The organism is Actinosynnema sp. NPDC091369 (genome assembly GCF_044757065.1).
GTDB lineage: Bacteria > Actinomycetota > Actinomycetes > Mycobacteriales > Pseudonocardiaceae > Actinosynnema.
Genome location: NZ_JBIVUG010000009.1, coordinates 113,328 through 170,998, shown reverse-complemented (window position 1 = coordinate 170,998; position 57,671 = coordinate 113,328). Strand labels below are relative to the sequence as shown.

At 72.2% G+C, this 57,671-nt stretch carries 41 protein-coding genes and 2 tRNA genes (2 of these 43 cut by a window edge); 19 read left to right on the top strand and 24 right to left on the bottom strand.

Annotation, left to right across the window (positions count from 1 at the left end):
• Nucleotides 1-354: the beginning of a collagen-binding domain-containing protein gene (locus ACIQMJ_RS29555; protein ID WP_499764264.1), read on the bottom strand. It extends 732 nt beyond the left edge of the window; 354 of the gene's 1,086 nt are visible here — the first part of the coding sequence; it begins with the start codon at nucleotides 352-354; its stop codon lies off the left edge, out of view.
• An 80-nt stretch (nucleotides 355-434) separates the two neighbouring features.
• Nucleotides 435-971 (bottom strand): SMI1/KNR4 family protein, encoded by a 537-nt coding sequence (locus ACIQMJ_RS29550; protein ID WP_499764263.1) that lies wholly within the window; start codon nucleotides 969-971, stop codon nucleotides 435-437.
• 158 nt (nucleotides 972-1,129) lie between these two features.
• On the opposite strand from ACIQMJ_RS29550, the gene ACIQMJ_RS29545 reads away from it, so the two are divergent.
• From ACIQMJ_RS29545 to ACIQMJ_RS29525, 5 genes are all read left to right on the top strand, one after another.
• Nucleotides 1,130-1,453, top strand: coding sequence for a hypothetical protein (locus tag ACIQMJ_RS29545; protein WP_499764262.1), 324 nt, complete (start codon nucleotides 1,130-1,132; stop codon nucleotides 1,451-1,453).
• Between the two features lies 1 nt (nucleotide 1,454).
• Nucleotides 1,455-2,615 (top strand): C40 family peptidase, encoded by a 1,161-nt coding sequence (locus ACIQMJ_RS29540; RefSeq protein WP_499764261.1) that lies wholly within the window; start codon nucleotides 1,455-1,457, stop codon nucleotides 2,613-2,615.
• A gap of 4 nt (nucleotides 2,616-2,619) precedes the next feature.
• Nucleotides 2,620-2,994: a YbaB/EbfC family nucleoid-associated protein gene (locus ACIQMJ_RS29535; protein ID WP_499764260.1), complete on the top strand. Its 375-nt coding sequence runs from the start codon at nucleotides 2,620-2,622 to the stop codon at nucleotides 2,992-2,994.
• The gene (locus ACIQMJ_RS29530; RefSeq protein ID WP_499764259.1) at nucleotides 2,991-3,488 is read left to right on the top strand and encodes a YbaB/EbfC family nucleoid-associated protein; all 498 of its coding nucleotides are present in this window, start codon (nucleotides 2,991-2,993) and stop codon (nucleotides 3,486-3,488) included. Before ACIQMJ_RS29535 ends, ACIQMJ_RS29530 begins: the two co-directional genes overlap by 4 nt.
• 65 nt (nucleotides 3,489-3,553) lie before the next feature.
• Nucleotides 3,554-4,765: a SatS C-terminal domain-containing protein gene (locus ACIQMJ_RS29525; protein WP_499764258.1), complete on the top strand. Its 1,212-nt coding sequence runs from the start codon at nucleotides 3,554-3,556 to the stop codon at nucleotides 4,763-4,765.
• 73 nt (nucleotides 4,766-4,838) lie between these two features.
• Here the strand turns inward: ACIQMJ_RS29525 and ACIQMJ_RS29520 are convergent, their stop codons facing one another.
• Complete coding sequence (locus tag ACIQMJ_RS29520) at nucleotides 4,839-5,906, bottom strand: adenosine deaminase (RefSeq protein WP_499764257.1); 1,068 nt, start codon at nucleotides 5,904-5,906, stop codon at nucleotides 4,839-4,841.
• A gap of 408 nt (nucleotides 5,907-6,314) precedes the next feature.
• Between ACIQMJ_RS29520 and ACIQMJ_RS29515 the strand changes: the two genes are divergently transcribed.
• The gene (locus ACIQMJ_RS29515; RefSeq protein ID WP_499764256.1) at nucleotides 6,315-7,523 is read left to right on the top strand and encodes a hypothetical protein; all 1,209 of its coding nucleotides are present in this window, start codon (nucleotides 6,315-6,317) and stop codon (nucleotides 7,521-7,523) included.
• 104 nt (nucleotides 7,524-7,627) lie between these two features.
• On the opposite strand, the gene ACIQMJ_RS29510 is transcribed toward ACIQMJ_RS29515, so the two are convergent.
• The 6 genes from ACIQMJ_RS29510 to ACIQMJ_RS29485 form a co-directional block, all read right to left on the bottom strand.
• The gene (locus ACIQMJ_RS29510) at nucleotides 7,628-8,902 is read right to left on the bottom strand and encodes a thymidine phosphorylase (RefSeq protein ID WP_499764255.1); all 1,275 of its coding nucleotides are present in this window, start codon (nucleotides 8,900-8,902) and stop codon (nucleotides 7,628-7,630) included.
• Complete coding sequence (locus ACIQMJ_RS29505) at nucleotides 8,899-9,288, bottom strand: cytidine deaminase (protein WP_499764254.1); 390 nt, start codon at nucleotides 9,286-9,288, stop codon at nucleotides 8,899-8,901. The genes ACIQMJ_RS29510 and ACIQMJ_RS29505 overlap by 4 nt, the downstream gene beginning before the upstream one ends.
• On the bottom strand, nucleotides 9,281-10,546 hold the full coding sequence (locus ACIQMJ_RS29500) for an ABC transporter permease (RefSeq protein ID WP_499764253.1): 1,266 nt from the start codon (nucleotides 10,544-10,546) through the stop codon (nucleotides 9,281-9,283). The genes ACIQMJ_RS29505 and ACIQMJ_RS29500 overlap by 8 nt, the downstream gene beginning before the upstream one ends.
• Before the next feature lie 73 nt (nucleotides 10,547-10,619).
• Entirely contained in the window at nucleotides 10,620-11,690 is a 1,071-nt protein-coding gene (locus tag ACIQMJ_RS29495; protein ID WP_499764252.1) for an ABC transporter permease, read from the bottom strand.
• Nucleotides 11,690-13,231, bottom strand: a complete 1,542-nt coding sequence (locus ACIQMJ_RS29490) for an ABC transporter ATP-binding protein (protein ID WP_499764251.1) — start codon at nucleotides 13,229-13,231, stop codon at nucleotides 11,690-11,692. Before ACIQMJ_RS29490 ends, ACIQMJ_RS29495 begins: the two co-directional genes overlap by 1 nt.
• A 97-nt stretch (nucleotides 13,232-13,328) precedes the next feature.
• Nucleotides 13,329-14,459 carry a BMP family lipoprotein gene (locus ACIQMJ_RS29485; RefSeq protein WP_499764374.1) on the bottom strand — a complete coding sequence of 377 codons (1,131 nt, stop codon included), beginning with the start codon at nucleotides 14,457-14,459 and terminating at the stop codon, nucleotides 13,329-13,331.
• A 361-nt stretch (nucleotides 14,460-14,820) separates the two neighbouring features.
• Here ACIQMJ_RS29485 and ACIQMJ_RS29480 point away from each other — a divergent pair, with 361 nt between their 5' ends.
• Both ACIQMJ_RS29480 and ACIQMJ_RS29475 read left to right on the top strand, forming a co-directional pair.
• Nucleotides 14,821-15,357 (top strand): YbaB/EbfC family nucleoid-associated protein, encoded by a 537-nt coding sequence (locus ACIQMJ_RS29480; RefSeq protein WP_499764250.1) that lies wholly within the window; start codon nucleotides 14,821-14,823, stop codon nucleotides 15,355-15,357.
• A 17-nt stretch (nucleotides 15,358-15,374) separates the two neighbouring features.
• Nucleotides 15,375-17,033 (top strand): WXG100 family type VII secretion target, encoded by a 1,659-nt coding sequence (locus tag ACIQMJ_RS29475; protein WP_499764249.1) that lies wholly within the window; start codon nucleotides 15,375-15,377, stop codon nucleotides 17,031-17,033.
• A gap of 2 nt (nucleotides 17,034-17,035) precedes the next feature.
• Here ACIQMJ_RS29475 and ACIQMJ_RS29470 read toward each other — a convergent pair whose 3' ends face one another.
• Complete coding sequence (locus tag ACIQMJ_RS29470; protein ID WP_499764248.1) at nucleotides 17,036-20,245, bottom strand: hypothetical protein; 3,210 nt, start codon at nucleotides 20,243-20,245, stop codon at nucleotides 17,036-17,038.
• A 199-nt stretch (nucleotides 20,246-20,444) separates the two neighbouring features.
• Between ACIQMJ_RS29470 and ACIQMJ_RS29465 the strand changes: the two genes are divergently transcribed.
• From ACIQMJ_RS29465 to ACIQMJ_RS29445, 5 genes are all read left to right on the top strand, one after another.
• Nucleotides 20,445-36,911, top strand: coding sequence for a hypothetical protein (locus tag ACIQMJ_RS29465; RefSeq protein WP_499764247.1), 16,467 nt, complete (start codon nucleotides 20,445-20,447; stop codon nucleotides 36,909-36,911).
• A gap of 232 nt (nucleotides 36,912-37,143) precedes the next feature.
• Nucleotides 37,144-37,569: a succinate dehydrogenase, cytochrome b556 subunit gene (gene sdhC, locus ACIQMJ_RS29460; protein WP_499764246.1), complete on the top strand. Its 426-nt coding sequence runs from the start codon at nucleotides 37,144-37,146 to the stop codon at nucleotides 37,567-37,569.
• Nucleotides 37,570-37,571: 2 nt separating this feature from the next.
• Nucleotides 37,572-37,982 (top strand): succinate dehydrogenase hydrophobic membrane anchor subunit, encoded by a 411-nt coding sequence (locus tag ACIQMJ_RS29455; protein WP_499764245.1) that lies wholly within the window; start codon nucleotides 37,572-37,574, stop codon nucleotides 37,980-37,982.
• A 24-nt stretch (nucleotides 37,983-38,006) separates the two neighbouring features.
• Complete coding sequence (sdhA, locus tag ACIQMJ_RS29450; protein ID WP_499764244.1) at nucleotides 38,007-39,758, top strand: succinate dehydrogenase flavoprotein subunit; 1,752 nt, start codon at nucleotides 38,007-38,009, stop codon at nucleotides 39,756-39,758.
• Nucleotides 39,758-40,540, top strand: a complete 783-nt coding sequence (locus ACIQMJ_RS29445) for a succinate dehydrogenase iron-sulfur subunit (protein WP_499764243.1) — start codon at nucleotides 39,758-39,760, stop codon at nucleotides 40,538-40,540. Before sdhA ends, ACIQMJ_RS29445 begins: the two co-directional genes overlap by 1 nt.
• Nucleotides 40,541-40,778: 238 nt before the next feature.
• Here the strand turns inward: ACIQMJ_RS29445 and ACIQMJ_RS29440 are convergent, their stop codons facing one another.
• A complete protein-coding gene (locus tag ACIQMJ_RS29440) occupies nucleotides 40,779-42,059 on the bottom strand; it encodes a D-alanyl-D-alanine carboxypeptidase family protein (protein ID WP_499764242.1) in 1,281 nt (426 codons plus the stop codon).
• A 60-nt stretch (nucleotides 42,060-42,119) separates the two neighbouring features.
• Between ACIQMJ_RS29440 and ACIQMJ_RS29435 the strand changes: the two genes are divergently transcribed.
• Nucleotides 42,120-42,356 (top strand): SCO4848 family membrane protein, encoded by a 237-nt coding sequence (locus ACIQMJ_RS29435; protein ID WP_387486516.1) that lies wholly within the window; start codon nucleotides 42,120-42,122, stop codon nucleotides 42,354-42,356.
• A 26-nt stretch (nucleotides 42,357-42,382) separates the two neighbouring features.
• On the top strand, nucleotides 42,383-42,727 hold the full coding sequence (locus ACIQMJ_RS29430) for a hypothetical protein (RefSeq protein ID WP_499764241.1): 345 nt from the start codon (nucleotides 42,383-42,385) through the stop codon (nucleotides 42,725-42,727).
• 5 nt (nucleotides 42,728-42,732) lie between these two features.
• On the opposite strand, the gene ACIQMJ_RS29425 is transcribed toward ACIQMJ_RS29430, so the two are convergent.
• From ACIQMJ_RS29425 to ACIQMJ_RS29405, 5 genes are all read right to left on the bottom strand, one after another.
• Complete coding sequence (locus tag ACIQMJ_RS29425; RefSeq protein ID WP_499764373.1) at nucleotides 42,733-43,704, bottom strand: YhjD/YihY/BrkB family envelope integrity protein; 972 nt, start codon at nucleotides 43,702-43,704, stop codon at nucleotides 42,733-42,735.
• Nucleotides 43,705-43,768: 64 nt separating this feature from the next.
• Nucleotides 43,769-44,812 carry a tryptophan--tRNA ligase gene (gene trpS / locus ACIQMJ_RS29420; protein WP_499764240.1) on the bottom strand — a complete coding sequence of 348 codons (1,044 nt, stop codon included), beginning with the start codon at nucleotides 44,810-44,812 and terminating at the stop codon, nucleotides 43,769-43,771.
• Nucleotides 44,813-44,834: 22 nt separating this feature from the next.
• Complete coding sequence (locus tag ACIQMJ_RS29415; RefSeq protein WP_499764239.1) at nucleotides 44,835-45,122, bottom strand: hypothetical protein; 288 nt, start codon at nucleotides 45,120-45,122, stop codon at nucleotides 44,835-44,837.
• Nucleotides 45,123-45,284: 162 nt separating this feature from the next.
• Nucleotides 45,285-47,804, bottom strand: a complete 2,520-nt coding sequence (locus ACIQMJ_RS29410) for a bifunctional FO biosynthesis protein CofGH (protein ID WP_499764238.1) — start codon at nucleotides 47,802-47,804, stop codon at nucleotides 45,285-45,287.
• Nucleotides 47,805-47,908: 104 nt separating this feature from the next.
• Nucleotides 47,909-49,594, bottom strand: a complete 1,686-nt coding sequence (locus tag ACIQMJ_RS29405) for a TIGR03767 family metallophosphoesterase (protein ID WP_499764237.1) — start codon at nucleotides 49,592-49,594, stop codon at nucleotides 47,909-47,911.
• Nucleotides 49,595-49,820: 226 nt separating this feature from the next.
• Here ACIQMJ_RS29405 and ACIQMJ_RS29400 point away from each other — a divergent pair, with 226 nt between their 5' ends.
• A complete protein-coding gene (locus ACIQMJ_RS29400) occupies nucleotides 49,821-50,402 on the top strand; it encodes a hypothetical protein (RefSeq protein ID WP_499764236.1) in 582 nt (193 codons plus the stop codon).
• Here ACIQMJ_RS29400 and ACIQMJ_RS29395 read toward each other — a convergent pair.
• From ACIQMJ_RS29395 to ACIQMJ_RS29380, 4 genes are all read right to left on the bottom strand, one after another.
• Nucleotides 50,371-51,177, bottom strand: a complete 807-nt coding sequence (locus ACIQMJ_RS29395; RefSeq protein WP_499764235.1) for an exodeoxyribonuclease III — start codon at nucleotides 51,175-51,177, stop codon at nucleotides 50,371-50,373. The two genes, ACIQMJ_RS29400 and ACIQMJ_RS29395, sit on opposite strands and share 32 nt — an antisense overlap.
• 9 nt (nucleotides 51,178-51,186) lie before the next feature.
• The gene (locus tag ACIQMJ_RS29390; protein WP_499764234.1) at nucleotides 51,187-51,405 is read right to left on the bottom strand and encodes a hypothetical protein; all 219 of its coding nucleotides are present in this window, start codon (nucleotides 51,403-51,405) and stop codon (nucleotides 51,187-51,189) included.
• Between the two features lie 12 nt (nucleotides 51,406-51,417).
• Nucleotides 51,418-51,732, bottom strand: a complete 315-nt coding sequence (locus ACIQMJ_RS29385; RefSeq protein WP_499764233.1) for an SH3 domain-containing protein — start codon at nucleotides 51,730-51,732, stop codon at nucleotides 51,418-51,420.
• 174 nt (nucleotides 51,733-51,906) lie between these two features.
• Nucleotides 51,907-53,127 carry an NADP-dependent isocitrate dehydrogenase gene (locus ACIQMJ_RS29380; RefSeq protein WP_387486494.1) on the bottom strand — a complete coding sequence of 407 codons (1,221 nt, stop codon included), beginning with the start codon at nucleotides 53,125-53,127 and terminating at the stop codon, nucleotides 51,907-51,909.
• A gap of 283 nt (nucleotides 53,128-53,410) precedes the next feature.
• Here ACIQMJ_RS29380 and ACIQMJ_RS29375 point away from each other — a divergent pair, with 283 nt between their 5' ends.
• Complete coding sequence (locus tag ACIQMJ_RS29375) at nucleotides 53,411-54,217, top strand: metal-dependent hydrolase (RefSeq protein ID WP_499764372.1); 807 nt, start codon at nucleotides 53,411-53,413, stop codon at nucleotides 54,215-54,217.
• Between the two features lie 141 nt (nucleotides 54,218-54,358).
• On the top strand, nucleotides 54,359-54,838 hold the full coding sequence (locus ACIQMJ_RS29370) for a hypothetical protein (RefSeq protein ID WP_499764232.1): 480 nt from the start codon (nucleotides 54,359-54,361) through the stop codon (nucleotides 54,836-54,838).
• A gap of 20 nt (nucleotides 54,839-54,858) precedes the next feature.
• Here the strand turns inward: ACIQMJ_RS29370 and ACIQMJ_RS29365 are convergent, their stop codons facing one another.
• From ACIQMJ_RS29365 to ACIQMJ_RS29355, 3 genes are all read right to left on the bottom strand, one after another.
• Nucleotides 54,859-55,116, bottom strand: coding sequence for a metallothionein (locus ACIQMJ_RS29365; RefSeq protein ID WP_499764231.1), 258 nt, complete (start codon nucleotides 55,114-55,116; stop codon nucleotides 54,859-54,861).
• 69 nt (nucleotides 55,117-55,185) lie between these two features.
• Nucleotides 55,186-55,259: transfer RNA gene (locus ACIQMJ_RS29360), tRNA-Pro, on the bottom strand.
• Nucleotides 55,260-55,333: transfer RNA gene (locus tag ACIQMJ_RS29355), tRNA-Arg, on the bottom strand.
• A gap of 58 nt (nucleotides 55,334-55,391) precedes the next feature.
• Between ACIQMJ_RS29355 and ACIQMJ_RS29350 the strand changes: the two genes are divergently transcribed.
• Complete coding sequence (locus ACIQMJ_RS29350) at nucleotides 55,392-56,504, top strand: J domain-containing protein (protein WP_499764230.1); 1,113 nt, start codon at nucleotides 55,392-55,394, stop codon at nucleotides 56,502-56,504.
• Here the strand turns inward: ACIQMJ_RS29350 and ACIQMJ_RS29345 are convergent.
• Nucleotides 56,498-57,671 carry the 3' portion of a glycosyl hydrolase gene (locus ACIQMJ_RS29345; protein WP_499764229.1) on the bottom strand. Its footprint extends 182 nt past the window's final position, so only the last 1,174 of its 1,356 coding nucleotides appear in the window; the start codon falls outside the window, past its right edge; its stop codon occupies nucleotides 56,498-56,500. The two genes, ACIQMJ_RS29350 and ACIQMJ_RS29345, sit on opposite strands and share 7 nt — an antisense overlap.

Here is a 57,671-nt window from a genome sequence, read left to right as displayed (position 1 = left end):
GCCCTGCCCGTTCTGGTCGGTCAGCGCCACGGTCGACGGGCAGCCGGCCATCTCCGCGTTGAGCGACCGGTAGGTGGTGAACAACGACGCGAAGTCGAAGCCGCTCGGCCCGGCGACGGACTCGGCGGTCTGCGCGGTCTGGATCGAGACGCCGGGCGTGCTGCCCGGGGCGGCGCCGACGGGCACGACCCACGTCACGCCACCGGACGGGAGGACGTCGGACCCGCTCAGGTCGCCGATCTTGGCGTAGGAGTTGTTGAGCACGCTGAGCGTGCCCGTGCTGCCCGCGAAGTCGATCGCACCGCCGACGACGAGGCGGACTTCAGCGCGCCGACGCCCGCACTTTTCACCCACGCGAGTGATCACCCCGCGAGTCCCACGTTCAGAACGCGCGTGTCCTGCGTTCAGGACACCCGAGTTCAACGCTCAGGACGCTAGTTCGTGCACCAGCCCAACCGGCCGTCGGTCGTCACCAACGGCTCGCAGTGGCCGAGCCGGCTGCGGTGCTCCAGGGCCGTGGCGACCTGGTCCAGCATCTCGTCCAGGCTGGTCCACTCCGGCTTGAGCATCTCGCCCGCCTCGCGGTCCCACTCGACCACGCACCCCGACAGCACGCCGGGCCGCAGGTCCACCGCCAGCGCGTCACCGCACCCGTCGAACGCGATCGGCAGCCACAACGGGTGGAAGCCCCTCGTGGGCGTGCCCGCCTCGGTGGCCAGGTCCGCGGGCCAGAACCGCTCCTTCAACCGCCACGACCGCAGCGCGTCGGACGGCCCGAGCGGCGTGTAGAACGGCGGCAGCACCTCGGCGAACGCCAAGTCGGCCGTCCCGCCGCACACGGCCCACCACGCGCGCAGCTCGGCGGGCGGCTCCAGTCCGGTGGCAACCGCCAGCGCCTCGACCGCGGCGCTGTCCTCGGGGGGCACGAACGCCGATCCGGTCGAGGGGGCGTGGTCCTCGAGCCACGCCACAATCCGTTCCCAATGGCGTAAAACACCCACACACCCATGATCAGGTGGCGCAAGGGCCCGTGGTACCGCTCATCGGGGCAGGATCTGGCCGAACGCCGCACACCCCGCCGGCGGATGGGGCAGGATCGCGGTCGCACGGCACCAAAAGGGGGACGAGGGTGGAACGGGGTTTCGGCGTCGACACCGCGGCGCTGTCGGCGTACGGCAGCACCGCGACGGGTCTGGCGGGCGAGGTCGGCAACGTCGGCACGGCCACGCTGGCGGGCACCACGTCGTTGGCCGCGGGCAGTTTCGGCGCGCTCGGCGACGAGGTCGGCCTCGGCGCGGCGTTCCAGGGCGCGGCACAGGCCCAAGTGGACGGTGTGGCCGCGGCGTCGGCGGCGCTGGCGGCGTTCGCCTCGGAGGTCGCCAAGACCGGCCGGGCGTACACCGAGCAGGAGGCGCGCACCGGCGCCGACCTCAACCGCGCGGCACAGGTCTGACGTGGACGTCGGCGGCTTCCTGGCGGCTCTGGTCCAGCCGATGAAGGACCACCTGGCCAAGCTCGAGGGCGACACCGGCGGCGCGACGGCCGCGGCGGAGTCGTTCGGGCGGGCGTCCTCGGCGCTGACCGAGCTGGACGGCAGGCACACGAGCGCGGCGAACGCGGCGTTGAGCGGTTGGTACGGCGAGAAGGCGAACGCGTTCCAGTCGCGCGTCGCGGCGTTCTCCGGCGGCGTGGGCACGTTGGCGCGCAACGCCACCACCACGCAGCAGGCGGCCACCACCGCGGTCGACGCGGTGACCGCGGGCAAGACCGCGATCCAGGGCTTGATCGACGAGTTCACCGGCTGGGCGTGGCCCCGGTTGGCGGCGGCGGTGGCGGCCGGGGTGTTCGGCGGCATCGGCGCGGTGCTCGCGGTGGCGGCGGAGGTGACCGCGAAGGCCCGCGAGTACGAGGGCAGAACCGGGCAGGAGCTGGAGAAGGTGCGCGGTGAGCTGACGGCCGTCGTCGCGCGATTGCAGGGGCTCCAGCAGCCGGACTTCGCCGGGATCGGCGACCCGTTGGGCGTGGAGAGCGGTGGGACCACGTCGACGTCGTCGGCGGGTGACAGCGGTGGGTCGTCCTCGTCGTCGGGTTCGTCGTCCGGGTCCGGTTCGGGTTCCGGCTCGGGCTCCTCGGGCGGTGGCGGTGGAGGCAGCGGTGGTGGCGGTGGCGGCGGTCCGATCGGACCGCGGCTGCCGGTGGCCATCCCGCCCCAGCCCGGCACCGGCGTCGGCGTGAACCTGCCCGACGGCAGCTCCGCCGAAGCGCCCAACGAGACCGCCGCGCGTGCCGTGCGCAACGCGTTGTCCGCCCTGGGCACCCCGTACGTGTGGGGCGGCGCGAACCCGCCCCAGGGCACGGACTGCAGCGGCCTGACCCAGTGGGCGTACGCGGGCGCGGGCTTCGACATCCCCCGGCCCGCCTCGTCGCAGGCCATGGGCGCGTCCGTGCCGGCCGACCAGCTGCTGCCCGGCGACCTCGTCGTCTGGGACGGCCACGTGGCCATGGTCATCGGCAACGGGCAGATGGTCGAGGCGGGCGACCCGGTGCAGGTCAACCCCATCCGCACGAGCAACAGCGGCATGGGTTTCATGGGCTTCTACCGACCGACGGGCTGAGGACGTGGACGAGACGCAGCGGGCGGCCGAGCGGGTCGCCGACACCGAGCGGCGGGTGGCCGAGCACGTCGCGCGCACCGGCCCGGTGCTCGGCCGCGCGTCGTCACCGGACGGCGCGGTCACGGTCGTGGCGGCGCCCGGCGGACCGCCGCAGGAGGTGCGGGTCGCGCCGTCGGCGCTGACCATGGGTCCGCGGGCGTTGGCGGACGAGATCCTGCGCGTGTCGGCGCGGGCGTCCCGGGACGCCGCCGCGCGCGCACACCGGAGCCTGGAGCGGGTGGCCGACCCGGCGACGCTGCGGGCGTTGACCGAGATCGGTTTCGACCGCGGTCCGGACGACGACGACTTCGACGGCTCCTACCTGAGGGGTTCGCGATGACGCAGGCGCAGGAAGCGCGGGAACAGCGGCTCGCGGCGGCCGAAGGACTGACCGAAGTGCTGGCCCGCACCACCGGCAGCGCCGAGCACCCGAGCCGCCTGGCCCGCGCCACGGCGACCGCGACGGGACAGCTCACGGCGCTCGACCTGCACCCGAACGCGCTGGCGCAGGGGCCGGAGGTCGTCGGCAGGCTGGTCGTGGAGACGGCGCGGTTGGCGACCGACGCGGCCGTGCAGCGCAGCTACAACGAGCTGGCCAAGTCGTTGGGCGACGGCATGGCGATGGCCGTGGAGGCGTTCGCCGGCCCGCCGCCCCTGAAGGCAGCCCCGAAACCGCAGGTCACACCCCCTGTCGCGGAGCAGCCGTCGGCACCGGGGCCGGCGCGTCCGCCGTGGGCGGGGCAGGTGCGGGGCCGGCCCGCGGCCCGGCCCCAACCGGAGGAAACGGACGACGACGACTACTTCGCCGACCCTTTCCGTGGTCAACGGCAGTAGCGCGTGATCGACCCCGTACTCTTGCCCCCGCATCGCAAAGGGGCATGGCGTGACCGGGAGGTCGGATGGCACAGGACATCGTCCCGATCGAGCTGGGGCTCACCCAGGGTGATGTGGTCACCCTGTGGGCCCCGCGCTGGCGGGAAGAGGGCGAGGAGTGGGAAGCCTTCCTCGGCCACGAGGAGGACCTGTACGCGTTCCCCGATGCCGCGCACTTGGCGGCGTTCGTGCGCAAGACCGAAGAGCACGACCTGACCGACCACCCGGCGTGGCACGTGGTGCCCGCGCTGTCGGTCGGTGAGCTGTCGCCCGACGACAACCACCAGTTCGACCTGGTCGGCGTGCCCGAGCTGGTCGCCGAGGAGCCCGACACGTGGGTCATCGGCGAGCTGGCCGACGTGATCTCGATCGTGCGGTCGCTGGCGGACGTGTGCGACCTGGAGAAGGTGCACGAGATCCTGGACTCGGCGGAGGGCTTCGCGCTGCTGCCGCAGGGCACGCTGCCGTTCACCGGCCGCGAGGGCCAGGCCCTGTGGACGGAGATCTCGCAGGTCGTCGCGGAGAAGTGGGACGAGGTGCTGGACGCGATCGACGAGGTCGTGACCACGCCGGAGGTCGACGAGACCGCGCTCAAGGCCGCGCAGGACGAGCTGGCCGAGTTCGAGGAGGCCAACGCCGCCGCGGCGGCGGCCTCGGCGGACGAGGAGGAAGAGGACGGCGACGAGCCGGTCGGCTTCTGGGGCGAGGTCGGCATCGACCCGATCAAGATCATCAGCGGTGCGGGCGAGTACTACACGCTGCGCTGCTACCTGGACGACCAGCCGGTGTTCCTCGGCCGCAAGGGCAAGATCGACGTGTTCACGTCGCCGCGCGCGCTGGCCCGGTTCATCGTGGAGGCCGACGACAACGACCTGGCCGAGGTGTCGACCTGGGGCGAGCTCGTCACCAAGGCGACCGGCGGCGACCTGGAGGTCGAGGTCGACCCGGACAACGTCTACGTGCTCACCGGCCTGGACGAGGACATCCTCGACGGCCCGGACGCGATCGACCCCACGCAGCTCGACCTGGTGGTCGAACTGCTGGAGGACGCGGGCGAGTGGGCGGGCGACGACACCGTGAAGGTCGCGCTGAACCAGTCCGAGCGGCTGGGGTGGCTGGTGTCGTACGTGCTCAAGCCGGACCCGACGCGGCTCGCGCCCAGCGCGCCGTTCGACGACGAGCAGGTGGCGTGGCGGACGCTCGTGGCGGCGTTCGAGGACCGGCTCAAGGTGCACTAGGACGTCAGGCGCACCAAGCAGCGGCAGAGGCCGCGGGCAACCATCGGAGCCCGCGGCCTCTGCTTTTGCGCGACTACTGCGGGTCGAGGGCGGCGTAGGCAGGCTCGATGACGTCCTGGATGAGCGCGCGGCGCTCGTCGTGCGTGATGAACGCGGCCTTCGCGGCGTTGACGGTGAACTTGCGCAGGTCGTCCCAGCCGAAGCCGAAGTTCTCCACCACGGTGGCGAACTCGCCGGTCATCGACACCATGCTCATCAGCCGGTTGTCGGTGTTCACGGTGACCCGGAAGCCCAGGTCTGCCATCCGCTTGATCGGGTGCTCGGCCAGCGACGCCACCGCGCCGGTGTGCACGTTCGACGTCGGGCACATCTCCAGCGCGATCCGCCGGTCGCGCACGTACGCGGCCAGGTGGCCGACCTCGTCGCCCTTGATGTCCTCGGCCAACCGCACGCCGTGGCCCAGCCGCTCCGCGCCCGCGAGCTGCACGGCCTCCCACGCCGACTCGGCGCCCGCCGCCTCGGCCGCGTGGATGGTGAAGTGCGCGTTCTGCTGCCGCAGGTACTCGAACGCGGACAGCTCCTTGCTCGGCGGGAAGCCGGCCTCGGGGCCCGCGATGTCGAAGCCGACCACGCCCGCGTCCCGGTAGCGGACCACCAGGTCGGCGATGCGCTGCCAGCCGTCGTTCTGACGCATCGCGCACAGCAGCGTGCCGACCTTGATGCGGCCGCCGGACGCGGCCTCGCCCTGGCGGAAGCCCTCCTGCACCGCCTCGATCGCCTGCTCCATGCTCAGGCCCTTGTCGGTGAACAGCTCGGGGGCGTAGCGGATCTCGGCGTACACGACGCCGTCGGCGGCGAGGTCCTGCACGGCTTCCGACGCGACGCGCACCAGCGCCGCCTCGTCCTGCATGACGCCGCACGTGTGCGCGAAGCCCTCCAGGTAGCGGACCAGCGAGCCGGAGTTGGCGTTGTCGCGGAACCACTCGCCCAGCGCGACCGGGTCGGTCGTGGGCAGGCCCTGGTGGCCGCAAGCCTCGGCGAGCTCGATCACGGTCTGGGGCCGGAGGCCACCGTCGAGGTGGTCGTGCAGGAGCACTTTCGGCGCGCGGCGGAGGTTCTCCGGGGTAAGCGGGGTCGACATGGGCGTCACCGTATACCGGTGACACGCCGTGTCGTTCCGACCTGCGAAGATCATGATCCGCTATGATCACCCCGACGTCACCGGGTGTGGTCAGAACCACTCGGTCGGGTGCCGCTTTCGCCGTCCGGAAGCCGTTGTGCAGTCGTGATGCAGAACTTTCCGCTACTGCTAGCTGGGCTTTAGTCACTCACACGGCGGATGCTCACCGGGAGCAGTCACAGCCGCGCCGGCAGTGACGTTGCGGTAAGGTCGGTGATCGTCACTCCAACGGAGTACACGCAAGGTCGATCCAGGCGGTCCCGGTCGGGGGGCGCTACTGCCCGCCGCCCCAACCTGGTTAGGCTCCCGGAGGTCTCCCCTCCCCTGGACGAAGGCACCCGAGCCGTGAACGAGAACAACAACTCCACGATGTCCTTCGATCGGATGCGCAACATGCTCACGCGCGCCGCGGAGATCCGTGAGAGCGAACAGCAGCAGATCTTCGACGCACTGGACGAGATCCACGCGCGGATGTCCCCGCTCGAATCGCTGGGTTCCGTTCGCAAGCGCCTGTCCGAGCTGCCCGACCGGACCGAGGTCAGCGTGCTGGCCGAGCGGCTGGACGAGGCGCTGGCCAAGCTGGAGGCGCAGGACAACGCGGTGCAGAGCATCGGCCGGGCCGTCGAGGGCCTGGTCGACAAGCTGGCCAAGCCGTTCGCGCAGCTCGACGGTCGGCTCGACGGGGTGGCGGGCCGGTTCGAGGGTGTCGCCGGGCGGATGGACGGCTTGGAGGACAAGCTCGCCCACATCCACAAGCGGCTGGACGACCTCGACGGCCACCTGGACAAGCAGGACGGCAAGGTCGACCAGGTGCCGGGCGCGGTGACCGGGCCGCTGCGCGAGCGGATCGAGGCGCTGGAGGCGGCGCTGCGCGGCCGGTTGGACGAGGTCGACGAGGGCGTGCACGAGCACCTCGACGGCACGCGCGAGGCGTTGCAGCGGTCCGTCACGGAGTCCGCGGGCGGCCTGAACGCCAAGCTGGACGAGACGCGCGACAACATCAACAGCACGCGTGACGGGCTGCACGCGGGGCTCACCGAGACGCGCGAGTCGCTGACGGCGTCGCTGGTGGACACGCGGAGCACGTTGACGGGCAAGCTGGACGAGGCGCGCGAGGCGCTGCACGCGGCGCTGGACGAGACCCGCGACCAGGTCGACTCGACCGACCGGTTGGAGGCGCTGGCGCAGCGCCTGGAGCAGGTCACGTCCCGGCTGGACACCATGGCGACCCGGCTCGACTCGGTCGAGGACGACTTCGCGGCGCGGCTCGGCGAGCTGTCCGGCGTGGTGGAGCAGGGCATCGCCAAGGTCGAGGGCACGCTGTCGACGCGGCCGGACGCGGAGTCGCTGGCCGGGCTGGTGCGCAAGAGCAACCAGGAGTCGGAGCTGCGCATCGGCGGGCAGCTGGACGAGGCGATGGCGACGTTCGCCGAGCTGATCCTCGGCGGCGGCTCCCCCACCCCGCCCCCGCCGCCCACCGCGCTGCCCCGGCCGCAGCGGCGGACGCGGAAGAACGGTTCCAAGCCCGGCGACAACCGGAACGTGGACGACGACGACTTGACGGCCGAGGGCGCTTGATCGAATGAGCGCTTGAGCGCAGCTCACGAAAAAGGCCCGGTCCGCGATTGCGGACCGGGCCTTTTTCGTCGTCGCGGGAAAAGCAGGGGAAGAAGAATCCGGTTTCAGCCGCGAATGGTGTCGAGGACCAGCGGCGTGGTCGGTGGCGGGGTGTCCCCGATCGCGTAACCGGTGGCGAGGGTTTCCAGGGCGGCGGGAATGGTGTCCGGGGTGTCGGTGTGCAGTTCGAGCAGTGGTTGGCCCCTGGTGACGCGGTCGCCCGGTTTGGCCAGGCAGAGGATGCCCGCCCCCGGCTGGACCGGGTCTTCCTTGCGCGCCCGGCCCGCGCCCAGGCGCCAGGCGGCGACGCCGACCGCGTAGGCGTCGAGGGTGGTCAGGTAGCCGTCGTCGGGGGCCGTGACGGTGTGCCGGTGCTCGGCGGTCGGCAAGGGGGCGTCCGGGTCGCCGCCCTGGGCCCGGATCATGCGGGCCCAGGTCTCGTAAGCCTCGCCGGAGGCCAGCACGTCGCGGGGCGAGGCGGTGATCCCGGCGCGGGACAGCATCTCCTCGGCGAGGGCGACGGTCAGGTCGACGATGTCGGAGGGGCCGTTGCCCTGGAGGACTTCGACCGACTCGGCGACCTCCACGGCGTTGCCGACAGCGCGACCCAGCGGGACGGACATGTCGGTGAGGAGCGCGGAGATGCGCAGGCCGTGGTCGACGCCGATGGACACCAGGGTCTGCGCCAGCGAGCGGGCCTGGTCCAGGGACTTCATGAACGCGCCCGAGCCGACCTTGACGTCCAGCACGAGGGCTTCCGCGCCTTCGGCGATCTTCTTCGACATGATCGACGAGGCGATCAGCGGGATGGACTCGACGGTGCTGGTGACGTCGCGCAGCGCGTAGAGCTTCTTGTCGGCGGGGGCGAGGCCGGAGGTGGCGGCGCAGATGACGGCCCCCACCGAGCGCAGCTGGGCGACGACCTCGTCCACCGAGAGCTGGGCGCGCCAGCCCGGGATCGACTCCAGCTTGTCCAACGTGCCGCCGGTGTGGCCCAGGCCCCGGCCGGAGAGCTGCGGCACGGCGGCGCCGCAGGCGGCGACCAGAGGCGCCAGCGGGAGGGTGATCTTGTCGCCGACGCCGCCCGTCGAGTGCTTGTCCACGGTGGGACGGCCGACGTCCAGGGTCAGCTGCTCGCCGGAGTCGACCATGGCGCGGGTCCAGCGGGCCGTTTCGGCGGGGTCCATGCCGTTGAGGTAGATCGCCATGGCCAGGGCGGACATCTGCTCGTCGGCGACGCCGCCGTGCGTGTAGGCGTCCACCACCCAGTCGATCTGGGCGTCGGTCAGGCGGTGGCCGTCGCGCTTGGCCCGGATCACGTCCACTGCGGTGTGGGTCATGGCAGGTCCTCCGGGCCGAACGCGTCGGGCAGCACCCTGCTCATCGGGAGGATGCCGGACGGGGTGTCGATCAGGCAGGACGCGCCGCCCAGCTCGTGGATGACCTGGCGGCACCGGCCGCACGGCATCAGCAGCTCACCCGCGCCGCTGCGGCAGGCGAGGGCGACGAGCCTGCCCCCGCCGGTCAGGGTGAACTGGCCGGCGAGGGTGCACTCGGCGCACAGGCCGACGCCGTAGGCGGCGTTCTCCACGTTGCAGCCGACGACGATCCGGCCGTCGTCGCACACGGCCGCGGCACCCACCTGGAGCCCGGAGTACGGGCAGTAGGCGGAGTGGGCGGCTTCGACGGCGCGGGCCCGGAGCAGGTCCCAGTCGATGTCAACCACGGCGGTACACCACGCCGTCCGCGGCGGGCATGCGCAGGCGTTGCGATGCGACGGCCAGCACGACCAGCGTCACCAGGTGCGGCGCGTAGGTGGTCAGCTCGCTGGGGACCTCGTCCACCGAGTAGTAGACGGCGTAGAGCAGGCCGGCGGCCAGGATGCCGAACGCGGCGGCGAACCAGCGGCGGCGGACGAGCTGCCAGATCACGATCACGACGAGCAGCAGCACGGCGCCGTAGACCAGGGCGAGGAACGTCTTGCCGCCCGAGCGGAGCTGGAGGCCGTCGGCGTAGCCGAACAGGGCCGCGCCGCCGAGCAGGCCGCCGGGCCGCCAGTTGCCGAAGATCATGGCGGCCAGGCCGATGAAGCCGCGGCCGTTGGTCTGGCCCTCCAGGTAGCCCGGCTGGCCCGGGTTGAGCACGAGGGCCGCGCCGCCGATGCCGGCCAGCGCGCCGGAGGAGATCACCGCGACGTACTTGTACCAGTAGACGTTGACGCCCAGGGACTCCGCGGCGACCGGGTTCTCGCCGCACGACCGCAGCCGCAGGCCGAACCGGGTCCGCCACAGCACCAGGTAGCTGCCGATCACCAGCAGGATGGCGAGCATGGTCAGCGGCGAGACACCGGTGACCAGGCCGCGCAGGATGCCGGCGACGTCGGACAGGCCCACGCGCTGCTGCGCTTCCAGCTCGCCCAGGAAGTCGGAGAGGCCGGAGGCGCTGTAGGTGTCGAACTTCGGCACGGCCGGCGACTCGCGCGGGTTGTGCGACAGCGGGAAGAAGATCAGCGTCGACAGGTACTTGGTCAGGCCCGCGCCGAGCAGGTTGATCGCCACGCCGGACACGATGTGGTTCACGCCGAACGTCACGGTCGCGATGGCGTGGAGCAGGCCGCCGAGCGCGCCGAACACGGCCGCCGAGACCAGCGCCGCCCACGGGCCCCACTGGTAGCCGGCCCACGCCGCGCCCCACGTGCCCATGATCATCATGCCTTCGAGGCCGATGTTCACGACGCCCGCGCGTTCCGCCCAGAGACCGCCGAGGGCGGCCAGCAGGATCGGCAGGGCCAGCCGCACGGCGGTCTGGATGGTGCCGGTGGACGTCAGCTGGGGCACGTCGGTCAGGTACGACGTCGTCGACAGCAGCACGACCGCGCCGGCCACGCCCAGCGCGCCGACGGCCCAACCCGGGATCCGGCGCGCCTTGCGGGGCGGCGGAACGGTGGTGGGAGCCTCGGACGGGTTCATCAATGAAGTGCTCACGCCGCCTCCTCGCCAAGGCTCGTCGGCGACAGAGCACTGTGCGCAGTGTTGGATGATTCGCTCGCGAGCTCGCTCATGCCGCATCCACCGTTCCGAGCTGCCGGCCGACCTGCCGCTGTTGGGCGGCCAGTTCGAACCGGCGGACCACCTCGTAGGCCACGACGACCGAGAGCACGATCGCGCCCTGCATGATCGTCACGATCTCCCGGGGCACGCCCACGTTGTCCAGGGCGAGACCCGACTTGTCCAAGAACGCCCACAGCAGCGCGCCGAACGCGATGCCGCCCGGGTGGTTGCGCCCGAGCAGGGCGATCGCGATGCCGGAGAAGCCGATGCCGGCCGGGAAGTTCAGGTTGTAGGTGTGGTCGCGGCCCAGGATCTCCGGCATGGAGACCAGGCCCGCGATGGCGCCGGAGAGCAGCATGGCGATCAGCACCATCTTCTTGGCGTTCACGCCACCCGCGGCGGCGGCCGTGGACGACTCGCCGGACGCCCGCAGCTCGAAGCCGAACCGGGTCCGGTTCATCATCACCCAGTAGCCGATGCCCAGCAGCGCGGCCAGGAACACCAGGCCGAACACCGTGCCGGCCGAGCCGAGCGGGATGCCGGGCACCCAGCCGCTCTCCGGGATCTCCGGGGTGCGGATGTTGTTGCCGCGCAGCTCGCCGAACACGTCCGCGCCGATCAGGTACGCGGCCAGGCCGAGCGCCAGGCCGTTCATCATGATCGTGGAGATGACCTCGTTGACGCCGCGCGTCACCTTGAGGATCGCCGGGATCGCGGCCCACAGCGCGCCCGCGACGGCGGCGGTCAGGATGATCACCAGGGCGTGCAGGCCGGGCGGCAGGGCGATCGAGCCGCCGACCACGGCCGCGACGACCGCCGCGACCCGGTACTGGCCCTCGACGCCGATGTTGAACAGGTTCATCTGGAACCCGATCGCCACCGCCAGCGCCGCGATGTAGTAGGTGCCGGTGCTGTTGACGATGTCGACGGCGGTGGTGCCCTCGCCGACCTGCGACAGCATCACCCCGAACGCCCGCAGCGGGTTCGCGCCGGACACCACCAGCGCGATGCCGCACAGCAGGGCGGAGAACAGGATCGCCAGGACCGGCGGCAGGAGTTTGCCGCGCAAGATTCCCATTACTCGCCTTCCGATTCCGACGCGTGCTCGGCGCTCGTGGCGCCGGTCATCGCACTGCCGAGGTCTTCCGGGGTGACCGTGGCGGGGTCGGCGTCCGCGACCAGCCGGCCGCGCAGCATCACCCGGATCGTGTCGGACAGGCCGATCAGCTCGTCCAGGTCCGCCGAGATCAGCAGCACGGCCAGGCCGCGGGCGCGGGCGTTGCGGATCTCGTCCCAGATCAACGCCTGCGCGCCGACGTCCACGCCGCGGGTCGGGTGCGACGCGATGAGCAGCACGGGGTCGCCGGACAGCTCACGGCCGACCACGAGCTTCTGCTGGTTGCCGCCGGACAGCGCGACGGCGGCCACGTCGATGCCGGGGGTGCGCACGTCGAAGTCCTCGACGATGCGCCGGGTGTCCTGCTTCGCGCCCGGCAGGTCGAGCCACTGGCCCTTCGACACCGGGCGGCGGGTCTGGTGGCCGAGGATGCGGTTGGCCCACAGCGGCTGCGTGAGCAGCAGACCCTGGCGGTGCCGGTCCTCGGGGATGTAGCCGATGCCCGCTTCGCGCCGGGCCAGCGTGCCGAGTTTGGTGAGGTCGCGGTCGCCGAGCAGCACGCGGCCGTGGTGGGCCTTGCGCATGCCCATGATCGTCTCGACCAGCTCGGTCTGGCCGTTGCCCTCGACGCCGGCGATGCCCACGATCTCGCCCGCGCGCACGACCAGGTCGATGTCGTCGAGCACGGGCCGGGTGCCCTCCGCGGCGACCAGGCCCAGGTTCTCCACCCGCAGCACGACGCGGTCGGTGACGGTGGACTCGCGGGTCTCGGGGCTGGGCAGCTCGCTGCCGACCATCATCTCGGCCAGCTGGCGGGAGCTGACCGCCCGGGGGTCGGCGGTGCCGACGGTGGTGCCGCGGCGGATGATCGTGACGGAGTCGGCGATCGCGCGCACCTCGTCGAGCTTGTGCGAGATGAACAGGAACGTGAAGCCCTGCTCCTGCATGCCGCGCAGGGTGGTGAACAGCTCGTCCACCTCCTGCGGCACGAGCACCGCGGTCGGCTCGTCCAGGATGATCACCTTGGCGCCCCGGTAGAGCACCTTGAGGATCTCGACCCGCTGCCGGTCGGCCACGCCGAGGCGTTCGACCAGCACGCCGGGGTCGACGTTCAGGCCGGTGGCGTCGGCCAGCTCCAGGATGCGCTTGCGCGCCCGGCCGCCGATGCCGTGCAGCGACTCCGCGCCGAGCACGACGTTCTCCTGCACGGTCAGGTTGTCGGCGAGCATGAAGTGCTGGTGCACCATGCCGATGCCGGCCTTGATCGCGTCGGCGGGCGTGCGGAACCGGACCTGGCGGCCCGCCACCTCGATGGTGCCCTCGTCGGGCTGCTGCATCCCGTAGAGGATCTTCATCAGGGTGGACTTGCCCGCGCCGTTCTCACCGCACAGCGCGTGCACCTCGCCGACCTGCACGCTCAGGTGCACGTCGCTGTTGGCGACGACACCCGGGAAGCGCTTGGTGATGCCCGACAGGACGACGGCAGGGGTCGTAGTGCTCATGGAAGCTCCGTCTGATCTCCGGCTGCGCCGGGGCTAACCACGCACTGGGCCCCGCGAGGGTGCTCGCAGGGCCCAGTGCGCCGGAGGCCGGATGGGGTTACGGCGTGGACTCGACCGAGATCTTGCCCTCGATGATCTGGGCCTTGTAGCCCTCGAGGACCGCCTTCAGGTTGTCGTCGATCTTGCCGCCCGAGGTGGAGTAGCCGACGCCGTCCACGGACAGGTCGAACACCTTCGGCAGGCTCGCCAGGTCGTTCTTGGCGACCGCCTTGACGAAGTCGTACACCGCGACGTCGACCCGCTTGAGCATGGAGGAGACGATGACGTCCTTGGACTCCTCGACCGTCTTCTGGTTGTACTGGTCGGAGTCGACGCCGATGGCCAGCGCGTTGCCCGACTTCGCGGCCGAGAACACGCCCTTGCCGGACGCGCCGGCGGCGTGGTAGAGCACGTCGGCGCCGGCCTCGATCTGGCCGGTCGCGGCCTCCTGGCCCTTGGCCGGGTCCTGGAAACCGGTGAAGTCGCCCGCCGGGGTCAGGTACTTCTTCTCGATCTTGATGTCCGGCGCTGCGGTCTTGGCGCCCTGGGCGAAGCCCGCGTCGAACTTCTGGATCAGCGGGATCTCCACACCGCCGACGAAGCCGATGTGGCAGGACTTCGACTTGTAGGCGGCGATGACGCCGGCCAGGAAGGAACCCTGCTCCTCGGCGAACAGCAGCGGCGTGACGTTCGCCGCACCCTCGACCGCGCCGTCCACGATGGCGAACTTGACGTTCGGGAACTCCGGCGCGACGACCTTCAGCGACTCGGCGTAGGCGAAGCCGACACCGATGATCGGGTTGTAGCCCTCGCTCGCGAGCTGGCGCAGCCGGGTCTGCTTGGCGTCCTCCGGCTCGTTCGGCGCGGCGGTCAGCTCCTTGACCTCCGCGATGCCGAAGTCGGCCTTGGCCTTGTCCAGACCCGCCGCGGCGGAGTCGTTGAACGAGGCGTCGCCGCGACCGCCGATGTCGTAGGCCAGACCCACCTTCAGGGCGCTGCCGTCGACCTTCTCGCCCGACGCGGCGCTGCTGGACGTCGCGGTGGCGGCAGGCGGCTTGTCGGCCAGCTTGCAGCCCTCGGCGGTGTTGGTGGACCCGGACCCGGTGTTGTTCCCACCGGTGTCCTTGGCACACGCGGCCATCGTGAGAACGCTGGTCAGCGCGATCGCGGCCACCGCGAGGCCACGCATTCGACGACGCACGGCTCGTCTCCCTCCCTGCTCGTCTAGGAGCAGACAAATCCCGACGGCGGGCCGTCGGGGCTTCCGAGTGGCGAACCGTACCCCGTAGTAATGACGCCCGCGCACGTACCGGTCCGCACGTGACCTAATCGTTGGTGCCATCGGGCGACTCCGCCACTCGTAGTGATCCGGCGACTTCCCGGCGTCGTAGCCGGTTACTCGCTGTCAATAGGCGGACCGGGTGACGTGGCGGGCGGCGGCCACGGGGTTCGGGGGCCCGCAGGTTGACCCGTTGGTGGGGCGTTGGGGCGGCGTTGGCGGGCTCGGGTGCACTCCAACCTGCACCGATATCCCCCCTAGGAGGTTGACCTTGGACCCCCAGCAGTGGCTCGACAACTTCGAGGCAAAGCTGGCCGATCTCCAGCGGAAGTCGGCCGACCTCCAGGAGAACTTCCAGAACTCGCAGGCCACGGCGTCCAGCCCGGACGGCGCGGTGACCATCACCGTCGGCCCGAACGGCGGCCTGCTCAACATCCAGCTCGGCCACCGGGCGACCGAGCTCGGCTCCGCCCGCCTCACCGCCGTGATCATGCAGACGGCCAAGGTCGCGCAGAAGCAGGCCGCGCAGCAGGTGATGGCCGCCTTCGAGCCGCTCGGCGAGGGCACCGAGGCCATGCGCATGGTCAGCGACGCCATCCCGGACGACGACGAGGTCGAGGACGACGGGTCCGACTACGCCGAGCCCGAGTACGCCGAGCCGGAGCCCGAGCCGGCGCGCCCGGCGCCCGCCCCGGCCCCGGTGCAGCCGGGTTGGCAGGCGCAGGCCGCCCAGCCGCAGCCGCCGTCGCGCCCGGCGCGCCCCTCGCGCCCGGCCGACGACGAGGACGACGACAACCAGCCCTGGTGACGAGGAGACCCTGACCGATGACCGCCCCCGACACCCCGATCGCCTCGCCCCCGGGCATGGAGATCACCGAGCAGAACAAGTTCAAGGGCTCCCTGTTCATCTCGGCGTGGGACGAGATGATCACCACGATCGGCAAGGACGCGGAGACCGAGACCGAGAAGGCGCTGGACATCACGTTCGCGGCGATCGGCACGGCGTCGTCGATGGCCATGCTGGCGGTCGACCCGTTCGGCACGATCCTCGGCGCGGGCATCGGCTGGCTGATCGAGCACGTCTCGTTCCTCAAGGAACCGCTCGACCAGCTGATGGGCGACCCCGACGAGATCAACGCCAACGTCGAGGCGACCAAGAAGCAGGCCGCCGAGCTGCGCGTGCTGGCCGAGGACCACCGGCGCGAGCTGGGCGCGGTCGACGGGTGGACCGGCGCGGCGGCCGAGGCGTTCCAGAAGAACATGGAGGCGATGGGCCAGGAGCTGGACGCGCTGGCCAACGCCGTCGAGCAGAAGGCCAAGATCGTCGCGATCTGCGGCGTGCTGGTGTCGGTGCTGCGCGACATCGTGCGCGACCTGATCGCCCAGCTGCTCGGGTCGCTGCTGGCGGGCGCGCTGATCGCCGCCGCCACCGCGGTCATCACGTTCGGCGCGTCGATCGCGGCCTACATCGGCTTCGCGGTCGGCAAGGCCGTGGCGCTGGGCGTGAACATCGCGTCCCGGATCGCCCGGCTGACCGCGGCGCTGGGCAGGCAGATGGGCCGGATCAAGAACCTCGACGAGATCACCGAGAACGTCGGCAAGGGCTGGAACCGGTTCGAGAACATCGCCGACGTGGCCGAGGTCGGCTACGAGTCGTGGAAGGCGCAGAAGGGCGTCGACCGCGAGATCGACAAGGCGCTGGCCAAGGACGTGCAGGACGACAAGGTCTCCGACGCCAACAAGAAGGCCGAAGAGGCCAACGAGAAGTACAGCAAGGCCAAGGAGCAGGAGGCCGCCGCCGCCGAGGAGGCCAAGAAGGCCAACGAGGCGCTCAACGCCACCACCGAGAAGGCCGCCGCCGCCAACGCGAAGGTCGGCTCGGCCATCGACGAGGCCAACGCCGCCGCCGCGCGCGGCGACCAGGCGGGCTACGACGCCGCGATGGCGAAGTACGAGTCGGCCAAGGGCGAGGCGGACTCGTTGCGCTCGGAGGCCGCGAAGGCCGCCGAGGTCGCCGCGAAGGAGAGCCGTGACGTCGCCGACGCGGCCAAGGCGAGCAACGCGGCGCTGAACGACGCCAAGCCCGCCGACGAGGCCGCGAAGGCCGCGTACGAGGAGTACAAGCGCAACAACCCCGGGCAGGACGACCCGGCGCGCGCGTCCGCCGAGAGCGACCTGTCGGCCAAGAACGACGCGGCGAAGGCGGCGAACGCCAAGTACGAGCAGGCGAACGTGGACTTCGCGGCGGCCAACGCGGCGGCGGCCGAGGCCAACGCCAAGGCGTTCGCGTCCGGCAGCGACGCCGACATCAAGGCCGCCGAGGAAGCCTCGCGCAAGGCCGAGCAGGCGGGCACGACCGCCGAGCAGGCGGCGAACGACGCCAAGTCGGCGGGCGAGGCGGCGAAGTCGAGCTACGAGTCGTTCCAGTCGCAGCACTCGAAGCCCGCTTCGAACGGGTCGTCGTCCAGTTCCGTCCAGGTCTAGTCCTAGAGCACCGGAGAACCAGCCATGGCACGCGGTGGCGGCGTCGACTCGAACACGACCCCGGGTCCCTCGGGCAACCCGTCGTCGCCACCACCGCCCGCGCCACCGCCGTCGCCGGGCGGGCCGACCGGCAACTCCGGCTTCGGCATGAGCGAGTCGTCCATGGAGGGCGCGCAGAAGCGCGCCGGTGACCTCCAGTCCCGGCTGGCGGCGATCTCCAGCGGGTTGCAGGGGCTCAAGCTCGCGCCCAACGCGCTCGGCCCGATCGGCATCGTCGCCGTGCCCGCGTTGAACAGCTCCAACGACGCCTCGGTCAAGCAGGCCACCAACGCCTCGACCGCGATGGGCAACGTCCAGTCGGGCTTGAAGGCCACGCTCCAGACGCACGTGCAGAACGACCAGTTCAGCCGCGACCAGTTCACCAAGATCGACCCGAACTCGAACGCCCAGCGCCCCCCGGGCTCCCCCGGCAGCGGGCCGCTCGGCGCGAAGGGGCCGGGCGGGCCTTCCGTGACGCCGGTCCGGGACCTGCCCGGTGGCACCGGCCCGAACGGGTCGGGCGGGGTCAAGGGGCCGGGCGGGCCGTCGGTCACGCCGGTCAAGAACGTGCCCGGTGCCACCGGGCCGAACGGACCCGGTGGGGTCAAGGGGCCCGGCGGGCCGTCGGTCACGCCGGTGAAGAACCTGCCGGGTGCGACCGGTCCGAACGGACCCGGTGGGGTGAAGGGACCTGGCGGGCCGTCGGTCACGCCGGTGAAGAACGTGCCCGGTGCGACCGGGCCGAACACGCCTGGTGGGACGCGCGGCACCGGTGGGCCTTCCGTGACGCCGGTCAAGAACCTGCCCGGTGCACCCGGCGTGACACCGCCCGGCGGGTCGCGCGGCACGGGCGGGCCTTCGGTCACGCCGGTCAAGAACCTGCCCGGTGCACCCGGCGTGACACCGCCCGGCGGGTCGCGCGGCACCGGTGGGCCTTCGGTCACGCCGGTCAAGAACCTGCCCGGTGCACCCGGCGCGACACCGCCCGGCGGGACGCGCGGCACCGGTGGGCCTTCCGTGGGGCCGATCGCGGGCATCCCGGGTGCGTCCGGCGTGAACGCGCCCGGCGGGTCGAAGTCGCCCGGTGGGGCGTCGGTGGGCTCGGTCCCCGGCACGTCGCCGGGCGGGCCGTCGGTCAAGGGCGGTCCGACGCCCGGTGCCGGGCCGGTGACCGGCGCCACCACTCCGGGCGGGAGCACGGCGTCACGCGGCCTCACGGGTGGGCCGTCCGGCGTGTCGACACCGACCACCCCGCCGATGGCCGGTGCGCCCATGGCCCCCGGTGGTGCGCCCGGTGCCGCGGGTGCGGCCGACCGTTCGAGCAAGTTCACCGGCGGCCCCGGCAAGGGCGTGTTCGACGCGCCCAAGGCACCGACCGGCGACGGCACCATCACCAAGCCACCGGCCGGCTCGGCGTCGACGCCACCCCCCGCGCCGAAGCCGACCATCGGCACGCCCAACATCCCGACCGCGAGCGCCCCGGGCGTCACCGCGCCGCCCGCCAACGGCCCGAGCACCGCCACCGCCCCGCCGTCGACCGGCCCGAAGTCCGCACCGGGCGTGACGCCGCCGGCGGGTGCCCCGACCGTGCCGCCGATGGCCGGTGCGCCGATGGCCCCCGGCGGTGCGCCCGGTGCCGCCGGCGGGTCCGACCGTTCGAGCAAGTTCACCGGGGGTCCGGGCAAGGGCGTCTTCGACGCGCCCAAGCCACCCACGTCCGACGGCACCATCACCAAGGCGCCGCCCACCTCACCGTCGACGCCTCCCCCCGCGCCGAAGCCGACCGTCAGCACGCCGGTCGCCGGCCCGACGCCCAGCGCACCGCCGATCAGCACCCCTCCCCCGAGCGCCCCTTCCCCGGCACCGGCCGCCGCGGACGGCCCGAAGCCGTCCGCCGGCACGCCGTCCCCCGTGAGCGCTCCGGCCGTGCCACCGGTGGCCGCACCGCCCGCCGCGGGCGCTCCGGCGGGGAGCCCGTCGACGGACCGCTCGAGCAAGTTCACCGGCGGCCCGGAGAAGGGCGTCTTCGACGCGCCCAAGCCCCCCGCGGGCGACGGCAACGTCAACAAGGCCCCCGCCGCCTCGCCCTCCACACCACCGCCCGCCCCGAAGCCGACCATCACCACACCACCGGCACCGGGCCTGACGACCCCACCCGCGCCGGAGGCCACCAAGTCCCCGGCCGCCCCGACCACCTCCGCGCCGCCGGCACCCTTGACGATCAAGCCGCCGGCGGCACCGGCCATCACCCCACCCGCCGCGCCGGCACCTGCGGCAACCCCGCCGGCCGGCGCCACTCCTTCCGCGCCCGAGCTCACCAAGCCACCGGCCGCTCCGACCGCGATCACCCCGCCCCCGGCCACCCCCAGCCCAGCCACCCCCAGCCCGGCCGTCCCACCGCCGGCTGCCACCAACCCCGCGCCGCCGGCCACCACGCCATCCCCCGGCACCACCCCACCGGCGAACACCTCCACACCTCCGGCACCGCCGACCGGCAAGTCACCGACGGCAACGCCGACCACCACCCCACCGCCGGCCGCGCCGAGCATCTCGGCACCGCCCGCACCAGAGGTCGCCAAGCCACCGGCCGCGACCCCGCCCCCGACCATCACCGCGCCGCCCGCACCGGACGTCGCCAAGCCACCGGCGGCAACGCCCACCGCCACGCCGCCCCCGGCCACCCCGACCATCACCGCACCGCCCGCACCGGAGGCCACGAAGTCTCCGGCAGCACCGCCTGCCGCTCCGCCGGCTGCGCCTCCGGCCACCACGCCGCCGCCTGCTCCCGTGAGCACGCGGCCCGCGCCGCCCCTCGCGGAGACCACGCCGCCGCCCGCTCCGGTGAACACACGGCCCGCACCGCCCGCGGACGCCACACCGCCGCCCGCTCCGGTGAGCACGCGGCCGGCACCGCCCGCCGACACCACGCCGCCACCCGCACCCGTGAGCACCCGGCCAGCGCCGCCTGCGGACACCACGCCGCCGCCCGCACCCGTGAGCACCCGGCCCGCGCCGCCCGCCGACACCACGCCGCCGAGCAGCCCCACGACCCGATCGGCACCGTCCACCGACACCACACCGCCGCCGGCCAACGTGCCGCCGCCCCCGCCCCCACCGCCGGGCGCGGGCAACCAGGTGCCGCCACCTCCGCCGCCACCCCCCGGCTTCGGCACCCAAGCCCCGCCGCCGCCCCCGCCGCCCGGGTTCGGGAACCAGGCGCCGCCGCCCCCGCCCCCACCGGGAGCGGGAGTTCCGGCACCCCCGCCGCCGCCCGGCTTCGGGGTCCAGCCGCCACCGCCGCCGCCGGGCTTCGGCACTCAAGCACCGCCACCGCCGCCGGTGTTCGGCGCGTTGGTGCCCCCGCCACCCGGCATGCCCCCCGCGCAGACGAGCGCGCCCGCCGCACCGGCGGGCCCGTTCTCCGTGCGGCGCGACAGCGCCCTGAAGACCGGTGTCCTGAACAACCTGCCGACCGACATCACGCCCGCGCCGATGACCATCGCGGACGTCCAGGTCGACCTCGGTCAGATCCAGGCCGGCTTCGACGCGTTGTTCGCCACCCTGAACGCCGACCACGGCGTCACCAAGACGCCCACCGTCGACCCCAACCTGATCGTCCAGCTCGACCAGCACACCTTCGCCAAGCACTTCGCCGTCCAACAAGAGCTCGACGCGGCGCTGAAGACGGACAACCGCGGCGAGTCCGACGTCACGGTCGGCCAGCTCAACGACCAGGGCATCGACAACCCGCGCCAGGTCCGCGACGAGATCCTGTCGCCCGACTTCATGCACCGCCTCAGCACCCAGGACCCCGCCACCCTCGCCCGCCTAAACGCCCTGCTCGACCAGGTCGTCCAGGCCAAGATCGGCCCGAACGGCAACCTCGGCACCGAGCGGGCCAAGTTGGTCGAGAGCACGCTCACCAACCCGGCGCGCGCGATCAACGGCCAGATCCTGCTCAACACCGACCACCTCGGCGGCCTCACCACCGACCAGAGCCGCAAGGCCGACGCGATCCGGCACCTGCTCACCCACGAGTTCATGCACCTGAACTCCGTGGGCAGCGACGTCACGTTCGCCCACCGCGACGGGCAGGGCGGCGTCTACAAGAAGGACGTCAACCCCGACGAGGCCATGACCGAGATCCTGGCCCGCAGCATCACCGACGCGCTGTCCGACCGCGACGGCAAGCCCAGCCAGTACAACCAGTTCCCCGACAGCGGCGCCAACCGCTACCAGAACAACGTGAACGACCTGAACAAGGAGCTCAACAAGAACAGCAAGTGGGTCAAGTTCGACGCCGACAGCGCCTTCCAGACCATGGTCGACGAGTACTTCGGCACCCCCCGGCCGGACAGCTCGTCGGGCACGCGAGCCGCTCCCCCGTCCGACGTCACCACGCCGGGCGGCACCGTCACGCCGGACGGCGTCATCACCCCGGACGTCGTCCCCCCGGCGGGCACGGCCAAGGACGTCGCCGCCGACGAGTCCTGGCGGCACAGCACCGCGACCACGTCGGACTGGTCCGCGCCGAAGAACCCGCAGCCCCCGGCGCTGTGGGACCCGGTGCGCGACAAGGCACCCGTGCGCACGGTCGACACCGAAGTCGCCGACGTGCAGCGGTCGAGCACGCCGGGCAAGGTCAACTCCATCACCGGCCTCGTCCGGCACGACGTGCGCCGGATGGAGGTGGCCCCCGGCCAGTGGGTGAAGGAGTACACCCTCAAGGTGCACCTCAAGCCCGGCGACGGGGTCGTGCAGTCCGATGTGGACGCCGTGGCGCAGAAGGCCCGCGAGGGCGTCGACCGGTTGCTGAACCAGGGTTACCGGCTGCCGTCCGGCGACCAGTTCCACGCCAGGGTCGAGTTCGTCACCGACCCCGCGCAGGCGCACACGTCGGTCGACGTCACGTCCGCCACCGACGCGGACCAGCTCAACTGGGGCACGCAGACGTCGTCCAACGTGCTCGCCCACGAGGTGGCGCACTACTTCGGCCTGCCGGACGAGTACAAGGACGCGGCCGGACCGGACGCCCGGATCTTCAACAGCGACGGCACACCGCTGCCCGCGGGCCACACCCCGTCCAACCTCGTGGTGAACGACGACGGCCTGATGGGCACGGGCGTGCACGGCGACCCGTCGATCAAGCCGCGGCACCTGTGGACGATCGAGCGCACCACCGACAGCCAGGTGATGGTGCCCGACGCCGACCACGCCACCCTGCACAACCCGGACTCGCCCCGCCAGACCCCGCCGCCGCGCCCGCCCGAGTACGGCACCCAGCCCGACACCCACCCGTCGGTGCGGACCGACACGCAGAGCGACGCCCGGACCGACGTCCGCTCGGTCGGCCCGCCGCCTCCGCCGCCCCCGCCGCCGGGCGCGACCTTCACCCAGCAGACGGCACCGCCGCCGCCACCGCCCCCGCCGGGCGGGACCTTCACCCAGCAGACGGCACCACCTCCGCCACCGCCTCCGGGCGCCACGACCGGACCGGCCGCACCGCCGCCGCCACCCGGCGCGCCCCCGGCGCAGGTGAACGCGCCCGCCACCCCGGCGCAGCCGTTCTCCGACGTCCGCGACACCACGCTGACCGACGGCATCCTCGACCTCCTGCCCGCCGACATCCCCCCGGCGACGCTGGACATCGCGGGCGTCCCGGTCGACATCGGCCAGATCCGGGCCGGGTTCGACGCGCTGTTCGGCACCCTGAACGCCAACCACGGCATCACCACCGCGCCGAACGTGAACCCCGACCTGGTCGTGCAGCTCGACGAGCAGACGTTCGCCAAGCACTTCGCCGTCCAGCAGGAGCTCGACACGGCGCTGGAGACCGACGCCCGGGGCGGCATCGACGCGCGACAGGCCCGCGACCGGATCCTGGCCCCCGACTTCCTGCGCCGGCTCAACGACGGCGACCCGGCCACCACCGCCGAACTCGACGCCCTGCTCGACCAGGTCGTCCAGGCCAAGGTCGGCCCCCACGGCGACGTCGCCGCGACCCGGCAGGCGTTGATCGACAGCACCCTCACCAACCCCGCGCGGGCGATCAACGGGCACGTGCTGCTCAACACCAACCACCTCGACGGCCTCACCACCGACCCCGCCCGCAAGGCCGACGCGATCCGCCACCTGCTCACCCACGAGTTCATGCACGTGCACTCGGTGGGCAGCGACCGGACGTTCGCGCACCAGGAGGGCAAGGGCGGCCTCTACAACCGCAACATCAACCCCGACGAGGCCATGACCGAGCTGCTGGCCCGCCGGATCACCGACGCGCTCGCCCAGCGCGACGGGCGGCCCAGCCAGTACAACCAGTTCCCCGACGGCACGGTCCGCTACCAGAACAACATCGACCTGCTCAACCGCGAGTTCAACCGCAAGCCGACGTCGTGGAACAACTTCAACCCGACGACCTCGTTCCAGACCATGCTGGACGAGTACTTCACCGGCCCCACCCGGCCCGACGGCCCGTCCACCCGTTCCGCGCCGGCGCGGCCGACCATCTCCGCGCCGATCCCGATGGTCACCCTGACCGCCCCGGCGAACGCGAACCCGAGCGCCACCCCGGCACCGGCCCCGAACCCCGCGCCCAACCCGGCCCCCAACCCCGTGCCGGGCCCCGTGCTCGCGACGCGGAACCTGCCGGACTTCTTCCAGCAGGGCAAGGCGCTCGGCACGATCGCGCCCACCGACGTGCGGGGCGCGCAGCACGTCACCGCCGCCATGACCGGCATCACGCCGGCGGACGCCAAGGTCGTCGAGAGCGCGCTGGAGAACGACTTCGAGTCGTTCCTCGGCCAGGGCCGCGACTTCCAGGTCAAGATCAACGGCACCTGGTACGAGGCCAACGTCCGCGCCACGATGCACCCGCCCGCCGACGTCGCCGCCGTCACCAGCACGCCGTCCACCACCACCAAGGTGGACATGACGGCCCAGTCCGGCACGGCCACGGGCACCGCCACCAACCTCACCACCGCCAACGACGTCGGCCTCGCGGCGGCGGCCAGCGCGGGCGTCGGCCCGTACGGGTCGCTCGCGGGCAAGGCTCAGCTCGCCACCCCCGCCACCACGCTGAACACGTCCTCCGGCACGGTCGACCAGCGGATCATCCGCGGCGGCGAGAGCTCCACGAACGTCGACGTGCCGATCCCCTACGAGGTCACGCTGACCGCCGCCAACGGCACCGCGCGGCCGACCCAGGTGGTCAACGGCGGCGTCACGCTCGCCGTGCCGAACGACCTGGAGACCATCGCGAACTCCGGCAACGCCCAACCGGCCGCGGCGCTGCCGCCGGGCTGGGGCGCGAAGCTGGAGCACGCGACGCCCGAGGCGGTCACCGACTTCGACGCGAAGCAGGCGTTCGCCGACGTCGCCGCGAAGATGCACCCGTCGATCACCAGGATCGGCGCGCCCGGCCGCACCGCGTTGCAGGACTTCCTCAACCCCACCACCGTCCGCGACAACCTGGGCGCGATGCTGGGTGGCTGGGTCACCTCACCGGACCTGATCAGCCCGCACGGCAGCAAGGCCAACGCGGTGCAGATGAAGGCCACCCTGCTGACCGCGGAACTGGTCGGCACCTCCAACGCGGGCCAGCTTCGGCTGCACGAGTCCCAGTCGACCGGCAGCACCCTGTCCACCACCACGAAGGCCGGTTTCGACGTCGCGGCCGGTGTCGGCGGCGGCATGGGCCTGCCGAACGTGATCGGCGGTTCGGCGGGCGTCACCGGCGGCTACTCGGCCCGCACCTCCGAGACCTCGAACTCGGGCACCACCTCCAGCACCCGCACCGGCATCCAGCTCAAGGGCGACGTGGGCCTGTACAAGGTGACCGCGAACGTCCACATCCGCACGCCCAACGGCGCGGACGTCGTCATGCCGGTCACCACCTACATGCGGGTCGGCCTGCCCGAGGCGGCGTCGCTGACCCTGCCGGTGCCGCCGGGCACCGAGGCCGGGCTGACCAAGCCGGGCACGGCGGGCACCAAGTACCTCCCGCCGTACCTGGCCGCGGACCTGGCGGCGGGCAACGTCAAGGTCGGCGAGTTCGGGCCCGGCGCGCAGGTGCAGGCGCAGGTCCAGGCCACGCTGCGGGACCTGCCGGGCTTCGCGAAGTTCCTGCCCGGCTGGAACTCCCCGGACGCGGGCGCGCGCAGGGGCCAGGGCCTGGCCGACGTCGCCGAGGCCATGGCCAACCAGCGCAAGCTCGACGCGGAGCTGTCGCCGACCGCGTTGAAGACCAAGATGGACAGCCTGCTCGGCCAGGGCGTCCAGGTGCAGCTCAAGAAGCGCGGCCTGAGCACCAACGAGTACGTCAACATCACCGTCCGCGCCCGGCCGGCCAACACCAGCCACCTCGGCCAGGTCGACGCGCGCAACGTGCGCGGCTCGGCCAACACCGCGCCGAAGCTGGACAGCACCACCGCCACGCAGAAGTCGGTCAGCGTGGGCGTCGAGGGCAAGGTGACCTTCCCGGTCAAGACCGGGAACGCCTCGCTCACGCCGACGCCGCAGTTCGGCGCGAAGTACACCTACGGGTGGGGCAGCAAGAACACCGGCGGCGCGACGGTCACCAGCACCGGGCTGAACGTCGGCAGCCCGAACGCCCAGGTGTTCTCGCAGGACCTGGAGTTCGACGTCGAGATCACCACGTTCAGCCGCAACCGGGCGTGGGTCAAGCGGGTGACGCCGGGCTCGCCGTTCCTCCAGGTGCCCGAGCCGAAGCTGGTCGCCAAGACCGGCGGCCCCAACCCGCCCGGCGTGGCGAACCTGGACCAGATCCGCGGCCCGGTGCACCTGTGGGTGTCGGACAGCTCGTCGCTGGACAACGACCCGTCCGGCTTCCGGCCCGGCGCGCCGGTCGCCACCCGGCTGGACCAGCCGCCGACGATCAAGCAGCTGCTCAACCCGCCCGTGCCCCGGCCGCCCGCGCCGGACTTCCTGCACGTCGAGGCGGTGGTCAACACCGAGACCCTGCGCGACCAGGCGATCGAGGCGCTGAACCGGGCGGCGAAGGGCGACTCGTCGCTGACCGTGCCCGGCACCGAGGCGCGCAACCAGATCGACAAGCTGTTCAGCCCGGAGAGCATCAAGGCGAACCTGCGCAAGCTCACCGAGACGGGCATGCAGGAGAACGGCCTGAAGTACGGCCGCCGGGTCACCGACCGCTCCGGCGCGATCGGCATGGCGATCGAGCTGGGCAACCCGAAGCTGGTGTCGATCTCGGACGACACCGGCACCGAGAACGCGGTCACCGGCGGGTACAAGGCCGGTGACGCGAAGACCAGCAGCCACACCGTCGACCTCACCGCCGGCTTGAACGTGCCCGTGAAGCCGAACGTGGCGCCGCCGCCCGCGGGCGAGCCGAAGCCCGCGTCGGGCTCGGGCGGCGTGGCCGTGGCGGGCAAGGTGACGCCGTTCTCGTCGTCGAAGACCAGCGCGACCGAGGTCACCGGCAGCGTCGACCGCAACTTCGTCACCCCGCCGTCCGCCCGGACCGTGCTGATCCAGCTCGACGCGGACGTGACGCTGGTCGGCGAGAGCCGGTCGGGCAACGTCGTCTACGGCGGCACCCCGCGGGTGGAGGGCGCGAAGGTCTCCCTGCCCGGCGGCGTGTTCGTGCGGGTCAGCGAGGACGTGGCGCGGGAGCTGGGCGTGCTGCCGAACGTGCAGCCGAAGACGCCGCCGCCCGCGTTCGCCACGATGGCGCCGCCCGCGACGCTCACCCCGGACAACCCCAGCTCGCTCGGCCTGAGCACGCTGGACACCGCCCCCGACCTGTCGGGCGTGGTCTCCGGGTTGGTGAAGGACCTGAACGAGCAGACCGGCGGCCGGTTCAAGAGCGACCTGGTGCCGGACTCGGTGCTCAAGGACTCGATGAACAACTTCCAGCGGCTGGTCGACTTCACGTCGCCGACGAGCGTCAAGGCGATGATCGACAGCGCGTTGGACGGCGGCGTGCCGTTGTTGCTGCACCAGCCGGGCACGTTCGGCAAGGACACCTACCAGGTCACGCTCAAGGCGCGCGTCACCGCCCCGCCGAGCTTCACCGGCGTCGTCAACGACGGCGTCGACATGGAGCACACGATCGCGGGCGCGCGGAAGGTGACCGACGGGCAGGGCCGGGCCACCGGCTGGGGCGTCGGCCTCAAGTCGCCGGGCCTCGCCCAGCCGGGCAGCGCGAACCCGAACGTCTCCGGCGGCGTCGGCGTGATCGCCGCGGCGAACGTCGGCCAGCAGCACAGCAGCACCGTCACCAAGGCCACCACCGTGCAGTTCGGCCACCTGCACGCGGGCGGTGGCCCGGCCGCGAAGTACACCGTGCCGATCGAGTTCGAGCTGGTCGTGGAGAAGGGCGACCAGGTCGTCACCCGCGCCACCGGCCAACCGCAGGACATCGGCGTGCGGCTGCACGCGGACAACCAGAAGGTGTTCACCCCGGCCGCCACGCCACCGGCCGGCTACTCGTCCACCACGACCGCCCAGCCGGCCGCGCAGGGCACGCCGCAGGCGGCGACGACCTGGCAGCAGAGCGGCAACCCGGCCACGCTGCCGGGCAAGGCGTCGGTGGAGAACCTGCGCGGTGCGCGCGACCTGCGTGCCGCGGCGGTCCAGGCGTTGACCGCGGCGGGCGCGAACCAGGGCATCACCGGCAAGGGCACGGGTTCGCTGAACACGCTGCTGTCGACGCTGAGCTCGGAGAACCTCCAGGCGGCGCTGCCCGGCATGCTGGACGGGCCGCTCGACGTGCCCGGCCTGCACGAGGCCGCGCTGGCGTTCGGGCAGCACGCCGACGTGAAGGTGTACGCGAAGCTGGTCAACCCCCGGTTGGGCGGGCTGAGCGACGGCGTGAACCTGGAGAACCCCAAGTCGTCGGTGAGCACGACCTCCGGTGAGGCCAAGCACAGCGAGACGGGTGACGTGTCGGCGGGCTGGGCCACCGGCAGCGCCGCGGTCGAGCGGAACCAGGACCCGAAGGACACGGCCGGCTTCACCACCGGCGGCGTCGAGACCCGGCACGCCGCCGAGGACGCCGAGGCGCTGTCCGGCGGCGCGACCCACAACAAGGTCAACAACCTCAAGCCGCAGGGCCGCACCGGCCTGGTCGAGTTCGACGTCGAGTACCGGGTGGTCGCCACGATCGGCGGCAAGACCGGTGTGGTCGACGTGGCCGTGCCCGGTTCCGCGTCGGTGCGGATGCCGTCGCCGGAGGCCGAGGCGGTGCTGGGCCGGGACCTGGGCGTCGAGCTGAACGACGCGCAGACCGCGGTCAAGGACACCGCCAAGGCGTGGCGCGACGCCGAGCTGGAGGTCGACCGGGCGCGGCACGACGCGCAGGCCGTGATCAACCGGGTGGCCGCCGAGGTCGCCCGGCTCCAGCGGGACCTGACCGAGTCGCAGGGGCGGCACAACGACGCGATCGGCGACCACGAGGCGGAGACCGGTCGCGTGCCCGGCCTGGAGCAGGCCGTCCGGGACGCGCAGACCAGGCGGGACGCCGCCGCGGGCGTGGTGGCGGACCTGCGCGAGCGAGCCGATCGGCTCGACGCGGCCCACCGGGCCGCCCTGGACGCGCTGGGTGACGCCGACGCCGACGTGCGGGCCACCGCCCGGGACCTGGCGGCGGCGAACCTGGAGGTCGAGGCGGCGCAGGCCAGGCTGGACGACGCGCAGGCCGCGCTGGACGTCGCCCAGGACGACCTCGACACCTACCTGGACAACCGGGCCGAGAACGCCCCGCCGATCGCCACCGACCAGGCGGCCAAGGACCTGGTCGGCGAGGTCGACGACGCCCGTGCCGCGCGCGACGCCCGTGAGGCGGAGGTCGGCACGGCGACCGAGGCCGCCGCTGAAGCGCAGACCGCGCACGCGAAGGCGGTCGGGACGCAGGCGGACCTCCAGCAGAAGGCCGACGACGCGGGCCGCGCCGCGAGCCAGGCCCACAGCGACCTGGAGGTGGCCGACGGCGACCTGGACACCCTCCAGGGCGCTCTGGACCACGCCGGCACCGCGCTGGACAACGGCCGCGACGCCGCCGACCGCGCAACGGCCGCGCGTGACGCCGCCCAGCGGGCGCAGCAGCAGGTCGAGCAGACCATCGCCGCCCTGGAGGCCCAGATCACCGCCGCCGAGGTGGAACTGGACAACCGCCGCACCGCCGCCGACGCGCGCCAACGCGACTGGTGGAACGCCCGCATCGAAGTCGACCAACGAATCGCCGACTTCAACCGCCCCACCCCACCGGTCAACACCCCACCGGCCGCCCCGACCACCACCACACCCAGCGACACCCAACCGACCACCCGCACCCGCCCGGCCCCACCCCAGGCACCACCGCCGGCCACCAACACCCCGGCACCGCCCAACGCACCGGCACCCACGCCGGCCGCCACCGACACCCTCTCGACCCCGGCAGCACCGCAGGCACCGGCTGGGGCGAACGGGCGGGCGGTCGGCGGGGCGCGGCCCGAGTTGTCCCTGGACCTGCCGCTGTCCGCGCCGCCGTCCCCGGAGCAGGCCGCCCGGATCGACGCCCTGGCCGCCGACCTCGCCGAGTCCAACGCCACGCGCGACCGCAACGGCTACCGGCCCGCCGTGGTCGAGGTGTCCGGGCCCCACGCGCAGACGGTCGCCGACGCGCTCGCCGCCAAGGGCGTCCCCGCCACCGTCCGCGACACCAACGGCACGTCCACCGACGTGCACGTGGACCACGACCTGCGCCGCCCCGACGGCTGGACGCCACCCGAAGCGCCCAAGGGCGTCAAGGTCACCGACACCGTCATCACCTCACCCGAGCCGCAAGGCCCGCACCCCGTCCTGGACGACCCCGGCTGGCGGCACAGCACCGAGCCGAACGCCCCGTGGTTCGACCCGAAGCCGAACGCCGCGTCCTCCGCCGACATCCGCGCCGCCCGGGAGCACACCCCGGTCACCAGCACCGTCCGCGGCGAGGACGGCGGTGTCCTGGACAGCACCACCATCGGCCCCGACGGCGTCGACGTGCGCGCCTGGCGCGGTCCGATCGCCTACGACACGCGCGTGCTGGACGTCAACGGCGTGCCGGTGCGCGACTTCACCGTGAAGGTCTTCCTCGACCCCGCCGGCAACGCCACGCCCGACCAGGTCGCCGCCGTGCGGGCCCGCACCCGCGAAGGCGTCGACGCCCTGTTCAACCACGGCAACCGGCTGCCCGGCGGCGAGCAGTTCCACGTCACGGTCGAGTTCACCGACAACCCCGCCGACGCGCACGGCACCATCGCCGTCGCCGCCGCCGACACCCGCGCCAACCAGCTGAGCTGGCCGGTGAACGCCAAGGCCGCCGTGCTGGGCCACGAGGTCGGCCACTTCCTCGGCCTGCACGACGAGTACTTCGAGACCGGCGACGTCAAGCCGATCTTCCAGCACCAGGACGGCAGGGGCCGCGTCGTCGCCGACAGCGGCCCGATGACCGACCACCCGGACGCACCCGTCCGGCCGCGCAACCTGTGGCTGGTCGAGAACCGGATGCACGCCCTGGAGTCGGTCAACCCGCCGACCACCGCGAACACCGCCCCGGACGCGGGCGTGCAGCCGCCGAACGCGCCGTTCCGCCGCCGCACCCCGAACCCGGTCATCGGGCCGGCCACGATCACCCCGCCGACCCCCGGCTGGGTGCTCACCGCCACCACCCTCCCGGCGTTCTTCCAGCACAACCAGGCCCTCGGCTCGATCGCACCGGTCGACGTGCGGGGCGCGGCCGGCGTCACGGCCGCGATCAACGGCCTCGCGGCCCAGGACGCGGCCCGCATCGAGACCGCGATCACGTCCGACTTCGAGTCGTTCCTCGGGCACGGCCGCAACTTCCAGGTGCGGGTCGGCGGCCGGTGGTTCGAGGCGAACGTGCAGGCCACAATGCTGCCGCCGGCCGACCAGGCCGCCGCGACGCAGGCGCCGTCCACCAACACCAAGGTGGACATGACCGCGCAGAGCGGCACGAGCACGTCCACCACGAACACCCTGGCCACCGCCAACGACGTCGGCGGCACGGCCACGGCCGGTGTCGCGGTGGGCCCGTACGGCTCGCTCGGCGGCAAGGCGCAGCTCGCCACCCCGGCCACCGCCGTCACCGCTTCGACGTCCACGGTGGACCAGCGGATCATCCGGTCCGGCGAGTACTCCACCCGCGTCACGGTCCCGGTCAGCTACCTGGTCACGCTCACCGACGCCAACGGCGCCACCCAGCCGTCGATCACGGTGGACGGCGACCAGGACGTCACCCTCCAGGTCCCGAACGACCTGATCACCATCGCCGAGTCGCACCCGGCCCCGGCCGCGAACCCGAACCCGCCCGCCGCCGACTGGGGCGCGCGGATCGAGCACCCCGTGCCCGAGGCCGTCGTGGTCACCGACCCGCACAAGGCGTTCACCGAGGTGGCGGCCAAGCTGCACCCGTCGATCACCAAGATCGGCTCGCCGGGTCGCACGGCGCTCCAGACGTTCCTGGCCGGCACCACGATCCGGGACAACCTCGGCGCGATGCTCACCGGCTGGGTCACCTCACCGGACCTGGTCAGCCCGCACGCGAGCAAGGGCGCGGCGGTCCAGACGCGCGCGACCCTGCGCACCGCCGAGCTGGTCGGCGTGCACGACTCGGCGCAGCTGCGGCTGCACGAGTCCACGTCGTCCGGCACGGGCGTCACCGCGACCTCGAAGACCGGCTTCGACGCCACCGGCGGGTTCGGCGGCAACGTCGGCGTGCCCGGCGCGGTCGCGGGCCAGGTCGGGGCCACGCTCGGCTACTCGGCCCGCACCGCGGACACGTCGAACGCGGGCACGAACACCACCAACCGCACCGGCATCCAGCTCAAGGGCGAGACCGGCCTCTACAAGGTGACCGCCGACGTGGAGGTGCGCACGCCCAGCGGCGAGAACGTCGTCGTCCCGGTGACCACCTACCTCCGCGTGGGCACGCCGGAAGCGGCGGCGCTGAACCTGCCCGTGCCGCAGGGCACGCGGGCCGGCATCGCCCAGCCGACCGCGCAACCCCGGTGGGCGCCGCCGTACCTGGCGGGCGCGATCGCCGCGGGCAACGCGAAGGTCGGCGACTTCGAGCCCGCGAGCCGAGTGCTGCCGCAGGTCGAGTCGGCGCTGCGCAACGTCAAGGGCCTCAACGGTTTCCTGCCCGCCTGGAACGACCCGAACGCCGACCCGCGCAGCGGAAGGGGCAAGCGCTTCGGCGACGTGGCGCAGCAGTTGGCCAACCAGCGCAAGCTGAACCTGCTCACGCCCACGGCGCTGAAGTCCAACATGGACGGTCTCATGGGGCCGGGCGTGCAGGTCCAGCTCAAGAGCTCCGACGCCACCAGCAACACCTACGTCAACATCACGGTGAAGGCGAAGGTCGCCAACCCGACGCACCTCGGCCAGGCGGACGCGCGCAACGTGCGCGGCTCGTCGTCCAGCGGCCCGCGGCTGGACAGCGCCACCGCCACCACCAAGGGCTGGAGCGGCGGCGTGGAGGGCAAGGTCGTCCTCCCGAACAAGACGCCGGTCGCGACCGTCACGCCGACGCCCCAGTTCGGCGCGAAGTACAACCACTCGTGGACGACGAAGAACACCGGCGGCCCGACGGTGAACAGCACCGCGCTGAACGTCGGCAGCCCGAACGCCCAGGTGTTCTCCGGCGACGTGGAGTTCGAGGTCGAGATCACCACGTTCACCCGGCCCCGGTCGTGGGTCCGGCGGGTGACGCCGGACAAGCCGGGGCAGCACGCGCCGCGGCCGCGCGTGGTCGCCCGCACCGTCGGCGCCTCGCTCGACCCGGACGCCCGGCACAACCCGGAGGTCCTGCCGCTCATCCACGGCAAGGTGAACCTGTGGGTGTCGGACAGCTCGGCCATGAAGGTCGACCCGGCCGGGTTCGCGCCGGGCGACCCGGAGGTCACCAGGCTGACCGACGCGCCGACCGTCAAGGACCTGCTCACCACCCGTCCCGACGCCAGGTCGCCGGAGTTCCTGCACGTCGAGGCGGTGGCGAACACCACGGCCCTGCGGGACGAGGCGGTCGACGCGCTCAACCGGGCGGCGGGCGGCGACTCCGCGCTGACCGTGCCGGGCACCGAGTCGCGCAACCAGATCGACCGGATGTTCAGCCCGGAGAACATCAAGGCCAACCTGCGCAAGCTGGTCGAGACCGGCATGCAGGAGCAGGGCCTGCGCTACGACCGGCGGATCACCGACCGCACCGGCTCGATCGGCATGTCGGTGCGGCTCGGCAACCCCAAGCTGGTGTCGATCTCCAACGACACCGGCACCGAGAACGCGGTCACCGGCGGCTACAAGGCCGGTGACGCCACGTCGGTGAACCGGTCGGTCGACCTCACCGCCGGCGTGAACGTGCCGGTCAAGCCGAACGCCACGCCACCGCCCGCGGGTGAGTCGACCCCGGCGAGCGGCGCCGGCGGCGTGGCCGTGGCGGGCAAGTGGACCCCGTGGGCGGACTCGACGTCCGAGGCGCGGGAGGTCGGCGGCAGCGTGGACCGCAACGTCGTGACGCCGCCCGCCGCGCGGACCGTGCTCGTGCAGCTGGACGCGGACGTGACGATCGTCGGCGAGAGCCGGGCGGGCAACGTCTTCCACGGCGGCACACCCCGCGCCGAGGGCGCGACGGTCAAGCTGCCGAAGTCGGTGTTCGTGCGGGTCAGCGAGGACGTGGCGCGCGAGATGGGCGTGCTGCCGGACGTGAAGCCGGACGTCCCGCCGCGCGCGTTCCCGGCGATGGCGCCGCCGAGGGCGCTGGCCGAGGGCGAGCCCGGCGCGCTGGGTCTGTCCGCCGTGGACGAGGTGCCGGACCTGTCCGGTGTCGTCACGGACCTGATCGCGGAGGTCAACGGGAAGACCGGCAAGCGGTTCGGCGACCCCCTGGTGCCGGACTCGGTGCTCAAGGACTCGATGAACAACCTCCAGCGGCTGGTCGACTTCAGCTCGCCGACGAGCGTCAAGGCGATGATCGACAGCGCGTTGGACGGAGGCGTGCCGTTGTTGCTGCACCAGCCGGGCACGTTCGGCAAGGACACCTACCAGGTCACGCTGCGGGCGAAGGCCGGCACGCCGCGGTTCGACCGGGTGGTCAACGACGGCGTCGACGTGGAGCACACGGTCGCCGGCGCGGAGAAGGTCACCGCGGGTCGGGGCCGCGGCAAGGGCTGGGGCATCGGCGTGAAGGCGCCGGGGCTGGCCCAGCCGGGCAGCGCGAACCCGAACGTCACGGGCACCGCCGGCGTGATCGCGTCGGCGAACTTCACCCACGCGCAGAGCAGCTCGATCACCGACTCGACCACGCGGCAGTTCGGCCACCTGCGCGCGGGCGGCGGCCCGGCGGCCAAGTACACCGTGCCGGTCGAGTTCGAGCTGGTGGTGGAGAAGGGCTCGGACCTCGTCGCCGCGGTGACCAGCGGCCCGCAGGAGATGCGGGTCCGGTTGCACGCGGACAACCAGCGGGTCGCGGGCGGCACGCCGAACCAGCCGTACATGGCCGCCGCGATCAAGCGCGGTCCCGAGTTCGGCACGCCGGACGCCGCGCGGGCGTGGCAGCAGGAGGGCAGCCCGGCGTCGCTGCCGTCGAACGCGTCGGTGGAGAGCCTGCGCGGCGCGCGGGACCTGCGTGACGCGGCGGTCAAGGCGTTGGCCGCGGCGGGCGCGAACCAGGGCATCACCGGCAAGGGCACGGGTTCGCTGAACACCCTGCTGTCGACGCTCGGCTCGGAACACCTCCAGGCGGCCCTGCCCGGCATGCTCGACGGGCCGCTGGACGTGCCCGGCCTGCACGAGGCCGCGTTGACGTTCGGCCAGGACGCGGACGTGAAGGTGTACGCGAAGCTGGTCAACCCCCGGTTGGGCGGGCTGAGCGACGGCGTGAACCTGGAGAACCCGCGGTCCACCGTGAGCACGACCAGCGGTGAGGCGAAGGTCGCCGAGAACGCCGACGCGTCGCTGGGGTTGGCGACCGGCAGCGCGGGCGTGAAGCAGGGCAGCGACCCGAAGGACGCGGTCACCTTCGCCACCGGCGGCGTCGAGGTCAGGCACGCGGCCGAGGACTCGCAGGCCGTCTCCGGCGGCGCGACCGACAACAAGGTCAACAACCTCAAGCCGCAGGGCCGCACCGGCCTGGTCGACTTCGACGTCGAGTACCGCGTCGTCGCCACGATCGGCGGCAAGACCGGTGTGGTCGACCTGGCCGTGCCCGGCTCGGCCTCGGTGCGCATGCCCGCGCCGGAAGCGGAAGCCGTGCTCGGCCGTCCGTTCGACCCGGCGCTCAGCGCGGCGCAGGACGGCGTGAAGGCCGCGGCGAAGGCGTGGCGGGACGCCGAGATCGCGGTCGACCAGGCCCGCAACGACGCCCAGGACACCATCAACGAGGTCGCGGCCGAGCTGGCCAGGACCGACCAGGCGCTGACCGACGTCCAGGTCGAGCTGAACGACGCGATCGAGGCCGACGACACCGAGACCGGCAAGGTCGCCGACCTGGCGACCCGGGTCGAGGACGCCCGCCGCGCGGTCACCGAGGCACAGGTGCTCGTCCGGGACCTGGGCGTGCAGGTCGCCGAGCTGGAGATCGCGGCGCAGATCGCGGACGACGTCCTCGGCGACCGCGACCGGGACGTGGCCGACAGCGCCGACCTCGTCGCCCGCCTCGAACAGCGGCAGGCCGACGGGCTCGCCGAGGCGCGCGAGCAGCACGCGGCCGATCTGGAGGAGCAGGAGGCCGCTCGTGACGCCGCCACCAGGGCCCACGACGCCCTGCGCGGTGCCACCGACGCCCTCACCACCGCCCGCAAAGCCCTCACCAGCGCGAACGGCACCCTGACCACGGCCAAGGACGGCCTCCGCGACCAGCAGAAGACCGTCCGCGACACGACGACGGCCCGCGCCGACGCTCGCACCCGGCACGACGAGCTGATCGCCGCCCGTACCGAGCAGGAAGCCCGCATCAGGGCCGCCGAGACCGCGCTGAACGACCGGCGGACCGAGGCGGACGACCGCCAGCAGACCTGGTGGGACGCCAAGCTCGCGGTGGACCAGCGGATCGACGCCTTCAACACCCCCGCGCCGCCTCCCACCGCACCCGCCCCGACCGACCCGCGCACCACCGGAACCGGGCCGCTCGTCCCCGCGCCGTCGACCACCCCGACGGCCCCGGCCCCCACCTCAGTCCCAGCCCCGGCCCCGCAGAGCAGCGCCCCGACCCCGCCCACCACCGACCCGGGCCTCACCACGCCCACCCCGTCCGCAGCCCACCCGCAGGCGGCCGACCCGCTCGCCACCGCCGGTGGACCGTCCACTCCGAACACCCAGGCCGGGCAGCCCCACGCCGCACCCCCGCCGCCGGTGGCCCCGGAGCTGGTCGACGAAGCCCTCCAGCACCTCCGCTTCACCGCGAACGACCTCCTGCCCACCGCGCCGCCCCCGGCCGCCGGCGGTCTGTTCGCGGCGGTCGCGCAGGCCGTGAACATCCCCCCGGCGACCCTGCGGCACGAGGTGGTGACCTCTGCCACGGCCATCCCCGAGCACGTGGCCGAGTTCACCGCCACCCACCCGATGCGCCGCACCCACCTGTACGGCGCGCTGGTGGAGAACCTGAACTGGTCGCTCCAGGACCCGGCGGAGAACGCCAGGGCGGGCAACGCCCGCGACCTCGCCGGACGGCTCATCGCCACCCGCCTGGGGGCGAACCTGCTCATCCACCTGCCCGGCGTGCCCCAGCCGCTGCGGCTGGCCCCGTTCACCGGTCCGGTCCAGCCCGAGGTGCACGTCGACCTGGCCGTGGTGCACGGGGTGGCCACCTACCGACCGCGCTGAACGAGGTCCCCAGTGGACGGTGCCGGTCACCCGTCGGGGTGACCGGCACCGCACAGCGGGATGGCTCACCCGGTGAGGAGAATCGATCCAGTGACCGCCTGGTGTCTCGTCGCTCACAGACGGGTCGGGCTGTTGGGTCGGGTGGCTCGAGCGGGTCTAGCATCCGGAGGTCAAGGTCCGAGTACGCACGTACCGGAGACCAGTCCACCACTGACGCTGGAGGCCGTTGCGCATGGCCGGCACCACCGCACCCGAGCGGGCGGGCACCTCTAAAGGGGGCGGAACGCTCTACCGCGGCGACCTGGGGATGTGGTCCTGGGTCGCCCACCGCATCACCGGTGTGTTGACGTTCTTCTTCCTGTTCGCGCACGTCCTGGACACCGCGCTGGTGCGGGTGTCGCCGGACGCGTACGACAAGGTCATCGAGACCTACAAGAACCCGATCGTCAACCTGTTCGAGGTCGGCCTGGTCGGCGCGGTCCTCTACCACGCGCTCAACGGCATCCGGGTGATGCTCGTCGACTTCTGGGAGAAGGGCGCGCGCTACCAGAAGCAGATGCTGTGGGCGGTGCTCGTCGTCTGGGTGCTGGTGATGGTCCCGGGCACCTACTTCATGCTGGTCCGCACGGTTACCGACCTGCTCGGTGGGGGTCACTGATCATGAGCGAACTGACCCTGGCCAAGCCGCGCGCACCGCGCCGCCCCGCCGCACGCCGCAACAACTTCGAGCTCTACAGCTGGCTGTTCATGCGCATCTCGGGCCTCGCCCTGGTGGTGCTGGTCCTCGGCCACCTGTTCATCATGAACATCCTCGACGGTGGCGTGCACCGCATCAACTTCGGCTTCGTCGCGGGCCGGTGGGCCTCGCCGTTCTGGCAGTTCTGGGACCTGGCGATGCTGTGGCTGGCCCAGATCCACGGCGGCAACGGCCTGCGCACCGTGATCAACGACTACGCCCGCAAGGACGCGACCCGGTTCTGGCTCAAGGTGCTGCTCTACGTCTCGATGGTGCTGATCATCGCCCTCGGCACGTACGTGATCTTCACCTTCGACCCGAACATCACCGACTGACCCGCCGCGGGGAGTACTCAAGCCATGCAGTTCCACAAGTACGACGTCGTCATCATCGGCGCGGGTGGCGCCGGGATGCGCGCGGCGATCGAGTCCGGCCAGCGCGCCCGCACGGCGGTGCTCACCAAGCTCTACCCCACGCGTTCCCACACGGGCGCCGCGCAGGGCGGCATGTGCGCCGCACTGGCGAACGTGGAGGAGGACAACTGGGAGTGGCACACCTTCGACACGATCAAGGGCGGTGACTACCTGGTCGACCAGGACGCCGCCGAGATCATGGCGAAGGAGGCCATCGACGCGGTCCTCGACCTGGAGAAGATGGGCCTGCCGTTCAACCGCACGCCCGAGGGCAAGATCGACCAGCGGCGGTTCGGCGGCCACACCCGCAACCACGGCGAGGCGGCCGTGCGCCGGGCGTGCTACGCGGCCGACCGCACCGGCCACATGATCCTGCAGACGCTGTACCAGAACTGCGTCAAGCACGGCATCGAGTTCTTCAACGAGTTCTACGTCCTCGACATCTGCCTCACCGAGACCGAGGACGGCCCGGTCTGCACCGGCGCGGTGGCCTACGAGCTGGCGACCGGCGAGATCCACGTGTTCCAGGCCAAGTCCGTGGTGTTCGCCACCGGCGGCTTCGGCAAGGTCTTCAAGACCACGTCCAACGCGCACACGCTGACCGGCGACGGCATGGGCATCGTGTTCCGCAAGGGCCTGCCGCTGGAGGACATGGAGTTCTACCAGTTCCACCCGACCGGTCTCGCGGGCCTGGGCATCCTGCTCACCGAGGGTGCGCGCGGCGAGGGCGCGATCCTGCGCAACGCCTCCGGCGAGCGGTTCATGGAGCGCTACGCCCCCACCATCAAGGACCTCGCGCCGCGCGACATCGTCGCCCGCTCGATGGCCCTGGAGGTGCTGGAGGGGCGCGGCGCGGGCCCGAACAAGGACTACGTCCTGCTCGACTGCACCCACCTGGGCGCGGAGGTGCTGGAGACGAAGCTCCCCGACATCACCGAGTTCGCCCGCACGTACCTCGCGGTCGACCCGGTGAAGGAGCCGGTGCCGGTCTACCCGACCGCGCACTACGCGATGGGTGGCATCCCGACCAACGTGCACGGCGAGGTGTTGCGGGACAACGACAACGTCGTGCCCGGCCTGTACGCCGCCGGCGAGTGCGCGTGCGTGTCCGTGCACGGCGCGAACCGGCTCGGCACCAACTCGCTGCTCGACATCAACGTGTTCGGCCGCCGCGCGGGCATCGCCGCCGCCGAGTACGCGCTGTCCCACGACCACGTGGAGCTGCCGGAGAACCCGGCCGCGGCCGTCGAGGCGCAGGTGGCGCTGGTGCTGTCCGAGCACGGCCAGGAGCGGGTGGCGGACATCCGCACCGAGCTGCAGGCCACGATGGACGCCAACGCGTCGGTGTACCGCACCGAGGACACGCTCAAGCAGGCGCTGCACGACGTGCAGGCGTTGAAGGAGCGGTACTCGCGGATCACCGTGCAGGACAAGGGGAAGCGGTTCAACACCGACCTCCTGGAAGCGGTCGAGCTGGGCTTCCTCCTGGAGCTGGCCGAAGTTCTGGTCGTGGGCGCGCTGGCGCGCAAGGAGTCCCGCGGCGGCCACGCGCGCGAGGACTACCCGAACCGCGACGACACGAACTTCATGCGCCACAGCATGTACTACAAGCAGGGCGACGGCTTGCTGGCCGACATCCGGCTCGACTACAAGCCCGTGACGTTCACCCGGTACCAGCCGATGGAGCGCAAGTACTGATGACCGCTACCGCTGAAGTGTCCACCGGCTCGCGCGGGAACCAGCCCCCCGTGCCGGACGGCGCGATCACCGTCACCCTGAAGGTGCGCCGGTTCAACCCGGAGGTCGACGACGAGCCGCGCTGGGACTCGTTCGAGATCCCGGCCCTGCCGTCGGACCGCGTGCTGAACCTGCTGCACTACGTGAAGTGGTACCTCGACGGGACGCTGACGTTCCGCCGGTCGTGCGCCCACGGCATCTGCGGCTCGGACGCCATGCGCATCAACGGCGTGAACCGGCTGGCGTGCAAGGTGCTGCTGAAGGACCTGCTGGCGGGCGGCGGCAAGCCGACCACGATCACCATCGAGCCCATCAAGGGGCTGCCGGTCCACAAGGACCTGCTGGTCGACATGGAGCCGTTCTTCGAGGCGTTCAAGGCGGTCAAGCCGTACCTCATCACGTACGGCAACGAGCCGACGCGCGAGCGGGTCCAGTCCATCGCCGACCGCGAGCGGTTCGACGACACCACCAAGTGCATCCTGTGCGCGGCGTGCACCACGTCGTGCCCGGTGTACTGGACCGAGGGGTCGTACTTCGGCCCGGCGGCGATCGTGAACGCGCACCGGTTCATCTTCGACAGCCGTGACGAGGGCGCCGAGGAGCGGCTGGACATCCTGAACGACGTGGACGGCGTGTGGCGCTGCCGGACGACGTTCAACTGCACCGACGCCTGCCCCCGCGGCATCCAGGTCACCAAGGCCATCCAGGAGGTCAAGCGCGCCCTGCTCTTCAAGCGCGTCTGACCCGCACGCCTCCGGCCCCCCGAGCCCCGCTCGGGGGGCCTTCCCTTTCCCTCCCCCACCGTGAGTCGAACGCTCAGGCCCCGAGAGTCGAACGCTCAGGTACCCCGAATTCAACGCTCAGGACGCGCGGCCGGCGTGCCCGCGCGTCCTGAGCGTTGAACTCACCGGTCCTGAGCGTTCGACTCTCGGGACCTGAAGGTTCGACTCTCGGGACCTGAAGGTTCGACTCGCGCGGGGGTCAAGAGTTCTGGCGGGCGGCGCGGGCGGCTTTGGCGCGGCGGCTGCGCAGGTACATCAGCAGGGCGAGGACGAGGCCCAGGCCGGCGACGGCGGTGATCGGGCCACCCACGTTGCCGAACGCCGTCTGCATGGCCGACGGCTCGGTGCCGTCCGGCGCGGAGTTGGCCACCTCGCCGACACCGGCGCTGGTCGGCGTCGGCCGCGGCTCGGTGGTCTTCTTCTTCGCCTGCGGCGCGCCCTCGACCAGCCGGCCGACCGGGTTGCCGGACGCGGCCGGCTCCAGGGCGAAGCCGTAGTCGAGCAGGCGGGCCGCCTGGTCGGTCATCCTGGTCGGCTGCTGCTGACCCCGCAGCAGCACGACCACGAGCCGCTTGCCGTTGCGCTCGGCCGCGCCGACGTAGGTGTGCTGGGCGTCGTCGGTGAACCCCGACTTCCCGCCCAGCGCGCCCTCGTACGTGGTCAGCAGCCGGTTGTCGTTCACCACCGGCACGGTCCCGCTGCCGTTCGCCGCCGGGAAGTCGATCCGCTGCGTCATCACGGCCTTGACGAAGTCCGGGTACTTCATCGCCTCGCGGTAGATCAGCGCCACGTCGTAGGCCGACGTCGACGTGCCCGGCGCGTCCAGCCCGGACGGCGTCACGGCCCGCGTGTCCAGCGCACCCAGCTCGGCCGCCAGGGCGTTCATCTTCCGGATCGCCGACGGCACCCCGCCCAGCCGGCGGGCCAGCGCGTGCGCCACGTCGTTGCCCGACGCCATCACCAGCGCCTGGAGCATCTGCTCGACGCTGTACTCCGCGCCGTTGCGCAGCCCGACGCACGTGCACTCCTGCGCCAGGTCCTCCGGCGTCGCCACCACGGTGGCGTTGGGCGGCAGCTCCTTGGCGACCACCATCGCCAGCAGCACCTTGATCACCGACGCGGGCCGCTGCCGGCCGTGCGGGTCGAGGGCCGCCAGGACCGCGCCGTTGCCCATGTCGGCGAGCAGCCAGCTCTGGGCGGTGATGCCGTCCGGCGGCACGGGCGCGTTCGGCGGCAGCACGAGGCCGCACTCGCCGAGGCGCTGTCCCCCGATCGGGCTCTCGGGTACCTCGATCGGCGGCGGGGGCTTCTCACCCGGGGCCACCTGTTCGGACGTGTCGACCGGCGGGGGCGGCGACACCTTGTTCTCGCAGGCCGGCTGGGCCGCCGCGAGCGGTGCGGCGACGACCGACGCGCCGGCCATCAGCGCGCAAGCAGCCAGGACCAGGGCAACGGGCCGTCGGAACGCGGAGGAACGCACCCGACCAGGCTAGCCACCCCGGATGAGTGACCTGCACCCGCCACGTCCGATACTGCTCCGGTGAAGCTCTCCCGCGGCATGTCCGTCTTCCTGCTTGCCTTCGGGGTGTGGTCCTGGGTGATCTGGCCGACCTTCCTGCGCAACATCTGGAAGGACCCCCGCTCGTGGGACGGCGGCCCGACCGCGTTCTTCACCGTGCACCTGCTGCTGGTCGTCGCGTCGCTCACATTCGGCACGGTCATCGGCGTGTTGGGCGTGCGCGGGCTGCGTGCGGCCAGGAGCGGCAAGACCGACTGACACCCACCACACCTGGAGGCTCCGCCGTGGAGTTCGTGCGCCTACTGCTGGTGTTCCTGCACCTGCTCGGCATGGGCATGCTGATCGCGATGTTCTTCGTCCAGCGCCGGTCGGGCACCGACGCGCCGCTGAACAAGGGCTGGCTGCACGGCAGCGCGTTGCAGCTGCTCACCGGCGTGGCGCTGATGGGCCTGGCCCCGCTGACCGACCAGGACTACAACGACATCAAGATCGGCGTGAAGCTGCTGGTCCTGGTCGTCATCGCGGCCCTGGTCGCGGTCAACCTGAAGAAGAAGCCCGCCGCCTGGCTCACGCCGGTGCTGGCCGGCCTGGTCGTGCTGAACGTCGGTCTCGCCGTCTTCTGGACCTGAGCCGCTCAGCGCCGCCGGAACAACGCGCCCAGCAGCAGCCCCGCGCCGACCAGCCCCGCGGCGGTGCGGGGGCTGGGCCCCCGGCGCACCTCCACCACCGGCCGGATCACGGCGGGCGGTGGTGGGGCGGGCGGGTCGCGCAGCAGGTTCTCCCGCGCGGTGGCCGTCCAGGCCGTGATGAACAGCAGCGACTGGGCCACCAGGTTCGCGAAGAACAGCACACCGATGATCGGGCCGAACGCCGCGCCCGCCGGTGACGCCGTGACGGTGCTCAGGTAGAGCGTCCCGCCCTGCTTGAGCACCTCGAACACGATCGCCGCGGCCGCCGCGCCCTTGGCCGCGCTGCGCAGGCTGAACGGCTTGCGCGGCAGCTTGGCCAGCACCCACAGGAACACCAGCCAGTTCGCCACCAGGCCCAGCACGATGGTGCCGATCTTGAGCAGCGCCTCGGCCCACCCGACGCCGTCCAGGCCGACCCACCGCAGCACGACCTCGCCGAACCCGCTGCCGGCCGCCGTGAGGCCGAACGAGACGACCAGCGCCGCGCCGAGGGTGAGCAGCGCGAGCAGGTCCTTCAACGCCGTCTTGAGGAACGGCAGGTCCTCCTTCGGGTGGCCCCACTGCGCGGTCAGCGCGTCGCGCAGGTTGCTCATCCACCCGAGGCCGGAGTAGGCGGCGGTCAGCAGGCCGAGCACGCCGACCGTGCCCTTGGAGTCGATGGCCTGCTCGACGACCTTGTTGATGGTGTCGCCGAGCGAGCCGGGCACGGCCTCGGCGATGCTCGCCTTGAGCTCCTCGATCAGGCCGGGCTGGGAGACCAGCACGAAGCCGGCCACCGCGAAGCCGATCATGAGCATCGGCACGAGCGACAGCACGCTGAAGTACGTCACCGCCGCCGCGTAGTGCGCCCCGTAGCTCTCGGTGTAGCGCGCGGCGGCGCGGAACAGGTGGTCCAGCCACGGCCGCTGCCGGCGCATCCGATCGAGCTTCGACTCCGCCCCACCCGTTTCCGCCACACGAAAAAGCTAGTGCGCCCGGTGATCAGCCGCCAATCGGGAGGAAGCCGATCCGGTCGTAGGTCCGCGCCAGCGTCTTGCCGGCCACCTCGCGCGCCCGTTCCGCGCCGCGGGCCAGCACCTTGTCCAGCTCGGCGCTGTCGTCCAGGTACTCGGCCACCCGCGCCCGCACCGGCGTGACGAACTCGGTGAACACCTCGCCGAGGTCCTTCTTCAGGTCCCCGTAGCCCTTGCCGTCGTAGTCGGCGACCAGGGAGTCCACCGAACGCCCGGTCAGCGCCGAGTAGATCACCAGCAGGTTGCTCACGCCCGCCTTGTTCTCGGGGTCGTACACGATCTCGCGACCGGTGTCGGTGACCGCCGAGCGGATCTTCTTGGCCGACCGCTTGGGGTCCTCCAGCAGCTCCACCACGCCCGCCGGCACGGACTTCGACATCTTCGACGTCGGGTCCTGGAGGTCGTAGATCTTGGCGGTGTCCTTGACGATGTAGGGCTCCGGCAGCCGGAACGTCTTGCCGTAGCGGGTGTTGAACCGCTGCGCCAGGTCGCGGGTCAGCTCCAGGTGCTGCCGCTGGTCCTCGCCGACCGGCACGTAGTGCGCCTGGTACAGCAGGATGTCCGCGGCCTGCAGGATCGGGTAGGTGAACAGGCCGACGCCGACGCCCGCCTCCTGCCGCGCGGACTTGTCCTTGAACTGGGTCATCCGGCTGGCCTCGCCGAAGCCGGTCAGGCACTGGAGGACCCACCCGAGCTGGGCGTGCTCGGGCACGTGCGACTGCACGAACAGCGTGGACCGGTCGGGGTCGACGCCGAGCGCGAGCAGCTGAGCGGCGGACACCCTGGTGTTGTGCCGCAGGACCTTGGGGTCCTGCTCGACGGTGATCGCGTGCAGGTCGGCGATGAAGTAGAACGCGTCGTGCGCGTCCTGCAGCGCCACCCACTGCCGCAACGCGCCCAGGTAGTTGCCCAGGTGGAACGACCCGGCGGTCGACTGGATGCCGGACAGCACGCGGGGGCGGCTCACCGGAGCCGGGTTCTGGGCGTTCTCCGCAGAGTTTTCGACGGCCACGCGGAGGATTCTCCCAGGCCGATCAGACCCCGGTGGTGGCGGGCCGCACCTCGGCCGCGCCGTCGCCGCCGACGGTCACCTGGGGGACGACGGGCTGGTTCGCCGCCGTGCGCACCACCGCGGTCCGCCGCCGCCGGACCAGGCCGAACACCAGGCCGATCGCGCCGAACGCCACCGCGGCGATGCCGACCGGCGCCTCGAGGGAGACCGGAGCCGCCACCGCGCCGTCGGCCGCCACCGCGACACCTTCGACGACCAGGGAAGACGCCGCGCCCAGGACCAGACCCAGGACCGCACCGCGACCGCGCACCGCCCAGCCTCCTCACCAACACCGTGCCACCCCACCGGGGGGTGAACCTTGTTGACGGACGGCCGCGAACCTACCGAAGCTGTTGGACTGGCATGCCCGGTTCGGGTAAACGCGACCGGCGGCAGACTAACCACCTCCGCGGTCACCCCTCCCCGCAGGGGGTTACCTCACGGCGTCGACTCGGCCGTATGTCGTAGTGCGCTGCCGCGCCGGGCGGCCCGCCAAGGCCGCGGTGGCGTTCAGCTGCTCGGCCGTGCGGGCGGAGCCGTGCTCGGAGCCCGCCATGCGGCTGATGGTCTCCTCCATGAGCGTGCCGCCCAGGTCGTTGGCGCCGCCGCGGAGCACCTCGGCGGTGCCCTCGTCGCCCAGCTTGACCCACGAGCACTGGATGTTGTCCACGCGGCCGTGCAGGGCGAGCCGGGCGAACGCGTGCACGGCCCGGTTGTCGCGCCGCGTCGGGCCGGGCCGGGCCACGCCCGCCAGGTAGATCGGCGCGTTGCGGTGCACGAAGGGCAGGCCGACGAACTCGGTGAGGCCGCCCGTGCGGTCCTGGAGGGCCGCCAGCGCGCGGAAGTGGCCGAGCCAGTGGCCGGGGTGGTCCACGTGGCCGTACATCATCGTGGACGACGAGCGGATGCCCACCTCGTGCGCGGTGGCGACCACGTCCAGCCAGGTGGCGGCGGGCAGCTTGCCCTTGGTCAGCACCCAGCGCACGTCGTCGTCCAGGATCTCGGCGGCGGTGCCCGGGATGGTGTCCAGGCCCGCGTCGCGCAGCTCGGTCAGCCACTCGCGCACGCTCACGCCCGCCTTGGCCGCCGCGCTGACGACCTCCATCGGGCTGAACGCGTGCACGTGCATGCCCGGCACCCGGGTCTTGATCGCGCGCACGACGTCGGCGTAGTAGGTGACCGGCAGCTTCGGGTCGATGCCGCCCTGCATGCAGACCTCGGTGGCGCCCGCGTCCCACGCCTCCTGGGCGCGGTCGGCGACCTCGGCCACGGACAGCCGGAACGCGTCGGCGTCGCGCTCGCGCTGGGCGAACGCGCAGAACCGGCAGCCCACGTAGCAGACGTTCGAGAAGTTGATGTTGCGGTTGACCACGTAGGTGACGTCGTCGCCGACCACCTCGGCGCGCAGCTCGTCGGCGAGCCGGGCCATGGTCTCCAGCGCCGCGCCGTCGGCGGTGAGCAGCGCCAGGGCCGCGTCCGTGTCGTCCAGCAGCTTCTCGGGGCTGTCGGCGGCCAGCTTCAGCGCGCGTGCGGCGTCCTCGGGCAGCCGTTCGACGGCCTTGGGGACGCTCAACGACGCCCAGTCGCCGTAGACGCTGTCGAAGTCGCCCCGCCGGTCGCCGGTGCGCCCCTCGGTGTCGATGGCGGTGTTCAGGTCGGCCCGGCCGTAGGTGTCCAGGCCGCCGTCGGGCTCCTGCCACTCGCGGCCGACGACCGGCGCGTCCGGCTCGGCCAGGCCGTCCGGGCGCGCCAGCGCGGACACGTGCGCGGTGAGGCGGGTGTCGACCCACTGCCCGGCGGGCGCGGTCACGTAGCGCGGGTAGACGGCCAGGCGCTCGGCCAGCTCGAACCCGGCCGCGCGGGTGTGCTCGGCCAGCACGTCGACCTGCGGCCACGGCCGCTCGGGGTTGACGTGGTCCGGCGTCACGGGCGACACGCCGCCCCAGTCGTCGATGCCCGCGCGCAGCATCAGCCCGAACTCGCCGCCGACCAGGTTCGGCGGGGCCTGCACGCTCGTGGACGACGGCATGACCAGCCGCGCCACCGCGATCGTGGCGGCCAGCTCGTGCAGGTCGGCGTCGGGCATGCCGCGCATCGCGGTGTCCGGCTTGGCCCGGAAGTTCTGGATGATCACTTCCTGGATGTGCCCGTACTGGCGCGCGACGCCGCGCATGGCCAGCAGGGACTCGGCGCGCTCGGTGATCGTCTCGCCGATGCCGATCAGCACGCCGGTGGTGAACGGCACGTTCACCCGGCCCGCGTCGGTGAGCACCCGCAGCCGGACCGCGGGCTCCTTGTCGGGGCTGCCGTAGTGCGGGCCGCCCTTCTGCGACCACAGCCGCTCGGCCGTGGTCTCCAGCATCATCCCCATGCTGGCCGCGACGGGCCGCAGCCGCTGCAACTCCTCCCAGCTCAGCACGCCGGGGTTGAGGTGCGGCAGCAGACCGGTCTCCTCCAGCACGGCGATCGCGCTGGCCCGGACGTAGTCCAGCGTGGACGAGTAGCCGCGCGCCTCCAGCCACTCGCGCGCCTGCGGCCAGCGCTCCTCGGGCCGGTCGCCGAGCGTGAACAGGGCTTCCTTGCAGCCCTGCGCCGCGGCCCGGCGGGCGATGTCGAGCACCTCGTCCCGCTCCAGGAACGCGGCGGGCAGCTTGTGCGGGACCGTGGCGAACGTGCAGTAGTGGCAGCGGTCCCGGCACAGGCGGGTCAGCGGGATGAACGCGTTGCGGCTGTAGGTGACCACCCCCGGCCGCCCCTCCGCCAGCAGGTGGGCGTCCCGGACCCGGCCCGCGGCGTCCAGCAACGCCTCCAGGTCGTCACCGCGGGCGTGCAGCAGCACGGCGGCCTCGGTGGCGTCGAGCACCGCGCCGTCGGCGGCACGGCGCAACGCGCGTCGCATCGCCGACGCGCTGGGCGTCGGTTCCGGCGGGGTGATCGAGATGTCCACGGCCACGACAACGACATTAGGTGTGGAAAATTCCTGATCACGCCCAGTGTGACGTCCGACACGAAGCGCAGCGGCGCACGGGTTCGGGCGGTGGCGGACCGGTCAGCGGATCACCGGACCGGCGACCTCCCCGGGACGAGCAGCTCGGTGTTGCGGTCGGTCGGCGCGCCGACGGCGTTCGCGTTCGCGTGCGGGTCGTTGAACGCGAGCTCGCGGGCCAGCGAGGCCAGGCCGCGCGGCGAGAAGTCGTCGTAGTCGGCCCGGTAGGGCGCGTCCCCCTCGACCAAGGTCGTGAACAGCGACAACGTGCCGTCGCCGTTGTCCGCGAGCTCGATGATCCGGGCGTGCTGCGGGTGGTCGACGTGCGCGGCGGTGTTGATCTCCCAGAACGCCCGGTCGCCCGTGCCGTGCGGGACGATCCGGTTCTCGTGGGTGTGGCCGTTGACCCAGGCGACGACGTTCGGGAACCGGCCGAGCAGGTCCACGAGCGCCTTGCCGTCCAGCCGGGGGTCGAGCGGGCGGCGGCGGTCGGGCAGCAGGTTGCCCATGGTCCAGCTCGTGTGGTGGCTGAACAGGATGAACAGCTCGTCGGTGACGTCCTGGCGGTGCGGGAAGCCGAACGCGTCGTAGTAGCGGGAGCTGCCGCGCTTGAGCGTGCGCTCCAGCCAGAGGTACTGGTGCAGGCCGATCGAGCCGTCGGAGAAGCCGCCGGTGGTCGTGGTGTCGAGGCTGACGCCGGTGACGCCGGGCGCGATCGGGAACGCGTAGAAGACGTCCACGCCGTCGGCGTTGTCCTCGGTGAAGCCGTGGCCGTGCGGCCCGGGGCCGGTGTGGCGGGGGTCGAGGTGCGCCTGGACGAACTCGGCCGTGGTGAACGGGCGGCGGCGGGCGTCCGGGGTGACGGTGCGGACCAGCCCGCCCTCGGCGACGACGGCCGCCGCGTCCAGCACGTGCGAGGGGTCGGTCATGGCCTTGGCGAGGCGGGCGGCTTGCGCGTCCGAGAAGCCCATGATCTTGCGGTTGGCCGTGTAGAGGCCGTCGACGATCGGCAGGCCGTCGGGCAGGGTGCCGACCACGCTGTCGTCGTGGTTGCCGAACGTGCAGTACCAGGGCACGCGCAGGCCGGGGCTGTCGAACGGGCGGATGGCGGCGTCGAGCAGGCCGGGCAGGTGCGGGAAGCCCTTGGCCTTGTAGTCGTCGACGAGGGTGGAGTGCGGGTTCCAGTAGGTCTTGACGCCGGAGTCCTGCACGCCCTCGTAGCGGGTGGGGTCGCCGGTGTTGGCGGTGATCCGGCCGCCGTTGAGGACGGTGAGGAACCAGTCGAGCTCGACGAGCTCGTGGTTGTCGGTGTTGTCGCCGGTGGTCACCATGAAGTCGATCGGGCGGCCGGTGAACGGGCCCGCGCCGATCGAGTTGACCTTGTGAACCAGGGCGGTGGAGGTGTGCTGGGCCAGCGTCTCGTGGGCGCGGAAGGCGCCGGCGCCCATCAACGGGTGCGTGTACTCGAACCGGGCCGGGCTCTGCGCGTCGACCATGTGCATGTCGGTGAACTGCGCGAAGCAGGCCAGCGACGTGCGCCGGTCGGCCCGTCCGGCACTGGGCGTCGCGAGGTCGGGCCGCACCACCAGCGGCCACCCGGGACCGGCCTGCAACCGCCGGTAGCCCGCCGTGCCGACCGCCGTGGCCGCGACGTCCAGGGTCGTGCCGGTGGTGGCCGCCCAGGCGGGCCCGCCCCACGCCAGCACCGCGCCCGCCGCACCCGTCGCCTGCAAGAAACGCCGCCGGCTGATCCCCATCGAACGCTCCCGGTGTCTCGGTGAGGTGAAAAGTTCTCACGAACCGGGGAGCGCGTCACGACCTCGGGGTGAAGTGCGGCCGAACGAGCGAAGTCGATCGTCGGGTGGACCGATTCCGTTGGCCGACAACGGTTCTCGCCACCAGTCGAACATTCGGCTGACTGTGTTCCCGATCACGTCTCACGGGCGTTGTCGGCCGGATCCCCGGTTCACCCCGTCCTCGGGGGTGTGGTCGAGAACCGAACCTGCGCCGGACCCGACGGCCGAGCTCCTGCGTGACCTCCGGCAGGTCGTGGACCTGCCCGAACCCCTCCGGGACGAACTGGCCCTGGCCGAGGCCCTGCGCCCACGACTGCGGTCCGCGCTCGACGGGCACGCGGACGGGCTGTTCTCGGCCCTGGCGGACCGGTTCGACGCCGTCGTCACCGAGCACCGCCTCGACTCCGTCCCCGTGCCGGACCTGACCGGCGTCACCACCCCGCTCCAGCTGACGCCGGCCGAGCTCGAAGGACTGGCGACGTGGCGCAGGGCGACCCGCGAACTGCACCGCGTCCACGACGCCCACCGCGACCTGACCCGCGCCGTGACGGGTCACGAGCCCGACGACCTCACCACGCTGTTCGACGTCGAAAGCCCCGAGCAGGCCGCCGCCGTCACCGCCATGCTCACCGCGCACCGGACCGGCAGGGAACCCATCACCCGCTACGGCCCGCTCCTGCCGTTCGCCATCGGCCCGCTCTGCGGCGTCCGCCTGACTTTGAAACCCCCGCCCGCCGCTACACCCCGGGCCAGTCGAAGCTCACCGTGACCGGCGCGTGGTCCGACCAGCGCTCGGCGTACGTCGCCGCCCGCTCGACCACGGCCGAGGTGGCGGTGGCGGCCAGGGCGCGGGTCGCGACCTGGTAGTCGATCCGCCAGCCCGAGTCGTTGTCGAACGCCTTGCCGCGGTAGGACCACCAGCTGTACGGGCCCGCCACGTCCGGGTGGAGGGAGCGGACCACGTCGACGTACTCCGCCTCGCCGAACACGCGGTCCATCCAGGCGCGTTCCTCCGGCAGGAAGCCTGACGACTTCTGGTTCGTCTTCCACGCCTTCAGGTCTTCGGGCCGGTGGGCGATGTTCCAGTCGCCGCAGACCAGCACCTCGCGCCCGTCGGCGGCGGCCTTGTCGCGCAACTCCACCAGGTACGGCAGGAACGCGGCCATGAACCGGTCCTTCTCGTCCTGCCGCGGCGTGCCCACGTCACCGCTGGGCAGGTACAGCGACGCCACCACCACGTCCGCCAGCTCGACCTCGACGTACCGCCCGGAGTGCTCGAACTCGGCCACCCCGAACCCGATCCGCACGGCCTGCGGCGCCTCGCGCGTCAGCACGGCGACCCCGTTGCGCCCCTTGAGCTCCGAGTGCGCGTGCGCCACGTGCCACCCCTGCGGCGAGCGCACCTCGTCGGGCAGCTGACCCGGCTCGGCCCGCACCTCCTGGAGGCACACCACGTCCGCCGACGTCGCGGCCAGCCACTCCAGGTAGCCCTTCTTCGCGGCGGCGCGCAGCCCGTTGACGTTGATCGTGGAGACAGTCAGCACCGCAGCAGCCTAACGGCGGTCGGCGACGGCCCAGCCGTACGGGTATTCCGCGCCGCACCCCGTGCAGGACGCGGACAAGCCGAGCATGAGCACCAACGGGCTGCTGCCCTCGGGCGAGGGCACCCCCGCCACCTCGTGCCCGTCCACCAGCGCGCGCAGCCCGGGCCACTCCGGCTCGCACGCGCACGTCACCACGTCACGCCGGTACGACCGCCACTTGAAGAACACCCGCTCATCAGATCACGAGCAGCCGCTGTCCGACGTCGGCGTCACGAACTCGTCCTTCACCCAGCGCCCGTCGGCCAGCAGCCGGAAGCCGTTCTCGACCCGGTTCTCCGCCCGGACCACCGCGTCGCGCTGCATGGTCGCCACGATCGGCTGCGTGTCGGCGGGCCCGGAGCGCACGTTGAGGATGTCCGCGATCACGGTCACCCGGCACTCCCGGGCGGCGACCTCCTCCACGCCGAGCTTCTTGCCCTCGTTGGCGACGTACATCAACCCGGCCGCCGCGAGCACACCCACGACGACCACGCCGCGCACCGGAATCCCGAGCATCACGCCTCCCGACACCTGTTCCGAAGTGCAGATATAGCGCGTCGGAAGGGCCGGTGCGGCGGTCCGGACCACAATCCACACCACGGGGGAACCGGACGGGTGACACCACTACGGAAACGGAACAGGGGACCGCCCGGAGGCAGTCCCCTGATCGCACGAGCCGGCAGGCGTGGGTCAGCCGGCCATCTTCTTCTGCAGGTTCTCGTCCAGCGTGCCGAGGAAGTCCTCGGTGGTCAGCCACTCCTGGTCCTTGCTCACCAGCACGGCCAGGTCCTTGGTCATCCGGCCGCTCTCGACGGTCTCCACGATGACCTGCTCCAGCGTCTCCGCGAAGCCGGTCACCTCGGGGGTGCCGTCCAGCTTGCCGCGGTGCTTCAGGCCACCGGTCCACGCGAAGATCGACGCGATCGGGTTGGTGGACGTCGGCTTGCCCGCCTGGTGCTGCCGGTAGTGCCGGGTCACGGTGCCGTGCGCCGCCTCGGCCTCGACGGTCTTGCCGTCCGGCGTCATCAGCACCGACGTCATCAGGCCCAGCGAGCCGAAGCCCTGAGCGACCGTGTCGGACTGCACGTCACCGTCGTAGTTCTTGCACGCCCAGACGTAGCCGCCCTCCCACTTCATCGCGGCGGCGACCATGTCGTCGATCAGGCGGTGCTCGTAGGTCAGGCCCGCGGCGTCGAACTGCGCCTTGAACTCCTCCTCGAACACCTTCTGGAAGATGTCCTTGAACGCACCGTCGTACGCCTTGAGGATGGTGTTCTTGGTCGACATGTAGACCGGGTAGTTGCGCTGCAACCCGTAGGAGAACGAGGCGCGCGCGAAGTCCTCGATGGACTTGTTGAAGTTGTACATGCCCATGGCCACGCCGCCGTCGGCGCCGTAGTTGGCCACCACGTGCTTGATCGGCTCGGAGCCGTCCTCGGGCGTGAACGTGATCGTCAGCTCGCCCGCGCCGGGGACCTTGAAGTTGGTCGCCTTGTACTGGTCGCCGTGGGCGTGGCGGCCGATGATGATCGGCTTCGTCCAGCCCGGCACCAGCCGCGGGATGTTCGAGATGATGATCGGCTCGCGGAACACCACGCCGCCGAGGATGTTGCGGATCGTGCCGTTCGGCGAGACCCACATCTTCTTCAGGCCGAACTCCTCCACCCGCGCCTCGTCGGGCGTGATGGTGGCGCACTTGACGCCGACGCCGTGCTTCTTGATGGCGTGCGCGGCGTCGATGGTGACCTGGTCGTCGGTGGCGTCCCGGTGCTCGATGCCCAGGTCGTAGTACTCGAGGTCGACGTCCAGGTACGGGTGGATCAGCTTGTCCTTGATGAACTGCCAGATGATCCGCGTCATCTCGTCGCCGTCGAGTTCGACGACGGTCCCCTGAACCTTGATCTTGCCCATACTCAGGGCGCTCCTCTCGCGACAATGCAAGCAAGACAAGCGTACTGCTATGTCGGGTCGCTTGCCTCCACCAGGGCGGAAAAAGGGAACGGCGTCACATCCGGGCCGACGCCGCGGCCGCCGGTGGCACGGGTTCTCGGGCCCCATACAACCAGCCGCGCCGCCGGACCGCCGCACGGGGACCGCCGACCCGCGCGGATCGAACACGCGTTCGCCGATTGCACCCACCACCCGCGTCCGCCCCGCTAACCTCGCACCCGTACGAGTGATCAAGGGGGCAGCGTTGTCGACGGGTCCGACCCACGCCATGAGCGGTCTGCTGGCCTGGGCGGCGGTGACCGCGATAGCCGAGGACCACCCCATCGGCCAGCTCACGCCGCAGAGCTGGGCGGTCGGCGCGGTGCTCGCCACCGGCGCCGCCCTCCTGCCCGACCTCGACCACCCGTCGTCGACGATCTCGCGCACGTTCGGGCCGGTCAGCGCGGGCGCGTCGGCGCTGATCAACACGGTCAGCTCGTTCGTCTACCGCACCACGCGCACCCGCAAGGACTCCAACCGCGACGGCGGGCACCGCGGCCTCACCCACACGCTGGTGTTCGCGCTGGCCGCCGCCGTCGGCACGACCGCGGTGGTGCAGCAGTCGCAGAAGTGGGCCCTGCCGGCGCTGATGTTCGTGTTCGCGGGCCTGGCCGTGCGCGGGATCATGAACGACTGGTGCCCGCAGAAGGACGCGCTGCTGATCACCGGCGTCTCGGCCGCCATCACGGTCGCCTGCGTGGCCTGGACCGCCCAGACACCGGCCAGCGCGGCGGCGTGCGGCGTGGCCGTGGGGGTCGGGTGCGTGGCCCACTTCCTGGGCGACGCGATCACCGAGCAGGGCTGTCCGATCCTGTGGCCGATCCCGCTGATGGGCAAGACGTGGTTCCCGGTCGCGCCGCCGAAGATCATGCGGATGAAGACCGGCGGCACGGTCGAGATGGCGATCGTCGGCCCGCTCATCACGATCCTGAGCGTCTGGCTGTCGGCCGCCGCCCTCCAGCGGGCGGGCGCGCTCCCGTTCCTCGAAAGTTTCGACCTGCTGCCCATCTAGTTTTCAGATACCGGCCATTCGGCGGCTACCACCACATCACCCGATCGGACTAGCCTCCAGCGAAATCCTGTCCCGCGCCGACCGCGTCGAGGAGGACTTCGTGCACCACCCCACGCACGACCACGTCGTCGAGGCCGCCGGATGACCACCTGGCTCGGCCTCAACGCCGGTCACGAGGACCGCGCGACCGCGGACAAGGTCGCGGTGTCGCTGTACGAAACGCTGCTGTTCCACGCCCAGCTCGTGTGCGTGCACGAGGTGGAGGGGCGGTACGCGATGTCGTTCCGGCTCACCGACGAGCCGTCCGAGAACACCGTGTCGACGCTGATCGAACGCGGCTACGGCGTGGCGGTGCACAACGGCTCGCTGCAACGGCTCGCCGGGCCCGAGGAGCTGACCAGGGGCGCGCTGCGGGCGGCGTTGGCGCACCGAGACCGGCGGGAGGGCCGGGTGCTGCGGTTCCCCGGCCAGCGCACGCTGCGCGGCCGTTACGGCGTCTCGGACATCATCGCGTTCAGCGCGATCGAGGAGGTCCTGCCGCACGGCACGAAGAGCGTGGACGCGCGCGGCGACCTGCAACCGACGTTCGTCAACGGCCGGCTGGTGCTGGACTGCGGCTAGGGCCCGGGGCGGCGGCGCCCTCAGCCCGGGTGGGCGCCGACGGTGTCCTTGATCTCCGCGCCGAGGCTGTCCGCGCTGCGCGCGCAGTGGGCGCAGCAGAAGAACCGGCCCTGCACCTCGACGCCGTGGCCGAGGATGCGGCAGTCGCAGTGCTCGCAGCGCGGCGCGAGGCGTTGGATCGCGCACTCGAAGCTGTCGAAGGTGTGCACGCCACCGCCGACCGTGCGGACCTCGAAGGCCATCCAGTAGTCGTTGCCGCACACGTCGCAAGTCGCCATGGCCGAAGCGTGCGCCGGTCCGCGGGCACCGGCAACTCGACCCCGCGCGGTGCACGAGGCCGGACCGAGCGGACCAGGCCGGACTCGAACCGGCGTCCTCCCTCCCGGGGGGAGGGCGCGTCAACCACTGCGCTACATGGTCCCGAGCCGGGCCGGATTCGAACCGGCGTCCTCCCTCCGCGCAGGAGGGCGCGACAACCACTGCGCTACCGGGCTCCTGCCCAACACTAACCATGACCACGGCCCCGGAGACAGGGCCGCTAAGGTCTGCCCTCGTGCGCGGAGTCGACTACTACGAACTCCTCGGGGTCGGCCGCTACGCGTCCGAGGCGGAGATCAAGTCCGCTTACCGCTCCCTGGCCAAGGTGATGCACCCCGACGCGGGCGGGTCCTCCGGCACCTTCCGCATGCTGCAAGAGGCATATGACACCCTGCGGGACCCCGCCCGCCGGCGTGACTACGACCGCGGCTGGACGTTCACCCGTCCGGGTGCTCGGCCGACGTCCCCGACCCGCCCGCCGCGCTCCGGTCGGACCGGCCGGTTGCGCAACTTCGGCGAAGATCCCGACTTCGTACCCCCGAAGCCGGTGGTGGACCTCGGGGGCCTCGCGTGGTGGCACCTGGTCGACGTCGGGCAGCGGGTGCGGTACGTCCCGGCCGCCGGTCCCGGCCACGCGCCCGCGCTGGCCGCGGTGTGCGGTTGGTTCTTCCTCCTGCTGCCGGTCGTGCTGGTCGACTTCACGCCGCTGGCGCTGGGCGTCTGGCTGGTGCTGGTGGCCGCGGCGGCGACGGCGGCGTTCCGGTTGGTGCGGCGCTACCTCGCCGCGATCCGGGCCGACCGGGCGTTCACGCTGGACCACGACACCGACGTGGTGCACGGCACCACCGACGACCGCGCCTGCGAACGGCTCACCGCCGACCTGCTCAGCCAGTACCTGACCCGGCTGCCCGGCGCGCGGATCTTCCACGGCCTGGCCTGGCCCGGCTCGGTGTTCGCCGACGTCGACCACGCCGTGCTGTGCGGGCGCAGGCTCGTGCTGATCGAGTCGAAGTCCTGGCTGCCGGGGCACTACGAGGCCGAGGACGACGGCACGGTGTGGCGCAACGGCCACCCGTTCCGGGGCGGCGGCATGCGGATGCCGCGCAGCCTCGCGGTGTACCGGAAGCTGTTGCCGTGGCTGGACATCCGGACCGCGCTGCTGGTCTACCCGAGCCGCGAGGGCGCGGTGACCACCGAGGAACCGGCGGACGCCATCGTGCCGCCGATGACGCCCGCCCAGTTCGTCGAGGAGATCGGCGACTGGCTGGCCGAGGACCCGGCCACGGTGGACCGGGAGGCGCTGCGCGTGCTGATCGGCCAGGTCGTGCCGATCGTGCGGGGTCAGTAGACCGACATCTCCCACAGCGAGTAGCCGTACGGGGTCGCGCGCTGGAACGCGTACAGCTTCACGTAGCGCGCGGTCGTGTCGAGCACGACCTCGTCGGTGCCGCCGTCGGCCGCGTAGTCGGCGTGCACGGTGGTCCAGGTCATGCCGTCGGTGGAGGTCTGGATTTGGTACTGCCGGGCGTGCGCGGCCTCCCAGTCGAGCCGGACGCGGCGGACCGGCTTGGTCGCGCCGAGGTCGACCCACAGCGAGTGCTGGTCGGTGAACGCGCTGCTCCAGCGGGTGGCCGGGTCGCCGTCGAACGCGTGCGACGACGGGTGGGCGGCGCTCTCGGTGGCGGTGGACCAGGACGGGCGGCCGAGGGCCAGGTTGCCCCCGCCGCCGGTGAGCTGCCCCTGGTTCACCGCGCGGGGTGAGGCGTAGGTGGCGCGGACTGCGCTGTCGGGGTTCAGCTGCTTGTCGTCGAAGAACTCCGGCCACGCCATGAAGTACGCCCACTCGGGTTGCGACGCCAGCTCACCGGGTGACGGGATCCTGCCGACCTCGGCCAACGCCAGCGGCTTGCCCTGCGCCAGCGATTTGAGGGTGTCGTAGTAGGTGGTGGACGGCCAGAAGCTGTTCCAGGCGTCGAGCGACACGACGTCGGCGTACGCCGGGCCCGGGTAGTAGTCGGCGATGCCGGCCGGGTCGAGGTCCTTGACGTTCCAGACCCACGCCATGCCGGTCAGGCCGCGGGTGCGGACCAGGTGGTCGTGGGTGAGCTGGTAGAGGCGGCGGCTGCCGTTCGCCCCCGGCCGGCCGCCCCACCAGGACCAGCCGTCGTTCATCTCGTGCAGCGGGCGGAACAGCGGCTGCACGCCGGCGTCCAGGAGTTGGCGCAGGAACGGCACGACCTCGTCCAGGCGCGCCTTCCAGGCGTTGTTGAGGGCGGTGCCCTCGGTGACCAGCTGGGACCACTGGGCGTCGGTGAGGTCGTCGTTGACGCCCGCGTCCCAGCCGCAGGAGGCGGGGCGGGTCGGCGGGCAGACGTGCCAGGTGAGCGTGACGAGCGAGCCGTTGCGCCACTCGGTCTTCGCCTGGTCGACCATCGTCTGGCGGTGGGCCACGTCGTCCTGGGCGAAGAGGAAGTCACCGCCCCACAGGCCCGGGTAGACGCCGGTGATCGCGTGC

What these genes read in the sequence shown, in the direction of transcription:
- ACIQMJ_RS29530 (WP_499764259.1), top strand. Translation starts at nt 2,991, where the DNA reads ATGACGCAGGCGCAGGAAGCGCGGGAACAGCGGCTCGCGGCGGCCGAA.
- ACIQMJ_RS29525 (WP_499764258.1), top strand. Translation starts at nt 3,554, where the DNA reads ATGGCACAGGACATCGTCCCGATCGAGCTGGGGCTCACCCAGGGTGAT.
- ACIQMJ_RS29520 (WP_499764257.1), bottom strand. Translation starts at nt 5,906, where the DNA reads ATGTCGACCCCGCTTACCCCGGAGAACCTCCGCCGCGCGCCGAAAGTG.
- ACIQMJ_RS29515 (WP_499764256.1), top strand. Translation starts at nt 6,315, where the DNA reads ATGTCCTTCGATCGGATGCGCAACATGCTCACGCGCGCCGCGGAGATC.
- ACIQMJ_RS29510 (WP_499764255.1), bottom strand. Translation starts at nt 8,902, where the DNA reads ATGACCCACACCGCAGTGGACGTGATCCGGGCCAAGCGCGACGGCCAC.
- ACIQMJ_RS29495 (WP_499764252.1), bottom strand. Translation starts at nt 11,690, where the DNA reads ATGGGAATCTTGCGCGGCAAACTCCTGCCGCCGGTCCTGGCGATCCTG.
- ACIQMJ_RS29490 (WP_499764251.1), bottom strand. Translation starts at nt 13,231, where the DNA reads ATGAGCACTACGACCCCTGCCGTCGTCCTGTCGGGCATCACCAAGCGC.
- ACIQMJ_RS29485 (WP_499764374.1), bottom strand. Translation starts at nt 14,459, where the DNA reads ATGCGTGGCCTCGCGGTGGCCGCGATCGCGCTGACCAGCGTTCTCACG.
- ACIQMJ_RS29475 (WP_499764249.1), top strand. Translation starts at nt 15,375, where the DNA reads ATGACCGCCCCCGACACCCCGATCGCCTCGCCCCCGGGCATGGAGATC.
- ACIQMJ_RS29465 (WP_499764247.1), top strand. Translation starts at nt 20,445, where the DNA reads ATGCCCCCCGCGCAGACGAGCGCGCCCGCCGCACCGGCGGGCCCGTTC.
- sdhC (WP_499764246.1), top strand. Translation starts at nt 37,144, where the DNA reads ATGGCCGGCACCACCGCACCCGAGCGGGCGGGCACCTCTAAAGGGGGC.
- ACIQMJ_RS29455 (WP_499764245.1), top strand. Translation starts at nt 37,572, where the DNA reads ATGAGCGAACTGACCCTGGCCAAGCCGCGCGCACCGCGCCGCCCCGCC.
- sdhA (WP_499764244.1), top strand. Translation starts at nt 38,007, where the DNA reads ATGCAGTTCCACAAGTACGACGTCGTCATCATCGGCGCGGGTGGCGCC.
- ACIQMJ_RS29445 (WP_499764243.1), top strand. Translation starts at nt 39,758, where the DNA reads ATGACCGCTACCGCTGAAGTGTCCACCGGCTCGCGCGGGAACCAGCCC.
- ACIQMJ_RS29425 (WP_499764373.1), bottom strand. Translation starts at nt 43,704, where the DNA reads ATGCGCCGGCAGCGGCCGTGGCTGGACCACCTGTTCCGCGCCGCCGCG.
- ACIQMJ_RS29405 (WP_499764237.1), bottom strand. Translation starts at nt 49,594, where the DNA reads ATGGGGATCAGCCGGCGGCGTTTCTTGCAGGCGACGGGTGCGGCGGGC.
- ACIQMJ_RS29385 (WP_499764233.1), bottom strand. Translation starts at nt 51,732, where the DNA reads ATGCTCGGGATTCCGGTGCGCGGCGTGGTCGTCGTGGGTGTGCTCGCG.
- ACIQMJ_RS29380 (WP_387486494.1), bottom strand. Translation starts at nt 53,127, where the DNA reads ATGGGCAAGATCAAGGTTCAGGGGACCGTCGTCGAACTCGACGGCGAC.
- ACIQMJ_RS29370 (WP_499764232.1), top strand. Translation starts at nt 54,359, where the DNA reads ATGACCACCTGGCTCGGCCTCAACGCCGGTCACGAGGACCGCGCGACC.
- ACIQMJ_RS29365 (WP_499764231.1), bottom strand. Translation starts at nt 55,116, where the DNA reads ATGGCGACTTGCGACGTGTGCGGCAACGACTACTGGATGGCCTTCGAG.